This window comes from Teredinibacter waterburyi, assembly GCF_001922985.1.
GTDB classification, from domain to species: Bacteria; Pseudomonadota; Gammaproteobacteria; order Pseudomonadales; family Cellvibrionaceae; genus Teredinibacter; species Teredinibacter waterburyi.
On the sequence record NZ_MRUH01000124.1, the window covers coordinates 115,344 to 160,088 of the forward strand.

The 44,745-nt window shown below is 45.7% G+C and carries 37 protein-coding genes (1 of these 37 cut by a window edge); 20 read left to right on the plus strand and 17 right to left on the minus strand.

Annotated elements, in window-relative coordinates:
* The 3 genes from IDZ20_RS10140 to IDZ20_RS10150 form a co-directional block, all read right to left on the minus strand.
* Positions 1-289: the 5' portion of a DUF1800 domain-containing protein gene (locus tag IDZ20_RS10140; protein ID WP_245792248.1), read on the minus strand. The gene continues 2,153 nt to the left of window position 1, outside the view; the window shows 289 of its 2,442 coding nt (coding positions 1-289); its start codon is at positions 287-289; its stop codon lies beyond the left edge, outside the window.
* A 223-nt stretch (positions 290-512) separates the two neighbouring features.
* Entirely contained in the window at positions 513-1,844 is a 1,332-nt protein-coding gene (locus IDZ20_RS10145) for a mechanosensitive ion channel family protein (protein ID WP_188151316.1), read from the minus strand.
* A gap of 29 nt (positions 1,845-1,873) precedes the next feature.
* On the minus strand, positions 1,874-3,295 hold the full coding sequence (locus tag IDZ20_RS10150) for a PQQ-dependent sugar dehydrogenase (protein ID WP_188151317.1): 1,422 nt from the start codon (positions 3,293-3,295) through the stop codon (positions 1,874-1,876).
* A 424-nt stretch (positions 3,296-3,719) separates the two neighbouring features.
* Here IDZ20_RS10150 and IDZ20_RS10155 point away from each other — a divergent pair, with 424 nt between their 5' ends.
* The 3 genes from IDZ20_RS10155 to IDZ20_RS10165 are packed head-to-tail and all read left to right on the plus strand — an operon-like array spanning position 3,720 to position 8,031.
* On the plus strand, positions 3,720-4,298 hold the full coding sequence (locus IDZ20_RS10155; RefSeq protein WP_188151318.1) for an RNA polymerase sigma factor: 579 nt from the start codon (positions 3,720-3,722) through the stop codon (positions 4,296-4,298).
* A gap of 44 nt (positions 4,299-4,342) precedes the next feature.
* Positions 4,343-5,398 (plus strand): FecR family protein, encoded by a 1,056-nt coding sequence (locus IDZ20_RS10160; RefSeq protein ID WP_188151319.1) that lies wholly within the window; start codon positions 4,343-4,345, stop codon positions 5,396-5,398.
* A 38-nt stretch (positions 5,399-5,436) separates the two neighbouring features.
* Entirely contained in the window at positions 5,437-8,031 is a 2,595-nt protein-coding gene (locus IDZ20_RS10165; protein WP_188151320.1) for a TonB-dependent receptor plug domain-containing protein, read from the plus strand.
* A 203-nt stretch (positions 8,032-8,234) separates the two neighbouring features.
* Here the strand turns inward: IDZ20_RS10165 and IDZ20_RS10170 are convergent, their stop codons facing one another.
* On the minus strand, positions 8,235-9,140 hold the full coding sequence (locus IDZ20_RS10170; RefSeq protein ID WP_188151321.1) for a lysophospholipid acyltransferase family protein: 906 nt from the start codon (positions 9,138-9,140) through the stop codon (positions 8,235-8,237).
* Positions 9,141-9,651: 511 nt separating this feature from the next.
* Here IDZ20_RS10170 and IDZ20_RS10175 point away from each other — a divergent pair.
* The 6 genes from IDZ20_RS10175 to IDZ20_RS10200 all read left to right on the plus strand — a co-directional run bounded on the left by IDZ20_RS10175 (position 9,652) and on the right by IDZ20_RS10200 (position 16,451).
* Positions 9,652-10,629, plus strand: a complete 978-nt coding sequence (locus IDZ20_RS10175; protein ID WP_188151322.1) for an ArnT family glycosyltransferase — start codon at positions 9,652-9,654, stop codon at positions 10,627-10,629.
* 21 nt (positions 10,630-10,650) lie between these two features.
* Positions 10,651-11,097 (plus strand): hypothetical protein, encoded by a 447-nt coding sequence (locus IDZ20_RS10180; RefSeq protein WP_188151323.1) that lies wholly within the window; start codon positions 10,651-10,653, stop codon positions 11,095-11,097.
* 58 nt (positions 11,098-11,155) lie between these two features.
* Entirely contained in the window at positions 11,156-13,177 is a 2,022-nt protein-coding gene (locus IDZ20_RS10185; RefSeq protein ID WP_188151324.1) for an LTA synthase family protein, read from the plus strand.
* Between the two features lie 879 nt (positions 13,178-14,056).
* The gene (locus IDZ20_RS10190; RefSeq protein ID WP_188151325.1) at positions 14,057-14,488 is read left to right on the plus strand and encodes a cupin domain-containing protein; all 432 of its coding nucleotides are present in this window, start codon (positions 14,057-14,059) and stop codon (positions 14,486-14,488) included.
* Between the two features lie 2 nt (positions 14,489-14,490).
* Positions 14,491-15,636 carry a DegT/DnrJ/EryC1/StrS family aminotransferase gene (locus IDZ20_RS10195; RefSeq protein ID WP_188151326.1) on the plus strand — a complete coding sequence of 382 codons (1,146 nt, stop codon included), beginning with the start codon at positions 14,491-14,493 and terminating at the stop codon, positions 15,634-15,636.
* A 38-nt stretch (positions 15,637-15,674) separates the two neighbouring features.
* Positions 15,675-16,451, plus strand: a complete 777-nt coding sequence (locus IDZ20_RS10200) for a class I SAM-dependent DNA methyltransferase (protein WP_188151327.1) — start codon at positions 15,675-15,677, stop codon at positions 16,449-16,451.
* Between the two features lie 75 nt (positions 16,452-16,526).
* Here IDZ20_RS10200 and IDZ20_RS10205 read toward each other — a convergent pair whose 3' ends face one another.
* The 3 genes from IDZ20_RS10205 to IDZ20_RS10215 form a co-directional block, all read right to left on the minus strand.
* Positions 16,527-16,820, minus strand: a complete 294-nt coding sequence (locus IDZ20_RS10205) for an EamA family transporter (RefSeq protein ID WP_188151328.1) — start codon at positions 16,818-16,820, stop codon at positions 16,527-16,529.
* Positions 16,821-16,982: 162 nt separating this feature from the next.
* Positions 16,983-17,726 carry a glycosyltransferase gene (locus tag IDZ20_RS10210; RefSeq protein WP_188151329.1) on the minus strand — a complete coding sequence of 248 codons (744 nt, stop codon included), beginning with the start codon at positions 17,724-17,726 and terminating at the stop codon, positions 16,983-16,985.
* Positions 17,719-19,644 (minus strand): hypothetical protein, encoded by a 1,926-nt coding sequence (locus IDZ20_RS10215; RefSeq protein ID WP_188151330.1) that lies wholly within the window; start codon positions 19,642-19,644, stop codon positions 17,719-17,721. The genes IDZ20_RS10210 and IDZ20_RS10215 overlap by 8 nt, the downstream gene beginning before the upstream one ends.
* Positions 19,645-20,094: 450 nt before the next feature.
* On the opposite strand from IDZ20_RS10215, the gene IDZ20_RS10220 reads away from it, so the two are divergent.
* The 4 genes from IDZ20_RS10220 to IDZ20_RS10235 all read left to right on the plus strand — a co-directional run bounded on the left by IDZ20_RS10220 (position 20,095) and on the right by IDZ20_RS10235 (position 26,823).
* On the plus strand, positions 20,095-20,754 hold the full coding sequence (locus IDZ20_RS10220; protein ID WP_188151331.1) for a MaoC/PaaZ C-terminal domain-containing protein: 660 nt from the start codon (positions 20,095-20,097) through the stop codon (positions 20,752-20,754).
* A gap of 533 nt (positions 20,755-21,287) precedes the next feature.
* Positions 21,288-22,622, plus strand: a complete 1,335-nt coding sequence (locus IDZ20_RS10225; protein WP_188151332.1) for a TolC family protein — start codon at positions 21,288-21,290, stop codon at positions 22,620-22,622.
* A 54-nt stretch (positions 22,623-22,676) separates the two neighbouring features.
* Positions 22,677-23,696, plus strand: coding sequence for an efflux RND transporter periplasmic adaptor subunit (locus tag IDZ20_RS10230; RefSeq protein WP_188151333.1), 1,020 nt, complete (start codon positions 22,677-22,679; stop codon positions 23,694-23,696).
* 10 nt (positions 23,697-23,706) lie between these two features.
* The gene (locus IDZ20_RS10235) at positions 23,707-26,823 is read left to right on the plus strand and encodes an efflux RND transporter permease subunit (protein ID WP_188151334.1); all 3,117 of its coding nucleotides are present in this window, start codon (positions 23,707-23,709) and stop codon (positions 26,821-26,823) included.
* A 145-nt stretch (positions 26,824-26,968) separates the two neighbouring features.
* Here the strand turns inward: IDZ20_RS10235 and IDZ20_RS10240 are convergent, their stop codons facing one another.
* From IDZ20_RS10240 to IDZ20_RS10265, 6 genes are all read right to left on the minus strand, one after another.
* Positions 26,969-30,073 (minus strand): efflux RND transporter permease subunit, encoded by a 3,105-nt coding sequence (locus tag IDZ20_RS10240; RefSeq protein WP_188151335.1) that lies wholly within the window; start codon positions 30,071-30,073, stop codon positions 26,969-26,971.
* A gap of 24 nt (positions 30,074-30,097) precedes the next feature.
* Entirely contained in the window at positions 30,098-31,348 is a 1,251-nt protein-coding gene (locus tag IDZ20_RS10245; protein ID WP_245792249.1) for an efflux RND transporter periplasmic adaptor subunit, read from the minus strand.
* Entirely contained in the window at positions 31,345-32,700 is a 1,356-nt protein-coding gene (locus IDZ20_RS10250) for a TolC family protein (RefSeq protein ID WP_188151336.1), read from the minus strand. Before IDZ20_RS10250 ends, IDZ20_RS10245 begins: the two co-directional genes overlap by 4 nt.
* A gap of 38 nt (positions 32,701-32,738) precedes the next feature.
* Positions 32,739-33,704: a M56 family metallopeptidase gene (locus IDZ20_RS10255; RefSeq protein ID WP_188151337.1), complete on the minus strand. Its 966-nt coding sequence runs from the start codon at positions 33,702-33,704 to the stop codon at positions 32,739-32,741.
* On the minus strand, positions 33,701-34,090 hold the full coding sequence (locus tag IDZ20_RS10260) for a BlaI/MecI/CopY family transcriptional regulator (RefSeq protein WP_188151338.1): 390 nt from the start codon (positions 34,088-34,090) through the stop codon (positions 33,701-33,703). The genes IDZ20_RS10255 and IDZ20_RS10260 overlap by 4 nt, the downstream gene beginning before the upstream one ends.
* Positions 34,091-34,297: 207 nt before the next feature.
* The gene (locus tag IDZ20_RS10265; RefSeq protein WP_188151339.1) at positions 34,298-35,956 is read right to left on the minus strand and encodes a methyl-accepting chemotaxis protein; all 1,659 of its coding nucleotides are present in this window, start codon (positions 35,954-35,956) and stop codon (positions 34,298-34,300) included.
* Positions 35,957-36,255: 299 nt separating this feature from the next.
* Between IDZ20_RS10265 and IDZ20_RS16420 the strand changes: the two genes are divergently transcribed.
* A complete protein-coding gene (locus IDZ20_RS16420; protein ID WP_281250565.1) occupies positions 36,256-36,390 on the plus strand; it encodes a hypothetical protein in 135 nt (44 codons plus the stop codon).
* Positions 36,391-36,509: 119 nt separating this feature from the next.
* Here the strand turns inward: IDZ20_RS16420 and yghU are convergent, their stop codons facing one another.
* The 3 genes from yghU to dauA form a co-directional block, all read right to left on the minus strand.
* Positions 36,510-37,355 carry a glutathione-dependent disulfide-bond oxidoreductase gene (gene yghU, locus IDZ20_RS10270; protein WP_188151340.1) on the minus strand — a complete coding sequence of 282 codons (846 nt, stop codon included), beginning with the start codon at positions 37,353-37,355 and terminating at the stop codon, positions 36,510-36,512.
* A gap of 193 nt (positions 37,356-37,548) precedes the next feature.
* Positions 37,549-37,779, minus strand: a complete 231-nt coding sequence (locus IDZ20_RS10275) for a hypothetical protein (protein WP_188151341.1) — start codon at positions 37,777-37,779, stop codon at positions 37,549-37,551.
* Positions 37,776-39,512 carry a C4-dicarboxylic acid transporter DauA gene (gene dauA / locus IDZ20_RS10280; protein WP_188151342.1) on the minus strand — a complete coding sequence of 579 codons (1,737 nt, stop codon included), beginning with the start codon at positions 39,510-39,512 and terminating at the stop codon, positions 37,776-37,778. Before dauA ends, IDZ20_RS10275 begins: the two co-directional genes overlap by 4 nt.
* 117 nt (positions 39,513-39,629) lie before the next feature.
* Here dauA and IDZ20_RS10285 point away from each other — a divergent pair, with 117 nt between their 5' ends.
* Positions 39,630-39,830, plus strand: a complete 201-nt coding sequence (locus IDZ20_RS10285; protein WP_188151343.1) for a CopG family transcriptional regulator — start codon at positions 39,630-39,632, stop codon at positions 39,828-39,830.
* Positions 39,831-39,900: 70 nt separating this feature from the next.
* Here IDZ20_RS10285 and pspF read toward each other — a convergent pair whose 3' ends face one another.
* Positions 39,901-40,950, minus strand: coding sequence for a phage shock protein operon transcriptional activator (pspF, locus tag IDZ20_RS10290; RefSeq protein ID WP_188151344.1), 1,050 nt, complete (start codon positions 40,948-40,950; stop codon positions 39,901-39,903).
* Between the two features lie 194 nt (positions 40,951-41,144).
* Between pspF and pspA the strand changes: the two genes are divergently transcribed.
* The 5 genes from pspA to IDZ20_RS10315 all read left to right on the plus strand — a co-directional run.
* On the plus strand, positions 41,145-41,819 hold the full coding sequence (gene pspA, locus IDZ20_RS10295; protein ID WP_188151345.1) for a phage shock protein PspA: 675 nt from the start codon (positions 41,145-41,147) through the stop codon (positions 41,817-41,819).
* A 27-nt stretch (positions 41,820-41,846) separates the two neighbouring features.
* Positions 41,847-42,089, plus strand: a complete 243-nt coding sequence (gene pspB / locus IDZ20_RS10300) for an envelope stress response membrane protein PspB (RefSeq protein ID WP_188151346.1) — start codon at positions 41,847-41,849, stop codon at positions 42,087-42,089.
* Entirely contained in the window at positions 42,086-42,466 is a 381-nt protein-coding gene (gene pspC, locus IDZ20_RS10305; RefSeq protein ID WP_188151347.1) for an envelope stress response membrane protein PspC, read from the plus strand. Before pspB ends, pspC begins: the two co-directional genes overlap by 4 nt.
* Before the next feature lie 216 nt (positions 42,467-42,682).
* Entirely contained in the window at positions 42,683-43,927 is a 1,245-nt protein-coding gene (locus IDZ20_RS10310; RefSeq protein WP_188151348.1) for a tyrosine-type recombinase/integrase, read from the plus strand.
* A gap of 344 nt (positions 43,928-44,271) precedes the next feature.
* Positions 44,272-44,745 (plus strand): carbohydrate-binding protein (locus tag IDZ20_RS10315; RefSeq protein ID WP_223144942.1); only part of this gene is annotated, 474 nt, incomplete at its 3' end.

Sequence of the window (44,745 nt, forward strand, 5' to 3'; positions counted from 1 at the left end):
GCGCAATTGCGCCCGAGTTGTCGTGGCTTATATCGACATCCACAGTACCGCCCCAACGTTGATACTGCCATTGGTCTACAGTTGCTGCGCTCTCAAATAGATAATGGTATAGGTCTGATTGTGGTGTTGGTACAGGTGTTGGTGTGGCGGTTGGAGCACTGGTGGGTTCCGTGGTGGGAGACGGCGAGGGCGTTGGCGTTGGATTCGGTACGCTCGAGCTACTAGAGCCACCGCAGCTTGTTATAACTGAAACCAATAGAGGTAGAAGGATTTTAGATCTAAGGTGCATCAGAACAGGCCACTCTTATTAATTTTAGAAAGATCGTGCACTAATTTTTTTAAATATCGTGAAATATACTGCATTTCGTAAAGTTAAATCTGAGGGTATCCCAGAACAGCGTCTAGGTAAACTCTCGTGCCAATAGGAAAAACGCCCGCTAGCGTTATTTATGTCGTTCTTCCTCTAAATCACTACGGTTTTGGTTGCTACTTTTTTGACGGTATTGTTTTTATTAAGTGATTTTTGCGTTATGAATATTGGCTTCGGTATTTAACACGCGAACTTCGCGTTGTGGGAAAGGTATTTCGTAACCGTTCTGTTGTAGTGCTTCTAAGATCATTAGCATTAAATCGCCACCGACGCGATTTTCGCCGTCGTCGATGCCTTCCATCCAGAATTCTACAAACATGTTAATGCCGGAATCACCGAAGCTATCAATTTCGCAGTCTGGTTGTTCTTCTATGGGTAGGTTGTTGCCGCTCATCACCTGCGGATGTTCGGAGACTACCGTTTTTATTAGGCTAACTAACTCGCGGACATTGGTGTGATAGGCTACCGAAAAATCTACACGGTAACGTTGTTTTTTATTTTTGTGGGTCCAGTTGGTAAAGGTATTGCCGATAAATTTTTCGTTGGGAACCATGATGTCTTTACCATCGAAGGTTTCCAGTGTTGTCGAGCGCATATTTAGTTGACGAACAATACCGGTGCGGCCATCGTCCAGTTCAATGTAGTCGCCGATCGAAATTGAGCGGTCAAGCAGAATAATAATACCGGAAATAAAGTTAGCAGCAATAGACTGCAAGCCAAAGCCTAGGCCGACACCGACAGCACCGCCAAATACGGCAAGGGCAGTAAGATTTACGCCCATAATTTGCAGTAGCAATAAAAAGATAAGGATAAAAAGGCCAATTTCAAAAAGCTTGGCCATCACTTCGCGGGTGCGAATATCAAACTGTTGTTGACGGCGAATAATATCTTGGCCGGTATTGTTAGATACACGACCCAACCAAAATAAAACGCTACCGAATATAGCGACGCGAGTAACACCAAATGCCGAGACGCTAATATTGCCGACGCTAAACGAAATGGATTCCAAAATATGGATAATGCCCGCCAGTACACCAACCATATGTAAGAACAATATGGGAATACCTACCCAGCGAAACACGCTGGCTAAGAATGGGCTGCGTACAAAGATTTTTACTACGGTATTGAATAACAATAGTAGGGCAACAGTTAACGCTGTTTTTACCAGCCAGCCTTCTTTTAAGGCGATGTATGTTAAGTCAACGCTTATCCGTAACAGAGAAATAGCCAGTAGTGGAAATATAAGTGTGCTGAATTTCCTAAGTAACGATTGGCTCGGTGGTGTATTTGGGTCATCAGGGGTAGGCGCTGCTTTTAATAATGAGTGTCGGCGAATACGGCTAGCCAAAAACCACGACAACAGATAAATCACAAAGATAATGATTAACTGGGTATAGGTTTCTTGTTGCGCGAGTACGGTCGCTATTTTACTTTGCACCGTACTGCTAATGTCGTCTAGCGTGCTGAAACTCATTATTATTATCCGCAGTGGTAAAAGATGGCTTAGAGATTGATTAAGCGATAAATCGCTCCCTGTCGAGAGCCTGAATCTGGGTTTAGTATGACATAGATATAGCCGTCCGGCCCATTGGCAACATCGCGTATGCGGCCTTGGTTTTTCATTAAGATTTCATCCTTCACGACCTTGCTATCTACTATCACTAAGCGATGTAGTTCTTGTTTGGCAAGGCTGCCAACTATGAGGTTATTGGTCCATTTGCTGAACTTGTCGCCAGTGTAAAAGTCGATGCCGCACACGGCAATCGAGGGAACCCAGTAGTGCTTAGGCTGCTCCATACCTTCGCGTGCAGTTTCAGCGGTAATAGGTGTCCCGTCGTAATTCATACCGTAGGTAATCACCGGCCAGCCGTAGTTTTTACCAGGCTCGATGATGTTAGTCTCGTCGCCACCACGTGGCCCGTGCTCGGTCGCCCAAAGCTGACCGGTAATAGGGTCAAAATCGAGGCCTTGTGGATTCCGGTGGCCGTAACTCCAAATACTGGGGTAAGCGCCTTTGGTTGTAACGAAGGGGTTATCGTTTGGAATGCGGCCATCATCATGAATACGATGGATTTTGCCGTTGGGGCGAGTTAAGTCCTGCGCCATTTCCTTGCTGCCACGATCGCCAATACTGAAGAATAGATAGCCGCCCTGAAAGGCGAAGCGCGAGCCAAAGTGATAGCCGGCTTTTAACAGGTACTTGTCGGGCACAGCAAAGATGGTTTCTTGATCTAGCCAGTGATCGGCCTTGATCTTGCCTCGAACCACCTGTGTCATCGAGCCGCCATTGGCGCCATCAACCGCATAAGAAAGATAAACCCAGCCGTTCTTGGCGTAGTCGGGGTGCAGCTGTACCTCAAGTAAACCGCCCTGAGAGTCATCTTTCACCTTGGGGGTAGCCATAATTGGGCCGTAGCGTTTGCCATCCTTAAAGCGCCACAGCTTGCCGTCTTTTTGGGTCGCTAATATCGAACCGTCGGGCATAAAGTCCATAGACCAAAGTGTGCCAGTACCCTTAGCAACTTCTTCTAGCTTAAACTTGTGTAGATCGGTAGAGAAAACACCGTTAGTTGGGTCGATCTTCGTTTGGAAATCAGCGGCGGCGGCCTCTGCTTCCTGCTCGTGTAGGTAGATGACAAGGCCGCGAATCTCTTCATCGCTTAAGCTTTTCCCCCAGGCCGGCATACCCACCTTGGCGATACCTTGTTTGATGTTCGCCATGATCTCTGCATCCGAGGCGCCATGTTTCCAGATCTTGTCGACAAGATTGCTACCTAGGCCGCCGCGCAATGTTGGGCCGTGACAGCTGGCACAGCTACTTTGGTATAGACTCTCTACTTTTGTGGCCGCATGGCCGAAACTTGCCGAAAGACAGAGTAGGCCGGTAAATACAGGGCCTAGGCAATTAACGGTTCTTGATAGCATGGATGATCTCCTGAACGATTCGATAAGTGGGGTAGGCCGCCCATTGTCCATTGGCGACTACGCAGATACGGTGCGAGAGCCCAAGCCTTAGTATTTTATAGGTTATAAACTAGGTGGGGCTGATGGTTAACCACAGAAGTATAAACGCTACTATGTGTTTGTTCTGTCAATCGCTGAATAATCTAATAGGTACATTTGGATAGTATTCGAACCGATTGGAAAGATTTACGTTGGTGCGATTGATTATTGCGGCGAAAGCGCTCTTATTGGTCAAGTGGTTGTAGTATTCCTGAATGGCAACACGCTATCGCCAAGATTCGTGGCGGTTTAGTCCAGTTAGGCATAACGCCAATAGGCAATGAGGTACGACTACTAAAGCGCGAACAATTACGTTCTATAACTAAGTGCGACAGAGAACAACGATTTGAGCCTACATAAAGACGACATAGCCATAGTTCGGCAACTGCTTAGTGGCGATCAAAGTGCGTTTGCGGCCTTTTATGATACCTATTTCCCGCGAGTGTATCGCTTTTGTAAAAATCGACTAGCAAACGACGAGTGTGCGAAGGATGTGGTGCAGCAAACCTTAACCAAAGCGATGCTAAACCTCCAAACCTACCGAGGCGAGGCATCGCTGTACACATGGCTTTGCCAAATTGGACGCAATGAAATTAGCGCTTGGTATAAAAAAGTGGGGCGCAAGCAAGCTCAGACATCCAGTTTTGATCAAGATGAGAGCCTTGTCAGTGCAATCGAAAGTATTGCTGCGGGGTTCGACGGCGATCTACAAGAACAGTCTCAGCTGGTTCAGATTGCCCTAGACAGTTTGCCGGGCAACTATGGCACGGTATTGGAGCTCAAATATATTGACGGTTTCAGCGTTACGGAAATTGCCGAACAGCTAAAAACTGGCGAAATTGGTGTGCAGTCGCAACTCGCGCGGGCGCGCAAGGCCTTTCGCTTGGTTTACAACGACTTAACTAAAGAATATCAAACGACTTAGCCGCCGTTAGCGCTGAGCAGTTAACACCTAGGTGGACAAACCTTATGAGTGACGATAGCGATATTCGCGATCTATTACAAAGAGCGGGCAAGCGAGAGCAGCCTGATGCCGATATGATGAATGAATTAAGGCAAACGACCTATGCTGCATGGCAGCAGGCGGTTAAACAGAACCGGCAGGCGAAGCGTAGACGTTGGTTAACTGGCGTCGCCCTGGCCGCCAGTGTATTTGCTGTGACTGCGTTGGTTGGGTTCCAATTGACGCGCGGCTTTGGTGAGCCGTCTGTTCGGGTTGCGGCGGTTGCGTATCAGCAAGGCGCCATTAACATTATTTCAAAAAGCCGTGAGGAGAATCCTTTAACGGCGTTATTCAGTAGATCTGAACCACATTCTAATGGCGAGAATGTCTCGAATCGGAGCGTTGCCAATCAACCGCTCTACAGTAACGACATCATTTCAACCGCAGCTGACGGCTTGGTTCGTCTAGAGCTGGCCGATTCAACAGTTTTAATTTTGGCGGCAGACACTGCATTACAATTGCAGTCTGCGTCTAGAGTAAAGCTTATAAAAGGTAAGCTATACCTAGATTCACCCGGTACAAAAGCGTCTACCGACATCACCACTGCTTGGGGTAATATTCGTGATATTGGCACTCAATACGAATTGAGCGTCGATGAAAGTCGATTGCAGGTAGCCGTTCGAGAAGGGCAGGTTGAGATTAGTTTGCGCGATCAGAAGCCGGTTTACGCCGGTGTTGTTAACAACTTGGGCGACGTAATTGTTATCGATCGCTCGAATAAGATTACAACAACTAAAGTGGCCGCAAATGATGACTATTGGATGTGGGCGCAGTCGGCTTCTGCGGGTTTGAATCTAGAAGGTTTAAGTGTCTACGACTTGTTAACTTGGGCCGGTCGGGTTACGGGGAAGTCGGTAACCTACGAAAGCACACAAATTAAGTACAACGCGCAACATACACATTTTTCGGGCGGTGTTATTTCTGCCGAGGATATCGAACTGAATCTAATCGAATTGTTAAAAACCACTAGGCTCAGTGCAAGCTTAAATAGCGACTCGATTCTACTCCGAAGTAGCGAATGACTTTAACTGCACCTCGAATAAAATGGTTGGCACTTCTAATGCTAGTCATAATCCAACTAACCGGTAGCTGCTTTGCAGCTACTTTGGGTTTAGACGCCGAAAATTTAAATGCTTCGGAAGCTTCTGACACGTACGAGTCTAATTCAGTATTACGCGATTTGGATTTTTCCAATCGTACTCTCGCGGGTGTTTTAGCGCTGTATCAGCGCAATAACGTTTCGCTGGTATACAGTTCGGCGCTAGTCGATAGCGATATGGTGGTTAGGATAAACCCCAGCGATAACAGCATCGTGAAACGTCTGCAAGAAGCCTTAGCCCATTTTAATCTCGCCCTAGAATACACGCCGCAATTAACGTCGTGGCAAGTTGTTCGTGCGCAGCAAGTGAACCGTTTTATGCGCTTGCGCGCCACAAACCTGCCGGCGGCTTTTGCCGAGTTAGATATCGGCCCGTATAGCTATAGAGCAAATAAGAACGGCGAAGTATTTCTGCCCTCTGCATTGATAGACACGTCGTACCCTATCTTAGTGCGTTACTCAAACTCCGACGCCGTTATTATCAATAGTGAAACGCTCGCAACTGAGACAACTCTGTATTTTGATTCGCCAGTCGACACCAAACTAGAAGAAGTTTGGGTGACCGCAAGCCGGTTTGTTGTCGGTGAAAAAAATAAAAGCTCACGACGAGCACTTAGCGCAGAAGAATTTAATGCAATGCCGTTGCGGGGTGGAGATCCTGTTCAGGTGGTCAATAATTTGCCTGGGGTTGCCAGTTTGGGGTTTTCTGCGCGGCCGCATATTCGTGGGGGCGAAGCCGACGATGTACTTATTGTGTTTGATGGTATTGAGTTGATCGATCCGTTTCACCTTAAAGACTTCAACAGTTTGCTCTCGGGCCTAAATTCCAGCGTGGTCGATCAGGTGGAAGTCTATACCGGGGGTTATTCGGTACAGTACGGCCGAAAAATGAGTGGCGTAATCAATATTGCCACTAAAGATAACGACGATGAAAACGAACTTAATTGGAATTTTATTACCAGCTCAGCAAAGTTAACTGGCGCCAGTAAGGGTGGAGTTTTGTCGTGGGTTGCAACAGGGCGCAGAGGTAACCTGCAAGACATAGTTGAACTCTCCAATGAAGATATAGGTTCGCCTAAGTTTTCTGATTTCAGCGGGAAATTAGTTTGGAAAATCGACGATGGTATTAGTTTAGATATAGGCGCATTGAATATCCGCGACGACATAAAACTAAGTTTACTTGATGGCGATGAGGGGGAAGTCGCAAGTTCACTCTATCACAGCAACTACTCTTGGTTACGCTTAAGGCAAGTTAAAGGCACGTTCTTGCAAAGCCTGACTTATACGGCTGTTGAACTTGAAAATAATCGTAATGGCTATGTCAACGAACCCAATAATCCGGATGAGAGTGTTGGTAATCTAGCCGATATTCGTGATTTTAATATCGACCGTATTCAATATGACGCCAGTTACAGCCCCAGTGAAAAACACCTATTTAAAACCGGTGCGATTTTGGAATATGCCAACGGCAAATACAACTATAGAGCTACGGCTTCGCTGGGTGAGCTGGCGGGATTTCTTGGCCAGTCACGCCAGATAGACGTTGCAGTCGATACTTCCCTTAGCCGAATTGATACCGGTGCTTACCTGTCCTATCAATATTTACCACGGAGTTGGTTTAGTAGCGAGCTTGGACTACGTTGGGACCGTCAAGATATGACGAATAATTCCGAGGGTTCTATTGATACATCAACAAATAGTTACAGTACCAATGATTCTCATCGACAGTTTAGCCCGCGTATTAATAGTCGGTTTCAGATTGGAAGTGATACTGCCCTCTATATGAATCTGGGCCGCTATTATCAGGTTTCAGGCATTAATGACTTGGATGTAACTAAGCAGAAAACCCATTTTTATCCGGCACAAAAATCAGATCAACTGATCCTCGGGGTTGAATATTATCTAACCAGTAATCTTCAGTGGAAATCTGAAATATACAAAAAGAAGATTGCCAACCCAACGCCGCGTGCAGAGAGTCTGTACAGTAGTTACAGTCTTTTACCCGAAATATCGGCCGACTATATTTACCTAACGCCAGACTCTGCCGAAGCCTTTGGTGTCGACACCTTCCTTAAATACGAAAATTTGAAGGGCGATTCGCGCTGGTTCGGACATACCTGGAGTGATACCACCGATAGTTTTGATGGCGTAAACGTTGCGCGACAGTGGGATCAAAAACATAGCATCTCACTGGGGATGGCAGGGCGCTTTCTTGGCTTAAGCTATTTTGCTCAAGCCGCCTGGCATTCTGGCTGGCGAACCACCTCAGTCAAGCCTGTTTTAGTGCTAGGGGAAGATAACCTTGCGGAACACCGCAACGACAGCGAGGTGTCGGACTTCTTTTCTTTTGATGCAAAGATTAGTAAGGAATGGAACAAGAATGACTACAGCGTTATTGCATATTTGGAAGTCTATAATCTAACTCGCCACACTAATGCTGGTGCCTATGAGCTAGAGTTAACAGCTCTCGATGAGCTAAATCACTTTAGTTCGCAAAGGGAAAGAGAGTCATTATTGCCAATAACTCCAATATTCGGTGTTAGCCTACGTTTTTGAGCTATACGTCGTCGATATAGGGTTTCACTGATACCTAATTTTTCTTCTCGATTTACCCCTAAAACCTACCGAAAGTAAAAAACTCAACCCTTCTAATAATATTTTAAGTTTCGCGATTGATAATGCTCGCAATCGCACTCTAACTGGCTAAATGTCGCTAAAGACATATTTTATGTGCCGGTATGGGGCTTATGCAGAGCTGATTAATACAGTGATTTTTCGCCTATTGGTCGAGTCTTAAAGCGCTTGTGTAGCCAAAGATACTGCGTTGGGTATTGTTTAATTTCATCGCTTAGCCATTGGTTGTAAATCTGAGCATCTTTATAGTCATCGCCGCTTGGGAAGTTCTCTGGTTTGAAAAAGCGTAATTCATATTTTTTATGACTGACTTCGAAATAAGACATAAATAACACATTCGCTTGGCCGAGCTTGGCTAAACGAGAGGTGGCGGTAATGGTGGCAGCTGGATGGTTAAAAAAGTCAATGAATATACTGTGTTTTCTTCCGTAGTCTTGGTCGGGGGCGTACCACATGACGTCGCCCTTTTTTAGCGTGCGAATCATGGTTTTAATATCTTTTCGATCTATGCAGCTTTTAATGAAGCGTAAGCGTGACCGGATCATAAATTGATTTAGTAAAGGGTTGTTGTGATGACGGTATACAGAATGATATGGGGTCAATAAGCTCAGTAATGCGCCAGCCATATCAAGAATAGTAAAGTGGCCACCAACGATTAATGTACCTTTTGGCGATTTAATCGCTTCAGTTAAATGTTCTAGACCTTGAGTGGTGAGTGTATTTCTGAAACGGCTTACTGGGCGGCACCAACTACTAGCTGTTTGAAAGTACCCCAGTATATTTTTATAAAAACAGTGTTTGGCCAATCTTATTTGTTCGGTTGTGGAAAGTTGTTCAAAGCATAGTTCAAAATTCTTAAGGGTGATTTTTCGTCGAGATCGAATTAAATACCAGCTCAGTACAGCGACCAGCTTGGCGATCACTTTTTGCACGAATACGGGGCAAAAAGAAATGAAATAGAAGAAGGTAATCAAACTGTAGGCGCTTAATCTTTGATTAAAACTAGGGGTTTTATCGGATTCTGAAACCATGATTTATGATGACCTCAAACAATTATGGGAAGGTAGAGTTAAGCAGACCAGTATAACTGTAAAAAAATGAAATTTCATATCGGATTGAGGGGGTTGAAGCGGTTTTTAGAGCACTTTCGCGATGTGGATTTCTCGGTAGGGTTCTAAAGTGAGCCTCTAATTTGTATGCAGCCTATAAGTATACGCAGTTTTGATGAATTAATGATAAACAGCTTATTTTGACCAGCCACATCAGCTAGGCGTTGTCGATCAATCCCACACCTAATCGATTTCGGCCGTTATCAGCACTTTTAAAAAAATTATAAATTTCGCGATTGATAGTGCGCAAAACCGAACTCTAAATGGCTACACGTTGATAGAGCGTAACGATAAATCCAAATTGTTAAATCGCTCGGTAAAGTAGCTAATTGAGTAGCGCGTTGCTATGTTTTCTCTGACAAAAAATAATTTAATACTAATACTGTTCGTAATAATGGGTCTTAGGCTAATTTCTTTGCCTATGTACCCGCTAATGGATACCACCGAATCGCGTTATGCGGAGATATCTCGAATAATGCTGGAGTCAGGTGATTGGGTGACACCGCAGTTTTCTGCGGGTACACCTTTTTGGGGTAAGCCTCCACTACTTTTTTGGCTGACTGCAGGTTCGTTCAAAATTCTAGGTGTTAATGAATTTGCAGCACGTATTTCTGCCTGGTTACTTAGTGTTCTTGTGCTATTTCTTACCTATAGGGCTGCAGTATCTTTATCGATAGGCGCGCCGTTAAAGCCAGTGCTGGTACTTGCCAGCACGGCTATTTTCTTTATCTCATCTGGTGCCGTAATGACCGAAGCTTGTCTGCTGGCAAGTGTTACGCTGTGTTTGGTGAGCTTTCTAGAAGCGATAAAGACGCACAGTAAGGCGTATTGGCGGTATTTGTTTTTTGTCGGACTTGGCATGGGCATGCTGGCAAAAGGTCCTATTGCTATTGTAATGGTCGCCACCCCTGTTTTTTTATGGGCTGTTATCAGCAGGGGTTTCCTCTCACTGTGGCGATCGTTTCCCTGGGTTATCGGATCAGCGATAGCCATCAGTATTTTTCTACCTTGGTACATTCTTGCTGAGCAAAAAACGCCAGGTTTTCTCGATTACTTTATTGTAGGGGAGCACTTTAATCGCTTTTTAACGCCTGGCTGGCAGGGTGATCTATACGGCACCGCACACAATCGTCCCTACGGTACTATTTGGGTTTTGTGGGTGCTTGCTGTTTTCCCTTGGAGTTTTGTTTTTCTAGCACTTTTATTTAAGCGTGGAATTTCTAAAAATCGATTACTGACCCAAATGCGGGATGCTAAGAAGAATATGGATTCCGCAGATCTCTTGCTGCTGGCTTGGACCGTAACGCCATTATTATTTTTTACTTTTGCCGGTAATATTTTGGCGACCTATGTAATTACCGGAGTTCCGAGTTTTGCGTTATTAATAAGCCGTAAAAAGTCGAATTTGTAAATACTATACCAAAGGCTAAAAATGAAATTAGGTGATATCGCTACACAGTTTCCGGATAGTTTTCTATGGTTGAAAGAGACGGCGCGGCGCGGTCGTCATAAATTGGTCTATATCGATTTAAGCCTATATTTTTTTGCGCCATTAATATTTTTCGTATTGGTCGCAGCGCTTCATTATTCACCATCGTTACAGAAAAGTGAGAAGTCGCTCGTGACTCGGCTTTTTCAGATTAATAACGATGAAACTGTTTTTTATCTGGGGAATGCGGATTTTTCTGCAAGATTTTATTCTAAAGGTAAAGTGAAATCCCTCACAGGGAAACAACTAGAGCATCATTACAGATTCCCGTTCTACCTTGTGGCTCCCAAGGAATTTGATTTGGCTCGGGTGCTACACGGTAAACGATATAAATTTGTTGACTCAAATTCACGCAACAATCTTTACAAAGTGGGGCCGGCGGATAATTGAGTGTAGGCGTTAAACAAACATTTATAGTAGAAAGTAGATATAGGATAAGTGAAAATTGATGTTATATACCAATTTTGTTGGCGATAGAAACCTATTTAAAAAACATATGATTGTTGGCTTGGTTTTACTTTGTTTGTGGACCTTTTCGCGGCTATTGTTTGTTAGCTATTTCTATGGTGACCGAGTGTCAGCCGAAAGTCTCTTTAGTTTTATTGTTATACAGGGTCTTCGTTTCGATATTATAACCTTAGGCTTATTGATTGCTTTGCCAATCACGACATCCGTTTTGTTCTCCTTTAACCAGAAGCTGAGTTACTATTGGGACGGCGTTGTTAACAGTTATTACTTGGTATTATTTTGTATTGCCATCTTTATGGAGCTGGCAACCCCGTCGTTTATCGAGCAGTTTGATATTAGACCAAACTACTTTTTTGTGGAGTATCTTAAATATCCCAAAGAAGTTTTTTCCATGCTAACTAAAGCCTACGCACTAGATCTAGCAATAGCCGCCGTTATCGTACCGCTAGGTGCTTACGTACTTTTTCGTATACTTCGAACGGCTAAACCGGTTGGGGATAATACATGGTTCAAGGCCATCGCTCTTGCACCTTTGGTTCTACTTCTGTGCGTTGCTTGCGCACGCTCTTCATTGGGCCCAAGACCAGCCAATCCAAGCAAGCTTGCTGTTTCGAATGATTTGATGGTAAACAGCTTAGCGCTAAATTCTACCTATAGCGTGTTATACGCGATTTACTATAACTCCAAAGAAGCGGGCGACGTGGTTAGTTACGGCAAGATGTCTCGGGTGGATGTAGTTGATGTAGTAAAGCGAGAGATGCATGTTGCTAGCAGCCGTTTTACCAGTACACAAATCCCAACCTTACATAGTCAACAAGCCACAGTGAAACGCCAGCGGCCGTTAAATTTAGTCATAGTTCTCGAGGAGAGCCTCGGTGCGGAGTTCGAGGGATCTCTAGGCGGCTTACCCTTAACGCCAAATCTGGATGAGCTGGCAGAGCAGGGTATGTGGTTTGAACAGATGTACGCCACCGGAACACGCTCAGTACGTGGAATCGAGGCCGTCATTACGGGTTTTACACCCACACCTGCGCGCAGTGTGGTTAAACTTCAAAAATCTCAGACTAACTTTTTTACTATCGCCAGCCTCTTACAAAACCAAAATTATGCGACCAGCTTTATATATGGTGGCGAATCCCATTTTGATAATATGCGCAGCTTCTTTATGGGTAATGGCTTTCAAACGGTAATAGAACAAAAAGACTATGTAGATCCTGTTTTTAAAGCTGGCTGGGGCGTAAGCGATGAGGACCTATTTAATAAAGCCCATGAGTATTTCTCTGGAATGGGAGATAAGCCGTTCTTCAGTCTCGTGTTTAGCTCCTCCAACCATACGCCTTTCGAATACCCTGCCGGTAGAATAGAGCCCTATGACGAAGAGTTCGCGACTGTTAACAATGCTGTTAAGTATGCCGACTTTGCGGTAGGTGATTTTATTGCCAAGGCGAGGAAATCTAGCTATTGGGAAAACACCCTTTTCTTAATTGTGGCGGACCATAACTCAAGAGTGTTTGGCGCGAACCTTGTTCCTATTGAACGTTTCCATATTCCAGCGTTAATTTTAGGTAAAGACATAAAGCCGAAAAAGATTACGCCTATCGCGAGCCAAATTGATTTGATACCGACTTTGCTATCGCTAATGGGAATCGATTCCGTTCATCCAGCGATCGGCCGCGACCTAACCGACCCTAAACTTGCTGCACTACCAGGTCGTGCGCTAATGCAATATAACAGTACCTTTGCCTATATGCAGGGCAAAGGCGTAGCAGACCAGCTTGATGACACGAGTCCTAGCGAAAGCAGAAAAACCGGTACTTCGGAAATGGGCGCTAACGTTGTTGTCTTGCAAAGGGATGCCCCAGCGAAAGTCTATAGCTACAATAGTCTAGAATTAGAACCGACAAGCGACGATGCAGAACTAATAGATACAGCGTTAGCACACGCTTTGTTTGGGCAGTATGGTTATGAGGATGGAAGTTACCGATTGCCAGAGATAGAGTGACGATTAGGGTGTAGGGCTATCGGTCTCAGTGTTGTAGTCTTAGTGCGATCTGATAGGTCATAAATTGTGATACGCATCGCAACTTGAGTCCGATTTTATATTTTTACAGCACTATTTTAGAATCACAATTAATTCCAGTCGGTTTATCATTTATAGCTCTTCCTGCTAAGGGTGTGTCGCCTATCAACACACTTAAATCTATATGTGAAAAGAACTTCATCTTTGCGAGTTGTATTAGCAAATAACTCTTGCTTTGTCTCCTCAATTGGAGCTATTTTATCTTGTCTAAGCCTATTAGAATTTTGCTCCGCCATTGAAACTATAAAAATAAACTCGCGGTGGTTTTTAAGTCGTCCCCTAAACGTTCATTTCGTATTTTCAGCCAAGTTACAGGTCAATATTCACTGTTTAGGAAATTCTGTTTTTAACTATATGTAATTAGTTAATTGTTCAGGTTTCTCAGGAATCGTCGTGGAAAATTTTTAACGCTAACGTCAGGAGTAGAAAACTCGGCGCGATATGTTCGACGGTAGTGTTTGTGATGTATATCCATTTCCATCGCAAGGAGGAAGGTATCGGCGCGCCTAAATAACATAGTTCTGTCTGTAGTTATCTCTATCATTAACTTTCATTACGGAAGGTTTTTAATATGTACAAGAGTGCTTATGTTTCTGCTGTAGCTACGCAAGGTGGCTTAAACCTAGTCGAGGCTCCAGTGAAAGAGGGCTACTTTAGCCAAGGTAAGATATCTGTTTTGCGAGGCTGGGGGTTTGTTCGGACGCGAGCGATTCAAATGGATCGGCTCGCTGCGATTCCTAGGCGTGAGCCTATGGTATCTACTTTTGTTTTCAAGGCGACTTTTATGTGGGGTGAAAACTAATGCTAGAAGTAATAAAACATGACGAAACACTACTAGCCTATATCCTTCGGGCTGGATTCAATACTCCTGGTATTTCGTTCGTCACTCCGGACGAATTGACATTACAGCTAGCATATATGCAGCACCCAAACGGAAAGAAAATATTGCCTCATAGACATAATCCAGTTCCCCGAGATGTTTTGTATACCTATGAGGTGCTGGTCATTAAAAAAGGTAAGCTACGCGTCGATTTCTACACTAGGGAGGAGGAGTATTTACATAGCCGTGTTCTATATAGTGGGGATACCATTTTGTTAACTGATAGTGCGCATGGATTTGAGGTTCTCGAAGCAGTAGAGATGCTTGAAATAAAGCAGGGCCCTTTCGTAGGTGATTCAGAAAAGACTCGGTTTGAACCCCATTATGCCTTCCAACCTTGCATTGTAGCCTGAGTATGAATGTAGAATCTGAAGCCTTTATCCCAGTAAACGAACCGCTACTAACCGGTAATGAAAAGCGCTATTTGAACGAATGTATTGATAGTGGTTGGATTTCATCGGAAGGGCCGTTTGTCGATAAGTTCGAACAGTTGTTTGCTGAGCGCGTTAATCGTAAGCATGCAATCGCGGTTAGCAATGGTTCGGTCGCGCTAGATGCGGCTATTGTAGCGCTAGGTATAGGCGAGGGCGATGAAGTTATACTGCCGGCGTTTACTATTATTTCTTGTGCCGCAGCGATTGTTCGTGCAGGAGCTACTCCTGTGTTAGTCGATAGCGATCCAGTTACCTGGAATATGGACGTAGAGCAGATCGAAGAAAAAATAACTTTGAACACAAAAGCCATTATGGCCGTTCATATTTACGGGTTGCCGGTGGATATGAAACCATTGTTAAAGCTTGCCGAAAGGCATGGGCTTACCGTAATTGAAGATGCGGCTGAAATGCATGGTCAAACTTACAACGGCAATCCATGCGGCAGTTTTGGCGATATCAGTACTTTTAGCTTCTACCCAAACAAACATATAACAACCGGGGAGGGAGGCATGATCGTCACTGACGACGATCATTTAGCTGAACGCTGTCGAAGCTTACGGAATCTCTGCTTTGTACCCGAGCAACGTTTTGTGCATCACGAACTGGGATGGAATTTTCGCTTTACAAATCTGCAGGCAGCAGTTGGTTTGGCTCAGCTCGAACGTTTGGACGAGTTCGTGACGCTAAAGCGAAAAATGGGTAATCAATACACGGATTATTTGGCCGGAACTAACGGCATAGCACTTCCGCTGCAACACACGAGTTATGCTCGCAATATCTATTGGGTATACGGGATTGTGCTCGACGAAAGTCTCGGTGTGGATGCGAAATGGTTTATGCAGCAGTTGCAAACTCGGGGTATTGGCAATAGACCATTTTTTTGGCCGATGCATGAGCAGCCAGTGTTTAAAAAGATGGGGCTATTTGGTGGCGAGCATTACCCTGTTGCCGAGCGGCTCGCCCGACAAGGATTTTATATTCCCAGTGGCTTGTCGCTACAGCCTGTGCAAATACAGCGTTGTGCTGAAGTGACACTAGATATACTTGACGAGCTTTCGCTTAGATAACTCTCCACTCAATTCTTTCAAAAAACGATAGGTTTTCTATGAGCGTTTTTGGTAAATACTCTAGTTATTACGACTTACTCTATAAAGATAAAGACTATAGTGCCGAAGCTAATTTTGTCTACGGTTTGATCGAGCGCTATAAACCGGGTGCTAGTAGCGTACTAGAACTCGGCTGTGGAAGCGGTCGGCACGCATTAGAGTTTGCAAAGAAAGGCCTGAGTATTCACGGCGTTGATCTCAGTTTAGAAATGCTAGCTGAAGCCGAAAATGAAAAGAAACGTGCTCCGGAAAATTTGGCCGCGAAACTTAGCTTTTCCCAAGGCGATATGCGTGAACTAGATATTGATAGCCATTTTGATTCAGTCTTATCGCTATTTCATGTGGTAAGTTATCTGCCTACCTTGGCAGACATAAAAACAGCATTTCTGAAAGTGCACGAACATCTTAATCCGGGTGGAATATTTATTTTTGATGTGTGGTACGCCCCAGCAGTGGTTTCCGAGCAGCCAACTGTTCGTGTTAAAAAAATGGCGAACAGCGATATAGAAGTTACCCGTATTGCAGAACCAGTTTGGCATCCGAACGAATGTTGGGTCGATGTTTGTTACAAGGTATTCATACGAGACATTAAAGCTAATGTGATCGAAGAGTTAGATACTGAAGTTCACCGTATGCGGTATTTGTCGTATCCAGAGATTGAAATACTAGCTGAGCTTTGCGGTATGGAGATCGTGCATAGCGGTGAGTGGATGACAGAGAAAAAACCAGGCGGAGATACTTGGGGTGTGTTCTTTGTTTTACGTAAGCCCGAATAGCTAACGAATTTGTTTGGTAAAAATTCGTTAGCTAAAGGGTGATTATGCCTGGCTACTAATTATATAATGTGGCTGTTAGCGAATTGAAATAATGCCAATTCCCGCCGCCACACAGAGCGTGCCGATAATCTTCGGCATTGTTAGTGGCTCTTTAAACAGTAGTATGCCTGCCGCAAGAACCAATATGTAGGTTAGGCCTGAAAGGGGTACGGCATAGCTCAATTCCAACTTGGCTAATGCAAACAACCATACAACCGCGCCGCTACCAAAACATGCAAATCCAATAATAATGACGGGGCTTAAAAACATTTCTAGCAAGGTTGTAGGTAGCGTCGCCAGCGAAAAAGTTTGATTGGCGAATTTTTCCATACCTTTCTTAAAAGCTATTTGCCCTACAGCCGTCAATATACAAGAAGCTAAAACTAACATAATGTTTTGCATGTATTTATAATCTCGGGGAACAAGCTGTCAGCTTGTGTATAGTGAAATACTTACTACTCATGTTTTTATTTGATCGCGTTTATTACAGGTTTACGCCTTGACGACGGGGGCGTGTTTTAGCTGCCATATAACCCGTAAATATTTGTGCCCACGTTTGAAAAACCCCAAAAAATTGGTCGCGGTTTTTGATTCGCCATGAATGCGCGGTGTAAGCACATAGGGAATTTCAATAATATTGGCTTTTTTAGTTTTGAAGAGATAGTAAATTAGGCTAATAAAGTACTCGCCATAATCGCCTTTAAGATCATACTCCGCTAGAAATTCGCGTTTTAGAACAATAAACCCACTTGACCAGTCGCGGAATTTGCAGCCCAGCATCCAGCCTCCCAAAATACTGAGTACTTTACTCAGCAGTAGTTGTGTCGTGAGCAGAATATTTACCGCTCTAGCATCGCCGCCGCCGAGAACATAGCGAGAGCCAACGGCCACATCGGCACCATCTTCAATTGCCTTTAGAAGTGCTGGTATTCTGTGCGGTGGCATCGAGAGATCCACATCCATCCACATCAACAGCCGACCTTGTGCCAATTTTAGGCCGGCATTAATTGCTGAGGTTAAACCCCGGTCGCGGGTTCGGTGCAATAGTTTTACGTTGGGGTGCGTTTCGGCATAGTGTGCGACTAGCTCCCAGGTTTTATCGGGGGAGTCATCATCTACTACAATCGCTTCGTATGAAACCTTAATATGTTTTTCCAGTTCCGTTAAAACATCTAGAATATTATCTTTTTCATTGTAGGTCGGCAGGATGATGCTAAGTTCAATGTTATTATTCATGTGTAGCGCCTTTTATTTGAACGAATTTTAAAGCCCCAGTACTTACCCCTATAAACTGTCTATGATTCCAGTTTTCCTCGTCAATGTAGTTGTAGTTGATTGCCAGCCCCCCGGGAGTAGGGTAATAATTCACCCTTACTTCCAGTATATGATCGCCATCGCTTAGATTTGTGACTACGCTCTGCTGCTGAAAAAAATTCATATTAACGCTGTCAAATATTAGCTTGCCGTCAATCCATACTTTGGTTGCCCAAGCGCTATTTATATCAAGCTTAATTTTTTTCGCGATTGCATTGCCACGCTCTCTGGCTAGTGTCGTCTTAAACGAAATCTCTCCCGGCGTATGTAGCACGAAGCGTTTGTCGTCCCCTTCAAGCTTGCCATCACGAGAATAGGGAAAATGGATTTTACTGATCTCTGTTTGGGTACTTAAAGAGTCATCTTGTGTTGCACTATACCTAGCCTGAATAGTATCTGGTGGTACGGGTGTAATGGCGTAGACGACGGCTTGCTCTAACCCCCAAAGAGCGATATAGATAGCGCCTAGAATCGGAACGAGTTTAAGCCTTTTCTTCCCATGTGCGGTGATAATCTGTAGCGCTTTTAAAGAGCCTATATAGAATATGAAAATGATTGAATAGGTATAGCGCGGTTCCCCAGTAAACACGTAGCTAACCAGCATGGTTATACCTACGGTGCTAAACATAAAAGCAAAAAAGGGCTTGTCATGCTTGCTTAGGTCACGCCAGATCCAGAAGAAAAGTCCGCAACTAAGGAACATCAAAAACTTGAGCGTATCCCACTTTCCTCTAAAAAATTCAAAGCCGGGCGCATCGGTGCGGCTTGGCAGCATATCCGAGAAAAATAGGTTTTTAATATGCGCGATATTTTTAACGAATCGATAGGGGTCCTGTTGAAGTGAATTCCAGCCTAGACTGTAATAGAAATCTTGCTCGAAATAAGGTGTGGTCGTTTCAAAAACACCGTTCTCTGGTCGCCACGACATAGCCGGAACAATAATCATATTGTGCCAGCCTCGGTAATTCAGGTTGACCTTGTAAATATCGCTATTGGCGATAAAAAAATCTAACCCACCGTTGGCCGATAAGCCTGACACCTTTCCATGTGAGATTCGGGATACTTCGAGCATTCCCAAACCAACTACCATAAAAAATAAAATGGAGAAAGCTGCTGACCTCAATATAAATTGAATCGATAATCGGTATTGGACTAAGAAGCCAATTACAAAAGCTAGCCCGTAAGGTGCAATTGCGGGACGTACTATACTTGCAACCGCAAAGAGCAGCGCCGCAGCCACTAGGCTCGGCCAGCTGCCGCGGTAGTACACTAGGCATCCGGCTATTACGAAAAGCGGCGTTGCGAAGTTTTCAGATAATAAAAAAGCATTAAAGTACCAAGCTGGAAAGCCAAATGCATATAGGCAAATGACTGCCAATGCGTAGCCTTGCTGGTGGTCGAAACATTTTATGCAGGCGCGGTGGAGCGCATAAACCGAACAGGCGAATAGTATTAGGTTTAGGGTTAACGCGGTTTCTAGCCGAATTAAAGCGCCAAGACCGAAAAAATTTAAGATCTTAAACAAGTCGGCAAGAATGATATGGTACCAAGGCGGCCAAGCCAAGAACTGCGACTCGATAAATTCTTTACCATTTAGCCTGTCTAGTGCTCGTACCCAAAAGCCACTCATATCGCTATAAAGATAGTTGTAGTAGGGCGCAACCTGGAAAACATAATAGGCAATACAGAGGAAACTTAGCACTGCGATTGCAAGGCTAAAACTACGTTTGCCCGAACGATCTAGCAGTGTGCTAATGCCTGCCATAATGTTGTCTTGGTGATCTTGGTGATCTTGGTGATCTTGGTGATCTTGGTGATCTGGAAGTGAATCCGTGCTCATTGAAATTTGAATACCCGCGTACCTAGTTAATATTATTATTTTGGTCTTGAAATCAGGCAGTGATTACGATGAGATTTAGCGCTTAAATTGAGAATTTCGCAATCAGTATTTACCTACTTTTTGATTATTTTTTTAAGGTCAGATAGTCGTTCGCCAATGCCGGCCTTTGTGGGCTCATCACGCCCCCCCTTTATTCAGATTTCGTTTGGTTTATGGTAAATAAACACGTGTGTTATAACCATTTGTTTCGGTGAAGTTCAACCGCTTCCGATCGCCTGTGGCGATAGCTATAGGTGGCGGCTAAACATCATTTTTTGGCCCTATTCCTAACAACAAATTAAACCCAAGGCAATTGACATCAGGTATGCAATTTTGAGATCTGTCGCTAGTCTCTAGTTGTTCTGCAAGGTATGCTATGGACGGTTGTTCGTTCAGAACGGGGAGGGTTACGTGAAGCTTGTCACGCTGTTGAAAGAGAAAAGTCAGCAAATACAGCATAGTAATGAAGAACTCATTCGAAAGTTTGAGCCTCAGGTGCGAGAGTTTAGGACTTCTCTTAGTCAATCCGTATACGGGACTATGGCGAGCGATTGGATTTCGAAGTGGGTCGCTGCGGGCAACGCCGCACCGGTAGTCGTGCAACCTCTGCCGGAGTGCCAAGCGCTCTACGACAGTTTACGCTCTAAGCTTGGATCCGAGATTCATACCAGTGATTGGCGTATGATCAGCCAAAGCCTGATTACGGAGTTCGCTCAGCTTAGTGGTGATTCTCAGTGGATTCACACCGATGAGCTGAGAACCCGGAAAGAATCGCCGTTTAAGGGTACGGTAGCTCACGGCTTTTTATTACTATCGTTACTACCCAATTTACGCGGTTTGGCTGATGCTCATCAGTACCCAGGGTCACGCTTTATTCTTAACTCTGCGGTTCATAATGTCCGCTTTCTAGCACCGGTTAAGCCCGGCCAATCAATTCGCTCACGTTCTATTTTACGTAGCGTTACACTGGCGAAACGCAGTGTTGAAATTCATGAAGAAATTACCCTAGAGCTCAAACACAGCAGCAAAACCGCGTGCGTAGCGTCCCTTGAGTTGCGTGCCTACTTCTAGCTTTTATAGTTGTAAGCTCATTGTCTAGTGATGTATTCAAGGCGGGGTTTAGCAATAGCTCAGTTTTAGATTTGTCTTTGTTTTACTTTTTTTGTTAGGCTAGCCAAATCAGCTAACGCGTAAAAGGATTCAAATTAGGTGCGAAAGGCGTATGTACGCTCATTTCTGGCGATTATTATTCTGCTGCAATCATTTGTAGCGGTGGCTGACGCGCACCAATTTCACCAGTCAGGTAATCAGCACGAGACTATTGCGGAGCATGTTCATGACCAAGCTACGGATTCTGCGGATCAAACGAACGATTCCCGCGATTGCCATCATTGCTGCCACTGTCATAGTAAAGTGAGTTCAGCATTACCCGCCGCTTTTGGCTGTGGGTTTCTGGTCAATAAGCAACCTAAGATGTTCGCTTTCAGTATCCAATATTCCTCTGAAGTTACGCCTTCACTGTTTCGCCCTCCAATCGTTTAGTCCTCGCCTATAGAAACGGCCGATTTACCTCGGCATCACGATTCATTTAGCAGGACATCATTATGTTGTTTCCCCTTTCATCAGGCTCACGCTTGCGTTTTTGCCTAGGACTTCCGTTGCTTCTAGCGTTTGTTGTCGCTGCGTCGACCACGGCGTTTGCTCAAAATAGCCCGCCGCAAGCTTCAGGTAATCTAAAAACATCTAGTCATCGCATACTTTCGCTTCAGCAAGCCATCGAGATGACCTTGGCCGAAAACCCGCAGCTTCATCAATTTAAAGTTAAAAAAGAAGGTTTAGTTGGTCGTCGTGAAAGCGAAGAACTAAGGCCAATAGTGAATATGGTTATCGATGTAGAGAATTTTGCTGGTAGCGGTGAGTTAAATGGCGCGCGCGCGGCTGAAACCACAGTGGCTTTATCTTCCGTAATAGAATTTGGCGGTAAGCGCCGTGCTCGAATATCCGCTGCAGATGCACAGCTTCAACTTTTAGATAGTCATCGCCAAGCCTTTACTTTGGATATTCTGGGCGAACTCACAAGCACGTTTATACAGGTATTAGAAGTGCAAGAGCGCATTACGCTTGCGAAAGAGGCCCACGACTTATCACGGATTACGTTATCGGCGGTGAAAAATCGCTCAGAGCAGGGCGCTGCGCCGGAGTATGAAGTGAAGCGTGCAGCCGCAGCGTTACGGCAAGCCCAACTTTATTTAGAGGCGCAGCAACATCAACAGCAACGGTTATTGATTAAGTTGGCGGCTTACTGGGGCGAAACCTCACCAAACTGGAAGCGGGTGGACGGTGATCTTTACGCTTTTGGCGAAGTTTCAGACTATGTAACGCTTTATGACAGAGTAAAAGCATCGCCGACGATTACTGTATTTGCCAACGAAGCACGACTAAAGAAAGCCGAGGTGTCACTAGCAAAATCACAGTCGGTTACCGACCTCGGCTGGCAAGTTGGTGTGCGCCGCTTTGAAGACAGCGGCGATACAGCGTTCACGGCTGGAGTATCTGTCCCGCTTTTTAGTGGTAAGCGGAACCGCGGCGCGGTTAAGTCGGCCTTGGCGGCAGAAAATGACGTGGAGTATGCCCGTCAAACAGCGCTACTGAAATTACATGTGCAGCTATTCGAAGCCTATTCACAACGGCAACAACATGTAGCGGCGGTGGCAGCTTTTCGTTCAACAATATTACCGGATTTAAATCTGGCGCTAACGGCTATACAACGTGCCTATGAACGGGGCCGTTACAGCTATCAAGAGTGGACCGCCGCACAAAAAGAACTACTCGATGCGAAGCGTGCACTAATCGATAACGCCACTGCAGCATCGCTCAATCAAGCCGTTATTGAACAGTTGATTGGTGAACCGTTGCTTGCAGTCGAAAGCTTTCGCTAGTAACCCAAATTATATTTCGGCGTTAAAAAACGTCGAAACGATAGGATTGTAATCATGAAAAGTCTTTTAATTGTAATGTCTATTATTGTTTGTGGGAGTCTTTCTTTAGTCGCGAAGGCCTCTGAAACACACCAACACAGCGACGGCCAGGCTAACGCAGACACTGCCGAACACCAGCCTTTATATAATCAAGAACATAACGAAGAGCATAACCAAGAGCATAACCAAGAGCATGATCATAAAGATGAGCATGAGCACGGCCATGAAGAAGGCGTTACCGAGATCGATGACGCGATGGCCCAACAAGTGGGCATTGTGGTTGCTCGTACAGGCGCGCAAACCTTACACCAAACATTTACCAGCTATGGTCGACTAACCACGTCGCCAGAACACAATAGCCATGTGCGTGCGCGCTTTCCCGGTATCGTTCGTTCGGTGGTGGTTAATATTGGTGGCCAAGTGAGTACGGGGGATCTACTTGCGGTTATCGAATCGAATGAAAGTTTAAAACGTTACGACGTTCGTGCTCCAATAGACGGCACAGTAATTCAGCGACACGCTAACGCCGGCGAAATGACTCAGGACCAAGTATTATTTTCGATATCAAGTTTTGAATCCTTGTGGGCCGAATTACGAATTTTTCCAAGTCAACAGCGTTCACTGAACGTTGGTCAGCCAGTTTACATCAAGGCGGGCGACAAACGTTTTGAGTCACATATTTCGCACCTGCTTCCGGCGGAAGATGCGTCGCCGAACCTTATTGCTCGAGCAAAAATTAGTGGTGAGCAGGACGGTTGGTTTCCCGGCCTTATGGTCGAGGGCGAGGTCGTGATAAATACATTCGAGACATCGCTTGCGGTTAGTAAATCGGCTATACAAACGATAGGTGGGGTTATCGGCATATTTGTAAAGGAGCACGATACCTATAGGTTTACGCCACTTTTACTCGGTCGCAGTGATAGCGAATTTGCCGAGGTCTTGTCCGGTGTAACAGCGGATGTTGAGTACGTGACTCAGAACAGCTATCTAGTAAAGGCTGATATTGAAAAATCCGAAGCCGAGCACGAACACTAAGGGGTGTGAAATGATTGATTCAATTTTACGCCTTGCCATAGAGCGGCGTTTATTATTTTTGTGCAGTATTTTCTTAATTGTCGGTATCGGCTTTTGGAGCTACCAAAAGCTACCCATTGATGCCGTACCCGATATTACCAATGTTCAAGTGCAAATTAATACGGCAGCGCCGGGTTATTCGCCCTTAGAGGCCGAGCAGCGTATTACTTACCCGGTAGAGACGGCTTTGGCGGGGCTGCCAAACCTGTCTTACACGCGTTCGCTTTCGCGTTACGGACTTTCGCAAGTAACCGTTGTTTTCGAAGAAGGTACGGATATTTATTTTGCGCGGAATTTAATTAATACCAAACTCGGCGCAATCAAAAGTATTTTACCTAAGGGAATGGAACCCGAAATGGGGCCTATCTCTACCGGCCTCGGCGAAATATTTATGTATACCGTCCACGCCTTGCCGGATGCAACGCAAGGAAATGGTCAACCCTACGACGCAACAGCGTTACGAGAAATTCAAGACTGGATAATCAAACCTCAATTAGCCCAAGTGAAAGGGGTTGTGGAAGTTAACAGCATTGGCGGCTACAACAAGCAATACCACATTACTCCAGATATTCAAAAACTCTTACATTTCAATGTGGGTATGGAGGATATCGTCAAAGCACTACAGGCCAATAACAGTAATCGCGGTGCGGGTTATATCGAACGAAATGGTCAACAGCTATTGGTTCGATCGCCTGGGCAATTGGCAAGCATAGATGATATTGCGAATGTGATTATCACCGCAAACAACACCATTCCAGTAAAAATTTCCGACGTTGCAACAATTGCTATAGGGAAGGAATTGCGTACAGGTGCAGCAACACAAGATGGCATAGAAACAGTGTTGGGTACGGCCATGATGCTGATTGGCGAAAACTCGCGAACTGTTGCGCGCGATGTGGCGCAGCGTCTAGAGGTGATAAAGACATCGCTTCCAGAGGGCGTTGTCGCTACACCGGTATACGATCGAACGGCACTGGTAGATAAAGCGATTGCCACGGTGAGTAAGAACCTTTTGGAAGGCGCTTTACTTGTTGTTGCCGTGCTCTTTCTATTGCTGGGGAATTTTCGCGCGGCGTTAATTACGTCGGCGGTAATTCCATTGGCAATGTTAATGACAATTACCGGCATGGTGAAGACTGGGGTATCTGCAAACTTAATGAGTTTGGGTGCGCTGGATTTTGGCTTAATCGTCGATGGAGCAGTGATCATTGTCGAAAATTCCATTCGTCGTTTAGCGCACTCACAACAATCTTCCTACGCGAATCAGGGCGGACAATTAGATCTGCGCGAACGTTTACAAGTTGTCTATGAAGCTACAGCGGAAGTAATTCGCCCGAGTCTGTTCGGCGTTGCGATTATTACCGTGGTCTACATACCCATATTTTCCCTAACAGGAGTGGAAGGAAAGATGTTCCACCCGATGGCGGCTACAGTGGTGATGGCATTAATGTCCGCTATGCTATTGTCGCTTACCGTCGTGCCCGCCGCCGTAGCGGTATTTTTAAAGGGCAATATCAGCGAAAAAGAAAGCGTGGTAATTCGTGGAGCCAAGTCTGCCTATGCGCCGCTATTGATACTGGCCTTTAAACTTCGTTGGATTGTTGTCGCTGCGGCAAGTGTACTGGTTGCTTTTTCTCTTTGGCTGGCGACAACTTTGGGTTCCGAATTTGTACCACAACTAAATGAGGGCGACATCGCACTGCATGCTATGCGTATTCCTGGTACTGGCTTAGAGCAGGCTGTAGAGATGCAGGAATTACTTGAGAAACGCATTAAAGCATTTCCACAAGTTGATAAAGTGTTTGCGCGCCTCGGCACCGCCGAAGTCGCAACCGACCCCATGCCACCCAATGTGGCCGACAATTTTGTTATTCTAAAACCGCGCTCACAATGGCCAGACCCGTCACTTACCAAGCAGGAACTGGTCGAGCAAATTGAGGAATCCCTTGCTGAGCTACCCGGTAACAACTACGAATTCACCCAACCGATTCAAATGCGGTTTAATGAATTAATTTCTGGGGTACGAGCCGATCTGGGTATTAAGGTATTTGGCGATGACTTAGATCAGCTCGTCGCTACTGCCAACGATATTTTAACAACACTCAATAAAGTTGACGGCGCAGCCGATGCGCGGGTAGAGCAGGTTACCGGTTTGCCCACCTTGTCAATTATTCCCAAACGCACGGCGTTAGGTCGCTACGGCCTAAATGTTTCCCAGTTGCAGGATTGGGTCGCCATGGCGATTGGTGGTGAGAGTGCGGGGATAATATATGAAGGCGATAGACGTTTTGAACTTGTGGTTCGGTTGCCGGAAACATTGCGCCGCGATATCGAGCGCTTGTCATTTTTACCTATTCCCTTAGCGAATGGCAATTTCGTGCCGTTATCCGAAGTTGCGACTTTGGATATAGCGCCCGCGCCAGCGCAAATCAGTCGTGAAAACGGTAAGCGTCGCGTGGTAGTAACTGCCAATGTCCGCGGTCGAGACCTCGGTGGCTTTGTTGCGGATGTAAAAAGTAAAATCGCATCCGATGTCGATATTCCTGCAGGCTATTGGCTCGATTACGGCGGAACATTCGAACAGCTAGAATCCGCAAGTAAAAGGCTTTCATTAGTTGTGCCCTTGACCCTGCTATTAATCATTGGCTTATTAGTTATGGCTTTTGGCTCGCTAAAAGACGCGTTAATTATCTTTAGCGGTGTACCGCTGGCGTTAACAGGCGGTGTACTCGCGCTGGCATTTCGAGGCATGCCCATGTCTATTTCGGCCGGTATTGGTTTTATCGCACTTTCCGGCGTTGCGGTATTAAACGGGCTAGTCATGCTCGCCTTTATCCGCGACCTATGGCATGAGAAGGGTGATTTGATGCTGGCGGTTACCGAGGGAGCGCTGGTGCGATTGCGACCAGTATTAATGACCGCTTTGGTTGCAAGCCTTGGCTTTGTGCCAATGGCATTAAATACGGGAACCGGTGCTGAAGTTCAGCGGCCGCTCGCTACCGTTGTTATTGGCGGTATTATCTCCTCTACATTATTGACCTTGTTCGTGTTGCCGTTACTTTATCATTGGTTCCATAAACGCGATTGAAGTTGAGCTTAATACTTTATATCAACCTAAAGGCCGCGCTCGGCTCTCAAGTAGTCAAGCTCACGCCGTAACATATAAATATCCATCCTCTGTTGCGGCGTGAGCTTGGCGAAATATTGATATTTAATATCTAAGTATGAAACGGTTATGGTTTATCTCTGTGGGCCAATCGGTAAAGCACCGGCAACACAAATAATGTTAGCAGTGTTGATGAAATAATTCCGCCAATGACCACCGTGGCAAGTGGACGCTGTACTTCTGAACCTATACCGGTATTTAAGGCCATAGGTACAAACCCTAATGACGCAACCAGCGCAGTGGTAAGAACAGGACGTAGCCGCGTTAGAGCACCCTTAACAATAGCTTTTTCAACGCTCAAACCGTCATGGATTAATTCACGAATAAACGACACCATCACCAAACCATTTAAAATAGCGATGCCCGACAAAGCGATGAAACCAACCGCTGCGGAAATGGAAAATGGGATATCCCGCATCAGCAAAAACAGAACGCCGCCGGTGAGTGCGAGCGGTACACCGGTAAAAATAATGAGGGCATCTTTGAACGAACCCAGGGCGAGAAGCAGTAAGCCGACGATCATGATCAGCGTGATCGGAACCACCAGTGTTAAACGTTTGGAAGCGGATTGAAGCTTTTGGTAGGTTCCACCGTATTCCACCCAATAGCCTACCGGAATATCTACAGAGTCTTTAATTTTGGCTTGAATGTCCGAAACAAAAGAGCCCAAGTCACGCCCGCGTACATTGGCGGTAACAAAGACACGGCGTTTGCCGTTTTCACGGTTGATTTGATTAAAGCCCTCCACCAGTTTCATTGTTGCTAATTCCTGCAAGGGAACAGCGCTGTCATTAGCTAGCTGAATGGGCAGGTACTTTAAACGATCCATATCTGTACGACGCGCTTCCGGCAAACGCACCACAATATCTGTGCGTCGGTCGCCCTGGTAAAACTGACCAGCGACTTCACCACCCAATGCAATGGCCAGTTGGTCCTGCAATTCACTTACGGCTAAGCCATACTGCGCCAGCACGTCGGTTTTGGGTTGCAAGGTCATAATCGGTAGCCCGGTGGTTTTCTCCATTTGCACATCGGCAATACCTTCCACACTGGCAATGGCCTTTTGAATATCGTTACCCAGTTTGTCTAACTGCTCAAAATCATCCCCGAATATTTTGATCGCCAGCTCTGCACGAACGCCCGATAGCAGCTCATTAAATCGCATCTGAATGGGCTGTAAAAATTCGTAACGGTTGCCGGGAATAGGGGCCACTAATGCGGCTAAATCGTCCACAACTTGAGCTTTTGTTTTATTCGGATCGGGCCATTCACTGCGAGGTTTTAAAATAATGAAATTGTCGGCAACGCTAGGGGGAACCGCGTCGGTTGCCACATCGGCAGTACCCACCTTGGCGAAGATGCGTTCAACTTCTGGCATCTCTTTTATTTTGGCTTCAAGTGTTTTTTGCAATTCCACGGCTTGACTCAGCGAGGTGCCTGGGATTCGAAGCGCGTGCATCGCAATATCACCCTCATCCAAATTGGGCACGAATTCACTACCCAAACGCGTCGCTAGCCAAGCCGAACCAACGACCAATACAAGCGCAGTTGTCACTACCACCCAGCGCGCTCTTAACGCGATATTCAGGAGCGGTTCGTAAACCGAGCGCGATACTTTAATAATGGCGCTGTCTTTTTCTGTTACCGGTTTTTTGAACAATAGCGCGATACATGCAGGAACAAAGGTAATCGACAGCACAATTGAGCAAAGTAATGCGATTACAACGGTCAAGGCCATGGGGTGAAACATTTTTCCTTCCACACCCGTCAGCGCAAAAATGGGTAAGTAAACGGCGGTGATAATAAATACCCCGAATAATGCGGGACGAATTACTTCACGTGTTGCATGAAAAACAATATCAAAGCGTTCTTTTATATCCAAGGTTTTACCGGGAGAGGACGCATGACCGAGACGTCTTAGGCAATTTTCGACAATGATAATGGCCCCGTCGACGAGCAAACCAAAATCCAGAGCGCCCAGGCTCATTAAATTGGCACTGACACCGGCATGCACCATGCCTGTCACGGTCATTAACATAGCAATCGGAATGACTGCGGCAGTCAATACGGCAGCGCGCACATTGCCTAGTAAAAAGAACAAGATGACAATGACGAGTAAAGCACCTTCTAGCAAATTCGTTTGCACCGTTTTTAAGGTTTTATCGACTAGAGTGGTTCGATCGTAAACGGCCGTTGCAGTAATGCCGTCAGGCAAGCCTTGTTTAATTTCATCCAACTTTTCTGCCACGGCTTTGGCTACGGTTCGGCTATTCTCACCAACCAACATAAACACGGTACTCATCACCACTTCGCGACCGTTTTGCGTGGCCGCGCCACTGCGTAATTCCTTACCTTCTTCAATATTGGCAATATCTTTAATGCGTAGCGGCACTCCTTCATGGCTGCGAACTACAATATTCCCGATTTCACTGAGGGTTTCTTTTTGCCCTGGTACACGTAACAACCATTGCGCGCCGTTGTGTTCAACAAAACCAACACCGCGATTTTGATTGTTATTCTGAATTGCCTGAATGAGATCCTGTTGAGTCAGTTCAAATGCCAGTAGCTTTTCGGGTTCAAATGCCACCAGGATTTCACGCTTAAAACCGCCGATAGGGTTCACTTCTACCACACCCGGTACGCGTAGCAACTGAGGTCGAATTATCCAGTCGTGCACAGATCGTAAATCGGTGGGCGTTACCAGTGAACCATCTTTATTGAGTGCGCCAGGCTCGGCATCTACCGTAAACATAAAGATTTCACCCAATCCCGTGGCGATAGGGCCCAATTCAGGCTCGAGCAAGCGAGGAAGATTTGATCGTGCGCTGGATAGGCGCTCATTCACTAACTGACGGGCAAAGTAAATGTCGGTATCATCACTGAAAATAATGGTGACTTGTGAAAGCCCGTAGCGGGAAACCGAGCGTGTGTATTGAAGATTGGGTAAACCCGCCATTGCGGTTTCAATGGGAAACGTCACCCGCTGTTCAATCTCTTGTGGTGTATAGCCCGGAGCCTCAGTGTTGATCATCACCTGTACGTTGGTGATATCTGGAACCGCATCAATGGGCAACTTAGTGAAATTCCAAATACCCAAACCACTGATGGCCAGCACGGCCACCATAATTAAGGCCCGACGTTGGATAGCAAATTGAATTAAATATTCAAGCATGATGTTTCCTTAAGCGGGTAGGCCTTAGTGGTCGTGAGAAGCGCCGGATTTTTCTATATCGGCTTTGATAATAAAACTGTTTTCTGTCACGTATTCGGTGCCGGGATTTAATCCGCCTAATACCTCCACCCACTCTCCGGCTTCACGCCCAAGTTCCAACATTCGCACCTCATACTCGTCACCAACTTTTGCATACACCACGGTAAAGTCTCTGAATGCCTGTAAGCCAATCCGTTTCACGGCCAATGGCACGGTATAGCGTGCGACCTCTATCTCGCCGGAAATAAATTGTCCTGCGGATAACGCATTGGCTGAGTTGTCGATTTCTACGCGTAGGGTACGGGCTTGATTAGCGTTTAGCTGTGCATCAATGGCCTTGACACGTCCGCTCAATGGTGGCGCGTGGCCATTAATACGCAGAGTGACTTCAGCTCCTTCTGTAACGCGTTGACGATCAGTTGGGAATACCGATAGTTCGGCCGTCAGATTTGATGTGTCAACGATCGACATTAATATGCGACCGCCAGTTTGTTCTCCAGAATTGGCCGCCTTGTTAATAACGACACCATTAATCGGCGAGTTAATGGTAAAACTTTTTAAACTCTCATTACTGTTGACGGTGATGAGCTTATCTCCAGCCTTCACAGTTTGCCCTAAGCGTGCATGTACTTTAGTAATCTCACCCTCAAAGCGCGCGCTAATTTTTCGCTCCGCGTCGGGTTGCGGAACTAACTTGCCGAACGATTCGATGGTTTCAATCAGCGTGGCTTCACCGGCTATTTCGGTTTGTATTTCCATCGCGTTCGCCACAGCAGGCTCAATAAGTGTTCGACCTTCAAAGTTATCGTATTGCCATTGATGCTTCTTGCCTTGGTGGTCTGCTTTAATCGTTACTACAAAAGAGTGCGGTTCATAGATTTCCATATCGCCGCGCAAAAAATCGGCCTGTGGCTTGAAGTTGATCGTGTCAACCATATTGCCTAAGCGAGTAAGCGTTACCACAAGTGAAACATCTTCCGGCTTGACGGGCTTACCATCATTCATAGTCCACACGCGAAATTCCGGCGGCACACCCGTTTCAAAAATAGCGAGTTCCAGCACGAAATCTCCATCTTTTAATAGACGCCCTCGATGCAGTCCTTTTTCAGGTTCTGCTTCTTTAATTTCTGTTTCGACGGCCAAACTGAAAGAGGTATACCCAAGAAAAGCTAAAGCAATAAGCGCAATCATAAAGTAGCGAAAAGGCATAAAAGGGCGCAGAAGAGAGTTGATCATTGGTAATCCCCGTTGTTTTCAAATTCGTTTAGAGATGATACTTCCATTAAATTCAGCCCCGTTAAACGTTCGATTTCGGTCAAATTGTTGTGTGCTTTTAAGCGCACTTCGATCAATTCCATTCGCGTATCCAAGACTTCGTTTTGTAGGGCATACCACTCTCTGTAGCTATATTTTCCCAGCGAGTAGGCGTTTTGTGTTTCGACTAGCGCTCGTTCTAGGCGCGGCAATATTTTCTGTGTGAGTGCGTTGTTGAGGTGGTAGCTGTGCAGAAGCTCTTCGTAAAGCACATACAGCTGAGTGGAAAGTTGAATCTCTTTAGCGCGAGCATCAGCTGCGTAACGCGCTTGCTCGGCGCTAAGTGCTGAAATTTGATGCCGATTGCGCGTGGATTTACCAAGCGGAAGGGATACGCCGAAGGTTAAGCCGTAATCTTCAGTCGCTTCGTAGCGTCGAACCCCGGTATTAAATCGCCAGCGATTTTTTACCTCTTCACGCGCTAAGGTAATTTCAGTATCGATTACCCGTTGTTGCGTTAAAAAATATCGAACTTGAGGGTTGTTACTTATTCCGTTTTCCAAGGTGTCGTAGTTGATGACTTGTTCTTTTAGCGTTAGCGCTCCGTTAACCCGAGGGAAATCTACAGTGGAGCTCCCCCATTGTGATGCCAGTACCTTTTTAGCTGATTTTAGTTCATGTTGAATATCTTCTACTTCCAGTTCACGCCGCTCCAAATTAACCTCGGCTTGCAACTTGTCGGCAGAGTGAGAGCGGCCGGCATCCACCCGTTTCTGTATTTCTTTTAGTATTTGAAGGGCGTGTTGTCGCCCATTTTTAGCCACAACTAATCTTTCTTGATAGGCCAGAACCGTTAAAAATACATGTGCCGTTTGCGCTGCAATATCGTAGCGTTGAATATCACGCTCAATTTCCAGTACCGTAGCTTTGGATTGGGCAGACTTGACGCGTTGATCAAGCAAGCCACGCTGTAAAACCCAACTGATGCTGAGCGTTGATTGTGCATTGTCGAGCCCCGCGTAATTGCCAGTGCCAAGTGCATCGTCGAGAGTAAGGTTGATTTCCGGCTTTTCGCCTATAGACGCTTGTCGGGTATACGCATTCGCTGTCTTTAAGCGGTATTGATAAGCCGCGAGCGTAGGGTGGCTTTGCAAGCTAAGCTCAACCGTCTCGCGTAGAGTCAATTCGTTGCGGGGCGTGTCGGCTGCGATAAGGGGAGCGGAGATGCAGAGATAAATTGCTGTTCCAGTAGCGGCGGCAAGCTTCAGTGACCAATCAAAAAACCGACCGGCAGCCGGTTTTTTGATTGTAAAGAAGGGAGTAAATAATCGCATTAGCGCTCCTTTAAAAGCGTAAATATAAAATTAGGACGTTAGTGACTGAATTGCCGCTCAAGTGCATGATGAAGTAGATCAACAGACAGGGTGCTGAGCAGGCATATCGCTATGGAAAAGGCTATAAATAACAAGACGGGAAATGACAGACCTTTGTCATCGTCGAGAAGATACCGAATACGCAAAGTCAAAGGGTGCGTCGAAAAGTGACAGCTCGACAATGGAATAGTATCTATAGGTCGATAACTTAATTTGGATACTTTAAGCAGGGTTGTTGCTATCACGGTTTTCTCGCTCACCCTCGACAATACAGACTCATCTGCGGTTTGCTCCAAAGCGAGCGAAAATTCCTTATTGAGTTTCTCTGCAATAAATTTTGGGAAAAATGCCGCTACTAGCGAGAACCCATATTTCCTCAGCGGGTCGTGCGCCCGCGCATGCGCAAATTCATGCTCACTTACCACGGCTATTTCTTGTGTGGTCAGCTGATCGATAAGCCCACTTGTAATATATGATCTAGGCCGAAAAAGCCCGGAGGTAAATGCCTTACACTCTTTTGATTCGATTATTGTCAGCCCAGGCGTTGTATTCGCGTTTTTTATAAAGAAATCGAGCTGGTTAAGTTGGGTATTGACCTTGATGGCATTGGCTAGCTTCGTTACGCACACACTGATAAAAATTATACAAAATACACATAAAGATGCGCCATGCCAGCTTAGAATTTCAAAATGGGAAATGTGATGCCAGTGCAGGATGGTGGGTACCCATACATTACTACTTGGAGTTAATTCAGGGAGCGCGAGTAAAACAACACTAAACAAACTTATAAGCCAAGGTAAAATGCCAATACACCATAAAATACTGATCTTAGTATTAGCCTGAAAGCGGTTTAGTAAATCTGAAATGAAATATAAAGTTACACTAATAAAAATTAGCGACGCACAGAGACTGACAAAAATAATTGACAGAATATTTAGAATCAGTGCCCAAGAACCTAAAATCATTTAGCGTTACCTGCTCTAGAAGCGGCACGCTTTTCTTCAATAAGCCGTTCGAGTTCATCGAGTTGTTCATTATCAAGATCTGAAGACAATGATGAAAAGGCCGCTAGAAGAGGGTTTTCTTTTGTTGCGCCAAAATCATTGGTGATATTATTGATTAATTGTCCTATAAAAGCGTTGCGATTAATTGCTGCTTTATAGATATAGGCGTGTCCGTGCTTTTCTCGGCTTAATAAGCCCTTTTTAAACAAGCGATCTAGGGTGCTCTGGATTGTATTTAGCGTCCCTCCGCGATTTTTCTCAAAATGAGCGAACGCTTGCTTGGCATCCACTGGGCCAGTATCCCAAATATGCTGGAGCACTAATTTTTCAAGTTCACCGAGGTTCATAGTATCACTTACGCCAATATGATAAGGCTGGCAGGGTAGCACAACAAAAACCGACTGCCTATCGGTTTTATGCTTATACTATGGGCGGAAGGTGATGGGGGCGCTTGTTTTTAACGGTAAATTAAGAATGAGACCGGTCATAGTTAAGATCGCTGCGGTACCCAACTAGGAGCGCGAACCGTAGTCTAACTTGACGCGGTTTATCGTCTACAGGCTGCTTTTAGCCTGTATTTTAAAATGCCCAATTAAGCCAGAAAGCGAGTTACTTAGCTCTTCTAGTTCGCTACTAAAATAAGTCGTTTTTTCTATTTCTGTATGGGATTTCGAGAGAAGTTGTGCCATGCGGTTAATGCTTTGATCTATATCTTGAGCCACTGCAGATTGTTCTTCGGCTGATGTCGCGATCTGTATATTCATATCGGTAATTGAGTTAATGGCGTTCACAATACTTTCTAGCGAATGCCCGGCTTGCTCGGCTTTAGAGACGGTTAACTCTGTGGCTTGATCACCGCTCACCATCGTTTGGACGGCTTTCGCTGTCCCCTTTTGTAAAGATTCAATCATCCCGCGAATCTCCTCAGTCGACGCCTGGGTGCGTGCAGCGAGTGTCCGGACTTCATCGGCTACAACAGCAAAACCGCGTCCTTGCTCGCCGGCGCGTGCTGCTTCTATCGCCGCATTTAAGGCGAGTAGGTTCGTTTGCTCGGCAATACTGCGGATAACATCTAGCACGCTAGAAATCGCTTGGCTATCGGAGTTCACTGTATCTATTGCTGTCGAAGCTTGTTTAACTTCGTCTGCAAGCGCTCTTACCGATTTAATCGCTTCTATTACCACTTTCTGTCCACTTGATGCATCTTCGTTTGCTTGTGTTGCTGAACTCGCTGCGCCCTCTGAGTTTTTTGCAATTTCTGTTGCCGTGCAGGCCATCTCTGTAATGGCGGAGGCTACAGCATGGGATTCTGCCTGTTGCTGATCCATAGATCGCGCATTACTTAACGTAATCTCTCGCAACTGGCCAGACGCTACAGTGAGGCGCCCGGTCGCTTGGCTTACTTGTAAAATAATCTGTTCGATTTTTTCCACAAAGGCATTGAAACTACTCGACATTACCGACAGTTCATCTTTGTGGTTCGGATCGACGTGCAATCGTTGGGTAAGGTCGCCGTCGCCGGCAGCTATATCGTTCATCGCGGTGTTAGTTTGGGCTAGCGGTTGAATAATGGAGCGTGCGATTAAATATGTGAGCAGGCTGACAATTAACAAAACAATAAGACTGATAGTAGTCGGCAACACAGAAGCGCTTACAAACGCGGCTTGTACATCGACTAGATACACACCCGAACCTACAATCCATCCCCAAGAACTAAAACCTTTCACGTAGGATATTTTATTGGTTGGTTTGGTTTCGCCAGGCAGTGGCCACATATAGGCGACTTCACCTTCGCCGTTAGCCTTTACGACTTTGGCCATCTCCACAAACAAACGCTTACCATTAGGGTCTTTAATGTTGGAAATATCGGTGCCATCCAAGGCCGGTTTGAGTGCGTGCATAATCATATTCGGGTGACTATCTTGCACCCAAAAATAATTGTTATTCTCGTAACGAAGACTTTTTAAGGCGTCTATTGCCTGGCGTTGGGCGTCCTCTCTAGCCAGTTCTCCAGAGGTTTCTTTTTGGTAGTAGTACTCCAGCGTGCTGTGGGCGAGCTCTACCAGCAAGCGAGTATCTTTTGATTTTAGTGAGAGTAGGGAGGAGCGTAACTGCCCCATGGTCGTAGTAACTAAAACGATAAGGCCCACCAACACAACTACCAGTAATAGCCAAAGCCTTACCTTAATGCTTACGCGTCGAAATAAAGTCATTAATTCCGCCTGATTGAATTGAAGGTGCGGGAAGACCCCTGTCACGCTCACACAGTTTAAGATTGTCATTACAATTAATAGCAGAATATCGAGATATTTGTAGTTATTTGGCGTTTAATTCGTTCATTTATCAGACCCAGTAGAAAGTTAACAGCTCGGTAATTGACCTGTAAATAGCAGTGTTACTAATACGTTTATTCTTTAAAAACAATAGCTTGTACGCAGGTTTTCTAGCGCTTTGTAATGGTATGGAACGGGTTAAGTCGGCCAGCACGACATTGTTTAGGCGGTCAGGCTAGGTGGACAAACAAAAGCTATCGGTTGTGACAGTAAGCGATAGCTTTGCTTATGTATTAGTACTGGATAGGGCGCGTTATTGTCGAGATGTGGAAACCACTAATATCGACTATAGCGGTATTCACGGCTGGGGATGAGGGCGCTGGACATTTTAATGTGGGCCGCCAGGTGTTGAGACCAATAGGAATAATCAAGCTGTTGTAAATTCAAGACGCCAATCCGTTACGGGTAACGATAATTAGCAAGTTTATTTTTGCTAGTCCAAATCGCTGGCATCGTGGCGTTCGGAGAGTTGTTCTTCGGGTTCGCCCCAAGTGCGATTCACTCGGCTGCCACGTTTCACCGCTGGGCGCGCGCTAATCTCGTTACTCCAGCGCACAACGTGCGTGTAGGATTTAACATCCAGAAATTCGCCCGCGTCATAAAGTTTGCCTTGTACCAAAACACCGTACCAAGCATAGACGGCTATATCTGCGATGGTGTAGTCGTCACCGCAAAGGTAATGACGCGACTTTAGATGTATGTTCAGCACATCTAATTGCCGTTTAACTTCCATCGCATAGCGATTAATCGGGTATTCCAACTTTTCGGGTGCGTAGGAATAAAAATGTCCAAAGCCGCCGCCTAAAAAGGGCGCGCTACCAATTTGCCAAAACAGCCACGACAAACATTCCGCGCGGGCAGCTGGCTCGTTTGGTAAAAATACCTGAAACTTTTCTGCAAGATAAATAAGGATAGCGCCAGATTCAAACACAGGTGTTGGAGCATTTGGATTGGTGTTGTCTAGTAGGGCAGGGATCTTGGAGTTAGGGTTAAGCTGTGTAAAGCCGCTACCAAATTGATCGCCTTTGCCAATATCGATTAACCATGCATCATATTCCGCAGCGGTTATACCGAGGGCTAACAGCTCTTCTAATAGAACAGTAACTTTCACACCATTAGGCGTGCCCAGGGAGTAAAGTTGTATCGGGTGTTTGCCAACCGGTAACGGCTTATTGTGCGTGGCGCCGGCGATGGGTCGGTTAACACTGGCGAATGCACCACCGTTTTCGGTATCCCAAGTCCAAACATGTGGTGGAGTATAAGTGTTTGTATTGTTCATATTAGCCCTGCCAACTTATCCTTGATAACGGCTTCCAGCAAAGGAAGGTTTAAAGTCGAATACCGTCACTTTGAAGTCGTCACTCTAGCAAAAATCTAGGGACAAAAGAATCTGGATTCACCAGTGCGTTGTCATTCAGGATATCGTAAATCGGTAGGTCTGTGACTCAATTGAAGTCTAGTGCGGCCCTGCACTATAGAAATACCGAAAATTCGCGAAGTCCAATTTTCTTCATGATCTCGATGAATTCGTTTAAATCTTCACTTAAAATTGGATTGTCGTCATCATTTACAAGCATGAAGGGGCGCAGCTTTTTATCGGTGAGCATTACAAACCATTGTTTGGGTGATGAAGGATTTCTGCGGATATGCCCGTACAACCAATTTTTGGTCTTGCCTTTTTTTATCGCGACCGAAATTTTCATAATGTCTCCAAGTCTGGAATGGAAATATGCTCTAGTGCATGCTCGAGGCTAGAAAAGAAACGAACTTGATCTCCCGCGGGAGCCACCTTAGCTTTTGCTAAAGTTTTTAAAGGTTGAAATTGCCACTCTGCAAAATACATCTTCTTTCCCGATTTACGATTATCAGACATGAGTCGCGCCAGTGCGGCGAGCCCTCCAGCATCAAGAATTGGTACCGCCTCCATATACAAAACAATACCCTCCAAGCTTTTTAGTTCGGCATTTATTTCACCAAAAACACGCTCAGCCGCGGCAAAAAACAACGGGCCATTCACTTTCATTACCTTCCAATTATCAGGTACTGGGAAGGATACAGTTTTTTTGTTTTTGCTGATGTCGGTTAAGGTCGTCATGTTTGCTATCTCTCGCATAAACAAAATTGAAGCCAACACAATGCCGGTGGTAATGGCGATTACCATGTCGATCCAAACGGTGAGGCTTAAGCACACAATAAAAACGATAATGTCGCTTAGTGGCGAGGTTTTAATTAAATGCACCGCTTTGTGGGCCTCACTCATATTCCAAGCGACAACAACCAGCATGGCCGCGAGCGCAGGCATAGGTAGATATTTCAAAACCGGCGCGAGTGAGAACAATGCCAGCAATACAAATAGGGCGTGAATAATGGCTGCCAGCGGTGATTGAGCGCCGGCCTTAAAATTAGCCGCGGATCTCGCTATGGCGGCCGTTGCCGTTATACCACCAAAAAATGGGGTGATGATATTGCCAATGCCCTGACCAAGTAGCTCGCTGTTTGCGCTGTGGCGTTTGCCCGACATGCCATCCAGCACTACCGCGCACAAAAGCGATTCAATAGCGCCAAGCATCGCAATCGCGAATGCCGCTGGAATAAGTTCGCGTATGGTTTCCCAGTTGAGGGTAATAGCGATGCCATTAATACCGGTACGCAGCCACGGCCATTCAAAATGCGGCAATACCGGTGGAATTCCACTGCCCGACAAACCATTCGCAAGTGTGTAATTAAATCGCGAGCCGACGGTCGCAATGTCAAACCCATATCGATTGAGCAAAGCAGTCAATGAACAGGCGAATATCAAAGCTGGAAGATGCGCGGGTACAGGTGTTTTTAGTCGCGGCCAAAGTAATATGAAACCCAATGTAAAGGCCCCAACTAAAACGCTAGCAAAATCGACAACGTGTAAGTTAGTCGCTATCAGGGCGATTTTTTCGGGGTAGTGCTCAGGCATTCCGGTAACGGGTAAGCCGAGTAAGTCGGGAATTTGCAGCGTGGCAATTACGATGCCTATACCGCTGGTAAAGCCGAGTGTGACGGATTCAGGAATGTATTCAATAAATCGCCCAAGCCTAGCGTAGGCCATGGCGATAAGGATGATTCCAGCCATAATACTGGCAACCAATAACCCGCCCAAACCATGCTGAGTAACAAGTGGATGCAAAATCACCACAAAGGCCGCAGTAGGGCCGGACACACTAAAGCGGCTGCCGCCGGTTAGGGCAATAAAAAAGCCCGCGATGATAGCGGTATAAAGCCCATATTGCGGTGCAACTCCACTCGCAATAGCCAGTGCCATGGCCAAAGGTATGGCGATTACGCCAACGACACAGCCCGCCATAAGGTCTTTGAGCAGCTTGTGCTTGCTATAGCCTTCGTTAAGAACATCCCGCAAAGCATGTGAAAGTCGCAAAGAAAACAAATAGGCACGATGCGACATGGATTAGAGCTCCGGCAGGGGTGTTGTAACGTGGTTATCAGTATATGCTCATCTAATTGACCGTCAATGTTAATATGATTAACATGCCTACCAACGAATCTTGTGGAAATTACAGGTATGGAACAGAGAACTGCACGTTTGACACTCTTGATAGACCCGAACAAAAAAGCTGTTTTTGATCGTTTGTGTATGCAGGAAGATGTAACGCCGTCGCAAAAAGTGCGGCAGTTTATTCGAGACTATATAGAGCAGCAGCTAGGCCCGAATTGGCAGGAAAGCGTTTTAGCCCAGCCAGATGGTAAGGCAGAAAAAGAATAAACAGTGCTTTGCGTTTCGGAGTGGTACTCCAAGTCACGCTAATTGATGTCATGGCGTGGCCACAAGCAGGCTATTTATGTTTTTTTAGATAGCCTCGAAATTGGTCATAACTCAATGACAGAAGTTCGGCGGATTTTTTCTGGTTGTGTTTTGCTTGCATCAGCGCCCTAGTTAATAGCGCTTTCTCAAACTCAGCGACACGTGATTTTAAATCGATGGGAAATTGCTCTGGTGTCTCATCCGTATCTCCATCGTCCAGTTTTTGTTTGCCATTGCTCTCCACTAGGTTTGGCGGCGATTGCTGAGCTGTATCGGCTGGGGGATAGTTACTGGTAAGCCGGTAGGGCGATTCGAAAGGGTCGAGGCTGAGTGAGTCTAGTGCTTCGGTGTCGGAGTTGTGGCGGTAGACGCTTCGCTCAACGGTGTTTTTAAGTTCGCGAATATTGCCAGGCCAGTGATAGCTGTTTAGTTGTTTACAGGCGTTGCTACTAAAACCGGTAAAGAGCTCTCTACCAAGTTCTTTACACATACTTATGGCGAAGTGTTCCGCCAGTAATACAATGTCTGTTTGGCGCTCGCGCAAGGGTGGTAGTGTTACAACATCAAAGGCGAGGCGGTCCAATAGGTCGTGGCGAAACTTGTTAGCATCGGCAAGGCTGGGCAAGTCCACATTAGTCGCCCCCACTAAACGCACGTCACTCTTTATAACACCAGAGCCACCTAGGCGCTCGAATTCGCCGTACTCGATAAAACGCAGCAGCTTTTCTTGTGTGCGGGTACTGAGCGTGGCGAGCTCATCTAAAAATAGCGTACCGCCATCAGCGCGCTCAAAGCGGCCTTGGTGGCGTCGCGTGGCTCCCGTAAAGGCACCTGCTTCGTGACCAAAAAGTTCCGATTCCAATAACTCTTCGTTAAGGGCGGCGCAATTCATCTTAATAAAGGGCTTGCGCCAACGATCCGACAGGAAGTGAAGCCGTTCGGCGATTAGCTCTTTGCCTGTACCACGTTCGCCAACAACTAATACCGGGCGGTTTAATTGGGTAAGTTGCGAAACCTGTTCCAGCACTTCCAAGAAGCTGTTGGATTCACCTAAAAGTTGCTTGGTTGGCGTGGTGGTCATTATGACCTCCTTTCGGTGTATTTGACTAAAATATAGTTATTTTTTCGGCGCAAGGGAAGGTGTTTATCCCCTTGTGTTTTCTTGATTGCTAAAACCTTAATAAAAACAACACCTTAGCAGTGCAGCATTTTTTGGCACGGTTTCTGTAATAACTAATACGTGAATATTTAATTAACCACGTCAAGGAGACGAAAATGGGCATTTTTTCACGCTTTTCAGACATTATTAATTCCAATATCAATGCAATATTGGATAAAGCCGAAGACCCAGAAAAAATGGTTAGGCTGATTATCCAGGAAATGGAAGAGACATTGGTTGAGGTACGAACGGTTTCGGCTAAAGCCATAGCCGACAAAAAAGAGTTGTTGCGTCGTAGGCAGTGGCTGTCTGACGAGTCGTTAGCATGGGAACATAAAGCCGAGCTAGCCATAAGCAAAGGTCGTGAAGACTTGGCCAAAGGCGCGCTGGCGGAAAAGCTAAAGTTTGAGAACGAAACCGTAGCTGTGGACTCAGAGCTGGACTTAATCGAAGCCAACTTGCAAACCCTTGAAGATGAAATTAGCCAACTGCAAACCAAAGTTGCCGAAGCCAAATCACGCCAAAAGTCTCTGGTAAGTCGCCAAAAAACGGCTAGCTCGCAACTAAAGGTTCGGGTCGCTATTGGCGGCAGTGCGGTCGAGCAAACGCTGTCGAAGCTCGATAGCTATGAGCGCAAGCTAGATGAGTTAGAGGGGCGCGTTGAATCCTATGATATGGGCAAAAAATCTTTAGCGGATGAAATCGAGCAACTAGAAAAAGACGAAGAAATAGAAGCGCAACTCGCCAAGCTAAAAGCGAAGATCTCGGCTAACAATGCGCAAGTTCAATAAATTATTCTGGCAAAAGGAGGCCGCTAGATGAGCTCTATTATTGGTATGTTACAGCCGGCGATTATTTTATTTTGTGTGGTCGTTGCACCCATCTGGATTGTGATGCACTACCGTCATAAATCGAAAGAAACCGGCACAGGAAAAACCAGCGAAAGTGAGCGCCAGAAAATTGAGTCGCTCTTAGCGCTGGCCGACAAAATGGAAGATAGAATAGAAACCTTGGAGTCTATCTTGGATACTCAAAATCCCAGCTGGAGGACCCACCCATGAGCGAATTTCGACGCGATAAAAAACTATACCGAAACCGAAAAAAAGGCATGATTGGTGGCGTATGTAGGGGGCTTGCGGATTATTTTGAAGTGGATGTAGTGTTGGTTCGTATTATTATGATTACCTGCATGATTTTCACCTTGCAAGTCGCTTTTATTGGATATTGGGTAGCGTTTTTCGTACTGAACGATGACCCAGGAACACTTACTGATGATAAAGGTCACTTAAAGAGTAAGTTTCGTGGCAGCTACGAGCGCAACTCGGTATTAAATAGTGTTCACGACCGCTTTGCGCAGGTAGAAAAACGACTGCGTAAAATTGAAGCCTACGTGACGTCATCCAGCTATAAGCTGCGCGATGAAATCAACAAGCTGTAGTAATTTATAAATACCTCAACTCGCTACAAGATAGCCAATAACGCAGACTATCTGGGGTATTGGCTATCTATAGGTTTACTCGGATGATGTCGAGCTGGGCACACACAAAATAGCCTATACCTGTCAGTATTGGACATAGTGTTATATCTTCACTATACTCCTCAAAACGCCCAAACACCCCGTACCCAAGCCTGCTAGCGGTCTTAAGGACTTTCTATGGTCACATCCACACTACCCAAGCCGATCCCTTTATTTCCAACCCAGGACGGCATTAAGGGTTTGGCGCTTGATGATTACCCCGAAGTAAAAACGTTCTTAGAGGCTGGCCCGAGTTGGCGAATGCAGCATTGGCTTTGGGCGTTGGATTTTCTTAAATATATTGCGCGCAGTAAATCTGAGCATACTTACAGCCGGTTTCGCAATGAAACCGAACGCTTTCTAATCTGGAGCTTTGTTGTAAAGCAAAAGCCAATCGATAACTACCGAAAAGCCGACATTCTAGATTACGCCGATTTCTGCTGGCAGCCACCGATCAGCTGGATCAGCATCGGCAGTAACGACAGATTCTTGTTGGTCGATGGCTACTACAAAATTAATCAGGACTGGTTGCCGTTTCGTTTGAAACGCCATAAAAATGAAGAACAAACGCCGGACAAAAAACGTTATAGACCGTCCCAAGAAACGATGGCGGCAATGTTTACCGGTATAAATGCGCTATACCGACATTTGATGAACGAAGAATACTGTTACGGCAACCCTTCACAAGTCGCTCGTCAAGATTGTCCGCATCTTATAAAAGATGCGCAAGTTAAAGAGATTCGTCGTTTAACTGGTGATCAATGGTCCTACGTAATCAAAACCGCGGAAAATCTCGCCGCAAAAGATCGTAAATACGAGCGCAGTTTGTTTGTAATCGCCACCTTAAAAACCTTGTTTTTGCGAATATCCGAGCTTTCTGAGCGCAAAACCTGGATACCGGAAATGAGCCATTTTTGGCAGGATCATGACGAAAATTGGTGGCTAAAAATATACGGAAAAGGGCGTAAAGTTAGGGACGTTACCGTGCCCACCGAGTACATGCAGTACTTAAAACGCTACCGCCTATACCGAGGCCAACCCGCCCTTCCCTCTGCCGCCGATAACAGCCCGCTAGTCGAAAAACTGCGCGGCCAAGGCGGCATGGGTACGCGTCATTTAACCCGTTTAGTGCAGGACATATTCGACCACGCCTACACCGCTATGGCGCGTGAATTAGGCGCTGAAAAAGCCAAGAAATTAAAAGAAGCTTCTACCCATTGGTTACGCCACACCGGCGCCAGCATGGAGATTGAACGCGGGCGTGAACTAAAAGATGTATCCGAAGATCTCGGCCACGCCAGCATGGCGACAACCGATACCATTTATGTACAAAGCGAAACGAAAAAACGTGCGGAAAGTGGGAAAAATAGAACGGTTGATTGAAGATTACAAAGTATAATTTCATTGCCTGCTTTACTGATTCAGCTCATGTAATTAAAACGGGATTCTTATTCAAGATAAGAAATCAACTCGCGTAATGTTGTCGATTCAATATCAGTTATTTAGCACATATCCCAGATTCGTCATAACCGCCTCCCTAAACCGCTGGCTACCGCGCTAAAAAAATAATTATTTACGGTAACCGGTTACCAACTTTAAGTTTGGTATCAGCATGTTATAGTCGCTTTAACCATAAGCTGGATTGAAGGAGTAATCTTGATGGGCACAAGCGACTTGCTGTGTTCTGTAAATGGCAAAAATCACAATAAAAATAAGAGTATCAGTATATGAAAACGCCTTATAACCTCTTCGCTGGCTTGATGTTTATGTCAGTCTCGCTATATACGAATGCCGAACTATTACAACAATTTGAGTTAGAAAACGGCACGCTTATCGGTGACTATAGTGGGACTACGACGAGCCCGTTCGACGGTATTGCCTGCTATGGCAATGACGATGGCGTAGAAACAGACGCGTCGCTTAGCGGTGTCCCCGGGGAGTTTCGCTTAGATTTGCGCGGTGCGAGCAGTAACGACTCTAGCGCTGGCATTAGCGTTTACTTGTCTGGGAAGCGTATCGGTACCGCGAGTTTTGCCGGCACTGAGCCAACTACCGTCAGTATTCAATTTGATCTGCCTGAGCAGCCAACCGATAGCACTTTGAGTTTCATCCTAGAAACTGATAACGGCAGTAATGATACCTATCTCGATTGGTTTGAGTTGCATCGCGTTGGCGATATTCCGCCGCCACCTCCCCCCCCC

What these genes read in the sequence shown, in the direction of transcription:
- IDZ20_RS10145 (WP_188151316.1), bottom strand. Translation starts at nt 1,844, where the DNA reads ATGAGTTTCAGCACGCTAGACGACATTAGCAGTACGGTGCAAAGTAAA.
- IDZ20_RS10150 (WP_188151317.1), bottom strand. Translation starts at nt 3,295, where the DNA reads ATGCTATCAAGAACCGTTAATTGCCTAGGCCCTGTATTTACCGGCCTA.
- IDZ20_RS10160 (WP_188151319.1), top strand. Translation starts at nt 4,343, where the DNA reads ATGAGTGACGATAGCGATATTCGCGATCTATTACAAAGAGCGGGCAAG.
- IDZ20_RS10165 (WP_188151320.1), top strand. Translation starts at nt 5,437, where the DNA reads ATGCTAGTCATAATCCAACTAACCGGTAGCTGCTTTGCAGCTACTTTG.
- IDZ20_RS10170 (WP_188151321.1), bottom strand. Translation starts at nt 9,140, where the DNA reads ATGGTTTCAGAATCCGATAAAACCCCTAGTTTTAATCAAAGATTAAGC.
- IDZ20_RS10175 (WP_188151322.1), top strand. Translation starts at nt 9,652, where the DNA reads ATGGATACCACCGAATCGCGTTATGCGGAGATATCTCGAATAATGCTG.
- IDZ20_RS10180 (WP_188151323.1), top strand. Translation starts at nt 10,651, where the DNA reads ATGAAATTAGGTGATATCGCTACACAGTTTCCGGATAGTTTTCTATGG.
- IDZ20_RS10185 (WP_188151324.1), top strand. Translation starts at nt 11,156, where the DNA reads ATGTTATATACCAATTTTGTTGGCGATAGAAACCTATTTAAAAAACAT.
- IDZ20_RS10190 (WP_188151325.1), top strand. Translation starts at nt 14,057, where the DNA reads ATGCTAGAAGTAATAAAACATGACGAAACACTACTAGCCTATATCCTT.
- IDZ20_RS10195 (WP_188151326.1), top strand. Translation starts at nt 14,491, where the DNA reads ATGAATGTAGAATCTGAAGCCTTTATCCCAGTAAACGAACCGCTACTA.
- IDZ20_RS10200 (WP_188151327.1), top strand. Translation starts at nt 15,675, where the DNA reads ATGAGCGTTTTTGGTAAATACTCTAGTTATTACGACTTACTCTATAAA.
- IDZ20_RS10205 (WP_188151328.1), bottom strand. Translation starts at nt 16,820, where the DNA reads ATGGAAAAATTCGCCAATCAAACTTTTTCGCTGGCGACGCTACCTACA.
- IDZ20_RS10210 (WP_188151329.1), bottom strand. Translation starts at nt 17,726, where the DNA reads ATGAATAATAACATTGAACTTAGCATCATCCTGCCGACCTACAATGAA.
- IDZ20_RS10215 (WP_188151330.1), bottom strand. Translation starts at nt 19,644, where the DNA reads ATGAGCACGGATTCACTTCCAGATCACCAAGATCACCAAGATCACCAA.
- IDZ20_RS10225 (WP_188151332.1), top strand. Translation starts at nt 21,288, where the DNA reads ATGTTGTTTCCCCTTTCATCAGGCTCACGCTTGCGTTTTTGCCTAGGA.
- IDZ20_RS10230 (WP_188151333.1), top strand. Translation starts at nt 22,677, where the DNA reads ATGAAAAGTCTTTTAATTGTAATGTCTATTATTGTTTGTGGGAGTCTT.
- IDZ20_RS10235 (WP_188151334.1), top strand. Translation starts at nt 23,707, where the DNA reads ATGATTGATTCAATTTTACGCCTTGCCATAGAGCGGCGTTTATTATTT.
- IDZ20_RS10240 (WP_188151335.1), bottom strand. Translation starts at nt 30,073, where the DNA reads ATGCTTGAATATTTAATTCAATTTGCTATCCAACGTCGGGCCTTAATT.
- IDZ20_RS10245 (WP_245792249.1), bottom strand. Translation starts at nt 31,348, where the DNA reads ATGATCAACTCTCTTCTGCGCCCTTTTATGCCTTTTCGCTACTTTATG.
- IDZ20_RS10250 (WP_188151336.1), bottom strand. Translation starts at nt 32,700, where the DNA reads ATGCGATTATTTACTCCCTTCTTTACAATCAAAAAACCGGCTGCCGGT.
- IDZ20_RS10255 (WP_188151337.1), bottom strand. Translation starts at nt 33,704, where the DNA reads ATGATTTTAGGTTCTTGGGCACTGATTCTAAATATTCTGTCAATTATT.
- IDZ20_RS10260 (WP_188151338.1), bottom strand. Translation starts at nt 34,090, where the DNA reads ATGAACCTCGGTGAACTTGAAAAATTAGTGCTCCAGCATATTTGGGAT.
- IDZ20_RS10265 (WP_188151339.1), bottom strand. Translation starts at nt 35,956, where the DNA reads ATGACTTTATTTCGACGCGTAAGCATTAAGGTAAGGCTTTGGCTATTA.
- yghU (WP_188151340.1), bottom strand. Translation starts at nt 37,355, where the DNA reads ATGAACAATACAAACACTTATACTCCACCACATGTTTGGACTTGGGAT.
- IDZ20_RS10275 (WP_188151341.1), bottom strand. Translation starts at nt 37,779, where the DNA reads ATGAAAATTTCGGTCGCGATAAAAAAAGGCAAGACCAAAAATTGGTTG.
- dauA (WP_188151342.1), bottom strand. Translation starts at nt 39,512, where the DNA reads ATGTCGCATCGTGCCTATTTGTTTTCTTTGCGACTTTCACATGCTTTG.
- IDZ20_RS10285 (WP_188151343.1), top strand. Translation starts at nt 39,630, where the DNA reads ATGGAACAGAGAACTGCACGTTTGACACTCTTGATAGACCCGAACAAA.
- pspF (WP_188151344.1), bottom strand. Translation starts at nt 40,950, where the DNA reads ATGACCACCACGCCAACCAAGCAACTTTTAGGTGAATCCAACAGCTTC.
- pspA (WP_188151345.1), top strand. Translation starts at nt 41,145, where the DNA reads ATGGGCATTTTTTCACGCTTTTCAGACATTATTAATTCCAATATCAAT.
- pspB (WP_188151346.1), top strand. Translation starts at nt 41,847, where the DNA reads ATGAGCTCTATTATTGGTATGTTACAGCCGGCGATTATTTTATTTTGT.
- pspC (WP_188151347.1), top strand. Translation starts at nt 42,086, where the DNA reads ATGAGCGAATTTCGACGCGATAAAAAACTATACCGAAACCGAAAAAAA.
- IDZ20_RS10310 (WP_188151348.1), top strand. Translation starts at nt 42,683, where the DNA reads ATGGTCACATCCACACTACCCAAGCCGATCCCTTTATTTCCAACCCAG.